43 protein-coding genes (2 of these 43 only partly in view) are annotated in these 57,671 nt (G+C 73.1%); 14 read left to right on the top strand and 29 right to left on the bottom strand.

The window, feature by feature from the left end; all coding sequences use genetic code 11:
- On the bottom strand, nucleotides 1–8,190 hold the 5' portion of the coding sequence (locus CP984_RS30840; protein WP_003985483.1) for a putative T7SS-secreted protein. 630 nt of this gene lie to the left of the window's left edge; 8,190 of the gene's 8,820 nt are visible here — the first part of the coding sequence; the start codon lies at nucleotides 8,188–8,190; its stop codon lies off the left edge, out of view.
- A 234-nt stretch (nucleotides 8,191–8,424) separates the two neighbouring features.
- Between CP984_RS30840 and CP984_RS30835 the strand changes: the two genes are divergently transcribed.
- On the top strand, nucleotides 8,425–9,435 hold the full coding sequence (locus CP984_RS30835) for a hypothetical protein (protein ID WP_030184388.1): 1,011 nt from the start codon (nucleotides 8,425–8,427) through the stop codon (nucleotides 9,433–9,435).
- An 82-nt stretch (nucleotides 9,436–9,517) separates the two neighbouring features.
- Entirely contained in the window at nucleotides 9,518–9,826 is a 309-nt protein-coding gene (locus CP984_RS30830; protein WP_003985481.1) for a hypothetical protein, read from the top strand.
- Between the two features lie 70 nt (nucleotides 9,827–9,896).
- Here CP984_RS30830 and CP984_RS30825 read toward each other — a convergent pair whose 3' ends face one another.
- The 7 genes from CP984_RS30825 to CP984_RS30795 all read right to left on the bottom strand — a co-directional run bounded on the left by CP984_RS30825 (nucleotide 9,897) and on the right by CP984_RS30795 (nucleotide 20,413).
- Entirely contained in the window at nucleotides 9,897–14,630 is a 4,734-nt protein-coding gene (locus CP984_RS30825; RefSeq protein WP_078587130.1) for an FtsK/SpoIIIE domain-containing protein, read from the bottom strand.
- On the bottom strand, nucleotides 14,627–16,420 hold the full coding sequence (locus CP984_RS30820) for a hypothetical protein (RefSeq protein WP_050498935.1): 1,794 nt from the start codon (nucleotides 16,418–16,420) through the stop codon (nucleotides 14,627–14,629). Before CP984_RS30820 ends, CP984_RS30825 begins: the two co-directional genes overlap by 4 nt.
- Nucleotides 16,417–17,028 (bottom strand): sigma-70 family RNA polymerase sigma factor, encoded by a 612-nt coding sequence (locus tag CP984_RS30815; RefSeq protein WP_003984020.1) that lies wholly within the window; start codon nucleotides 17,026–17,028, stop codon nucleotides 16,417–16,419. Before CP984_RS30815 ends, CP984_RS30820 begins: the two co-directional genes overlap by 4 nt.
- Before the next feature lie 221 nt (nucleotides 17,029–17,249).
- Nucleotides 17,250–17,945 (bottom strand): alpha/beta fold hydrolase, encoded by a 696-nt coding sequence (locus tag CP984_RS30810; RefSeq protein WP_003984022.1) that lies wholly within the window; start codon nucleotides 17,943–17,945, stop codon nucleotides 17,250–17,252.
- Nucleotides 17,946–18,098: 153 nt separating this feature from the next.
- On the bottom strand, nucleotides 18,099–18,881 hold the full coding sequence (locus CP984_RS30805) for an MBL fold metallo-hydrolase (RefSeq protein WP_003984023.1): 783 nt from the start codon (nucleotides 18,879–18,881) through the stop codon (nucleotides 18,099–18,101).
- Between the two features lie 88 nt (nucleotides 18,882–18,969).
- A complete protein-coding gene (locus CP984_RS30800; RefSeq protein WP_003984024.1) occupies nucleotides 18,970–20,073 on the bottom strand; it encodes a hypothetical protein in 1,104 nt (367 codons plus the stop codon).
- Nucleotides 20,074–20,128: 55 nt separating this feature from the next.
- Nucleotides 20,129–20,413 carry a hypothetical protein gene (locus CP984_RS30795; RefSeq protein ID WP_003984025.1) on the bottom strand — a complete coding sequence of 95 codons (285 nt, stop codon included), beginning with the start codon at nucleotides 20,411–20,413 and terminating at the stop codon, nucleotides 20,129–20,131.
- Between the two features lie 146 nt (nucleotides 20,414–20,559).
- Between CP984_RS30795 and CP984_RS30790 the strand changes: the two genes are divergently transcribed.
- Nucleotides 20,560–21,030 (top strand): PPOX class F420-dependent oxidoreductase, encoded by a 471-nt coding sequence (locus tag CP984_RS30790; protein WP_003984026.1) that lies wholly within the window; start codon nucleotides 20,560–20,562, stop codon nucleotides 21,028–21,030.
- 51 nt (nucleotides 21,031–21,081) lie between these two features.
- Here CP984_RS30790 and CP984_RS30785 read toward each other — a convergent pair whose 3' ends face one another.
- A complete protein-coding gene (locus CP984_RS30785) occupies nucleotides 21,082–21,810 on the bottom strand; it encodes an SDR family NAD(P)-dependent oxidoreductase (RefSeq protein WP_003984027.1) in 729 nt (242 codons plus the stop codon).
- A gap of 69 nt (nucleotides 21,811–21,879) precedes the next feature.
- Here CP984_RS30785 and CP984_RS30780 point away from each other — a divergent pair, with 69 nt between their 5' ends.
- On the top strand, nucleotides 21,880–22,419 hold the full coding sequence (locus CP984_RS30780) for a MarR family winged helix-turn-helix transcriptional regulator (protein WP_003984028.1): 540 nt from the start codon (nucleotides 21,880–21,882) through the stop codon (nucleotides 22,417–22,419).
- A 148-nt stretch (nucleotides 22,420–22,567) separates the two neighbouring features.
- On the opposite strand, the gene CP984_RS30775 is transcribed toward CP984_RS30780, so the two are convergent.
- The 3 genes from CP984_RS30775 to CP984_RS30765 all read right to left on the bottom strand — a co-directional run bounded on the left by CP984_RS30775 (nucleotide 22,568) and on the right by CP984_RS30765 (nucleotide 29,693).
- A complete protein-coding gene (locus CP984_RS30775; RefSeq protein WP_003984029.1) occupies nucleotides 22,568–24,028 on the bottom strand; it encodes a glutamate synthase subunit beta in 1,461 nt (486 codons plus the stop codon).
- Nucleotides 24,021–28,649 (bottom strand): glutamate synthase large subunit, encoded by a 4,629-nt coding sequence (gene gltB / locus CP984_RS30770; protein ID WP_003984030.1) that lies wholly within the window; start codon nucleotides 28,647–28,649, stop codon nucleotides 24,021–24,023. The genes CP984_RS30775 and gltB overlap by 8 nt, the downstream gene beginning before the upstream one ends.
- Nucleotides 28,650–28,961: 312 nt before the next feature.
- Nucleotides 28,962–29,693: a VIT1/CCC1 transporter family protein gene (locus tag CP984_RS30765; RefSeq protein ID WP_003984031.1), complete on the bottom strand. Its 732-nt coding sequence runs from the start codon at nucleotides 29,691–29,693 to the stop codon at nucleotides 28,962–28,964.
- Between the two features lie 434 nt (nucleotides 29,694–30,127).
- On the opposite strand from CP984_RS30765, the gene CP984_RS30760 reads away from it, so the two are divergent.
- The 7 genes from CP984_RS30760 (at nucleotide 30,128) to CP984_RS30730 (ending at nucleotide 39,495) form a co-directional block, all read left to right on the top strand.
- Nucleotides 30,128–31,150 carry a LacI family DNA-binding transcriptional regulator gene (locus CP984_RS30760; protein WP_106973238.1) on the top strand — a complete coding sequence of 341 codons (1,023 nt, stop codon included), beginning with the start codon at nucleotides 30,128–30,130 and terminating at the stop codon, nucleotides 31,148–31,150.
- A 309-nt stretch (nucleotides 31,151–31,459) separates the two neighbouring features.
- On the top strand, nucleotides 31,460–32,431 hold the full coding sequence (locus tag CP984_RS30755) for an ADP-ribosylglycohydrolase family protein (RefSeq protein ID WP_003984034.1): 972 nt from the start codon (nucleotides 31,460–31,462) through the stop codon (nucleotides 32,429–32,431).
- Between the two features lie 527 nt (nucleotides 32,432–32,958).
- On the top strand, nucleotides 32,959–34,404 hold the full coding sequence (locus CP984_RS30750; protein WP_078575677.1) for an ADP-ribosylglycohydrolase family protein: 1,446 nt from the start codon (nucleotides 32,959–32,961) through the stop codon (nucleotides 34,402–34,404).
- A 6-nt stretch (nucleotides 34,405–34,410) separates the two neighbouring features.
- Nucleotides 34,411–35,571, top strand: a complete 1,161-nt coding sequence (locus CP984_RS30745) for an ADP-ribosylglycohydrolase family protein (protein WP_003984036.1) — start codon at nucleotides 34,411–34,413, stop codon at nucleotides 35,569–35,571.
- Nucleotides 35,571–37,259: an ADP-ribosylglycohydrolase family protein gene (locus CP984_RS30740; protein ID WP_003984037.1), complete on the top strand. Its 1,689-nt coding sequence runs from the start codon at nucleotides 35,571–35,573 to the stop codon at nucleotides 37,257–37,259. Before CP984_RS30745 ends, CP984_RS30740 begins: the two co-directional genes overlap by 1 nt.
- A gap of 2 nt (nucleotides 37,260–37,261) precedes the next feature.
- The gene (locus tag CP984_RS30735; protein WP_003984038.1) at nucleotides 37,262–38,539 is read left to right on the top strand and encodes a CaiB/BaiF CoA transferase family protein; all 1,278 of its coding nucleotides are present in this window, start codon (nucleotides 37,262–37,264) and stop codon (nucleotides 38,537–38,539) included.
- On the top strand, nucleotides 38,536–39,495 hold the full coding sequence (locus CP984_RS30730) for an HpcH/HpaI aldolase/citrate lyase family protein (protein ID WP_003984039.1): 960 nt from the start codon (nucleotides 38,536–38,538) through the stop codon (nucleotides 39,493–39,495). Before CP984_RS30735 ends, CP984_RS30730 begins: the two co-directional genes overlap by 4 nt.
- 107 nt (nucleotides 39,496–39,602) lie before the next feature.
- Here the strand turns inward: CP984_RS30730 and lgt are convergent, their stop codons facing one another.
- The 11 genes from lgt to hisI form a co-directional block, all read right to left on the bottom strand.
- Nucleotides 39,603–40,637 (bottom strand): prolipoprotein diacylglyceryl transferase, encoded by a 1,035-nt coding sequence (gene lgt, locus CP984_RS30725; RefSeq protein ID WP_003984040.1) that lies wholly within the window; start codon nucleotides 40,635–40,637, stop codon nucleotides 39,603–39,605.
- A gap of 141 nt (nucleotides 40,638–40,778) precedes the next feature.
- Entirely contained in the window at nucleotides 40,779–41,822 is a 1,044-nt protein-coding gene (locus tag CP984_RS30720) for a DsbA family protein (protein ID WP_003984041.1), read from the bottom strand.
- A 74-nt stretch (nucleotides 41,823–41,896) separates the two neighbouring features.
- Entirely contained in the window at nucleotides 41,897–42,715 is an 819-nt protein-coding gene (gene trpA, locus CP984_RS30715; RefSeq protein WP_003984042.1) for a tryptophan synthase subunit alpha, read from the bottom strand.
- Nucleotides 42,715–44,019 carry a tryptophan synthase subunit beta gene (gene trpB / locus CP984_RS30710; protein WP_003984043.1) on the bottom strand — a complete coding sequence of 435 codons (1,305 nt, stop codon included), beginning with the start codon at nucleotides 44,017–44,019 and terminating at the stop codon, nucleotides 42,715–42,717. The genes trpA and trpB overlap by 1 nt, the downstream gene beginning before the upstream one ends.
- A gap of 280 nt (nucleotides 44,020–44,299) precedes the next feature.
- Nucleotides 44,300–44,533: a tryptophan biosynthesis modulator TrpM gene (gene trpM / locus CP984_RS30705; RefSeq protein ID WP_032923097.1), complete on the bottom strand. Its 234-nt coding sequence runs from the start codon at nucleotides 44,531–44,533 to the stop codon at nucleotides 44,300–44,302.
- An 8-nt stretch (nucleotides 44,534–44,541) separates the two neighbouring features.
- Nucleotides 44,542–45,351, bottom strand: a complete 810-nt coding sequence (gene trpC / locus CP984_RS30700; protein ID WP_003984396.1) for an indole-3-glycerol phosphate synthase TrpC — start codon at nucleotides 45,349–45,351, stop codon at nucleotides 44,542–44,544.
- Between the two features lie 253 nt (nucleotides 45,352–45,604).
- Complete coding sequence (locus CP984_RS30695; RefSeq protein WP_100246670.1) at nucleotides 45,605–46,048, bottom strand: DUF2752 domain-containing protein; 444 nt, start codon at nucleotides 46,046–46,048, stop codon at nucleotides 45,605–45,607.
- A gap of 197 nt (nucleotides 46,049–46,245) precedes the next feature.
- On the bottom strand, nucleotides 46,246–46,491 hold the full coding sequence (locus CP984_RS30690) for an HGxxPAAW family protein (RefSeq protein ID WP_003984398.1): 246 nt from the start codon (nucleotides 46,489–46,491) through the stop codon (nucleotides 46,246–46,248).
- Between the two features lie 86 nt (nucleotides 46,492–46,577).
- Nucleotides 46,578–47,231: a TIGR02234 family membrane protein gene (locus CP984_RS30685; RefSeq protein ID WP_003984399.1), complete on the bottom strand. Its 654-nt coding sequence runs from the start codon at nucleotides 47,229–47,231 to the stop codon at nucleotides 46,578–46,580.
- Nucleotides 47,232–47,358: 127 nt separating this feature from the next.
- Nucleotides 47,359–48,882 carry an anthranilate synthase component I gene (locus CP984_RS30680; RefSeq protein WP_003984400.1) on the bottom strand — a complete coding sequence of 508 codons (1,524 nt, stop codon included), beginning with the start codon at nucleotides 48,880–48,882 and terminating at the stop codon, nucleotides 47,359–47,361.
- A 10-nt stretch (nucleotides 48,883–48,892) separates the two neighbouring features.
- A complete protein-coding gene (gene hisI, locus CP984_RS30675; RefSeq protein WP_003984401.1) occupies nucleotides 48,893–49,258 on the bottom strand; it encodes a phosphoribosyl-AMP cyclohydrolase in 366 nt (121 codons plus the stop codon).
- Nucleotides 49,259–49,579: 321 nt separating this feature from the next.
- Here hisI and CP984_RS30670 point away from each other — a divergent pair, with 321 nt between their 5' ends.
- Complete coding sequence (locus tag CP984_RS30670; RefSeq protein WP_003984402.1) at nucleotides 49,580–50,212, top strand: TIGR03085 family metal-binding protein; 633 nt, start codon at nucleotides 49,580–49,582, stop codon at nucleotides 50,210–50,212.
- A 45-nt stretch (nucleotides 50,213–50,257) separates the two neighbouring features.
- Here CP984_RS30670 and CP984_RS30665 read toward each other — a convergent pair whose 3' ends face one another.
- The 6 genes from CP984_RS30665 to CP984_RS30640 all read right to left on the bottom strand — a co-directional run bounded on the left by CP984_RS30665 (nucleotide 50,258) and on the right by CP984_RS30640 (nucleotide 56,012).
- Nucleotides 50,258–51,514, bottom strand: a complete 1,257-nt coding sequence (locus CP984_RS30665; protein WP_003984403.1) for an ATP-grasp domain-containing protein — start codon at nucleotides 51,512–51,514, stop codon at nucleotides 50,258–50,260.
- Nucleotides 51,495–52,430: an EamA family transporter gene (locus CP984_RS30660; protein WP_003984404.1), complete on the bottom strand. Its 936-nt coding sequence runs from the start codon at nucleotides 52,428–52,430 to the stop codon at nucleotides 51,495–51,497. Before CP984_RS30660 ends, CP984_RS30665 begins: the two co-directional genes overlap by 20 nt.
- A gap of 9 nt (nucleotides 52,431–52,439) precedes the next feature.
- Complete coding sequence (locus tag CP984_RS30655) at nucleotides 52,440–53,192, bottom strand: YggS family pyridoxal phosphate-dependent enzyme (protein WP_003984405.1); 753 nt, start codon at nucleotides 53,190–53,192, stop codon at nucleotides 52,440–52,442.
- Nucleotides 53,189–54,157, bottom strand: a complete 969-nt coding sequence (locus CP984_RS30650; protein ID WP_003984406.1) for a cysteine synthase family protein — start codon at nucleotides 54,155–54,157, stop codon at nucleotides 53,189–53,191. The genes CP984_RS30655 and CP984_RS30650 overlap by 4 nt, the downstream gene beginning before the upstream one ends.
- A gap of 109 nt (nucleotides 54,158–54,266) precedes the next feature.
- Nucleotides 54,267–54,839 carry a phosphoribosyltransferase family protein gene (locus CP984_RS30645; protein ID WP_003984407.1) on the bottom strand — a complete coding sequence of 191 codons (573 nt, stop codon included), beginning with the start codon at nucleotides 54,837–54,839 and terminating at the stop codon, nucleotides 54,267–54,269.
- Nucleotides 54,840–55,091: 252 nt separating this feature from the next.
- Nucleotides 55,092–56,012 carry a LysR family transcriptional regulator gene (locus CP984_RS30640; protein WP_003984408.1) on the bottom strand — a complete coding sequence of 307 codons (921 nt, stop codon included), beginning with the start codon at nucleotides 56,010–56,012 and terminating at the stop codon, nucleotides 55,092–55,094.
- A 95-nt stretch (nucleotides 56,013–56,107) separates the two neighbouring features.
- Here CP984_RS30640 and CP984_RS30635 point away from each other — a divergent pair, with 95 nt between their 5' ends.
- Both CP984_RS30635 and CP984_RS30630 read left to right on the top strand, forming a co-directional pair.
- Entirely contained in the window at nucleotides 56,108–56,812 is a 705-nt protein-coding gene (locus CP984_RS30635; RefSeq protein ID WP_003984409.1) for a succinate dehydrogenase cytochrome b subunit, read from the top strand.
- 2 nt (nucleotides 56,813–56,814) lie between these two features.
- Nucleotides 56,815–57,671, top strand: partial view of a fumarate reductase/succinate dehydrogenase flavoprotein subunit gene (locus CP984_RS30630; protein ID WP_003984410.1) — the 5' portion only. 1,093 nt of this gene lie beyond the right edge of the window; only the first 857 of its 1,950 coding nucleotides appear in the window; the start codon lies at nucleotides 56,815–56,817; the stop codon falls past the right edge of the window.

Here is a 57,671-nt window from a genome sequence, read left to right as displayed (position 1 = left end):
GGCGTAGTCGAGCTGCGCCAGGAACCGCGACGGGGCCTCGTTGTGGGCATAGGCGTGGGTGATGAGCCGCAGGTCCTCCTGGCGGATGCCGGCCCGTATCGTCGGGTCGCCGGGCAGCCCGGCGGACACGTTGAGGCCCAGCGGGTTGGCGTCCGTGCCCAGCCTGTCGCCCAGCCGCGCGGCGATCTCATGGGGGCGCTCCTGGTCCGGGCTCATGACCGGCCGCAGTGGGTGATCGCGGTCCGCCTCCTCCGGGGACAGCTTGAAGCGCTCCTCACGGATGTCCTTCAGCTCCAGCCCGCGCTTGGCGTCCTTGCTCTCGACCAGCCGCTCCACGTTCCCCAGCCCGGCGTGGTCCTGGAGCAGCTTCCCGCTCTTGCCGAAGAGCCCGGCCATGATCCGGGAGAGGTCGGTGGGGATGGCCGCCTTCTCGAACTCGGCGACGAAGGCGACACCGCGGTCGGGCAGGGTGTGGTTGCCCGCGGCGATCTGCCGCTGCGCCTCGCGGTCGGTGATGCCGTCGTCCACCCGCTTGAGCCAGTCGTCCTCGCTCTCGCCCGCCAGCCGTGGGAAGTCGTCCCTGGTCAGGCGCGGCAGGGTGGTGTCCAGTTCCCAGGCGTTGAAGGTGTTGAGCGCCAGGCTCAGATGCTGGTACTCGGCGCCGGCGTCGCCGAACCGCAGCGGCAGCCAGCCGTGCACCCCGGGCATGGTGTCCACCAACGTCGCGGTGGCGTCCACGAACAGGTTGGGCTCGGGCGCGTACGGCAGCAGCGGGTGGCCGCCGGCGATGCCGGTGCGGGCATCCATGTCCGCACCGATCCGCCGGTTGAAGGTGTTCCGGTTCTCCGGGGTGACCCGCAGTTCGCCGGGTGCGAGCGGGGTCGCCCGGGCCTTGCCCTTGCCCTTCGCCTCGGCGTCGGCCAGGTGCTGGTCGGTCTTGACCAGCAGCGGGTCGGGCAGGCCGTTGCCGGGCGGCTCGGGCACCCGGTAGCCGCCGGTCATCATCAGCGGGCGCAGCGGCTCCGCCGACGACGGCTCCCCCGCCCGCTCGACGCCGCGGATCTCGAACTTCTTGTCGAAGTAGTCGAAGACGTGCCGCCCGCTGGGCACGGTGTGCTCGAAGGTGTCGAAGTCCATGAAGGCGAAGTACGGGTGGGTGGCCCCGGCGCCGTCGACGCCGCCGGCCGTCATCGCGTGCACCATCGACCGGCTGGCCGGGCTGGTCATGACGGTGTTGCGGACGGTGCCGAACGGGAACGAGCCGCCGCGCCAGCCGACGCCGACGACGGCGATCGGGAAGTCGGCCCGCACGCCGTCCAGGGCGCCGCGCACCGCTGCGTTGATCCGGTCCATCTCGCCCGCCGGGCCGTTGACGCCGATGACCACGCCGAACCGCCCCCGGTAGCCGTCCGGCAGACCGGCGGTGGCCGCCCGCAGGAAGGCGTCGAGCTGTCCGCCGCCGATCTCGTCGTACTTGACGACGGCGTTGACGATGTAGGAGACCGGACGCCGCTCGCGGAGGCTGTCACGCAGGTTGCCCAGGTAGTCCCCGCCGGTCAGCGGCCGCTGGTCGAGCCCGTGCAGGTCCCGGAAGGCGGTGTTGCCGCGGATGTCGCCCGGCGTGGTGCCGCGGGTGAGGGCGTTGTCCCACCGCAGGCCGGGCATCGCGTGGTTGCCGCCCTGGCCCGAGGGCCCCGGCTGTACGTCGGTCATCTCGACGTCGTGCGACGCGGGGCGCGGGGACGGCGCGCCGCCGAGCGGCCCGACGTACTCGCCGGCCTGTGCGCGGTCGACGGCGATCGCGTGGTTGGCGTCGTCGATCTGCTGCTGTACGGCGTGCGGGTCCATGCCCAGCTCGCCGAGCCGTGCCTCGGCGTCGGCGAACTCGGCGCGCTTGGCGCGCAGTTCGTCCAGCGCGCCGAGGGCGCTGTCGGACAGCTTGGACGGGCCGGGCTGGTCCGCCTTGGGTACGAGCCGGTCCGCCGTGTCCTGGGCACGTCCCAGGTCGGACGACGCCCGCTGGTACTGCTCCCACGCGTCCAGCCGTGCCTGTGCCTCCGGCCCGCTCGTACCGCCGGTGACGATGTCGTGCCGGGCCTGGCCGCGGGCGGCCAGGCCGGTCCCGGGCTCGAAGCCGAGCCGTCCGGGCGGAGGCGTCGGGGTGAGAGAGGAGGCGGGCGGCGCGGGCACCTCGTCGCCCAGGTGCCAGTGCCCCGGGTGCGGGCCGCCGTGGTCCGGGACCCAGGTCAGGTACAGCGTCGGGCCCGGCTTGCGGGCGTCGACGCCGACCGTGTGGGTGGAGCCGTCCGCGCCCCTGATCTCCAGGGGGCGGTTGAACGCCTTGGCGTAGCGCTCCAGCATGATCTGCTCGATCGGGCCGATGTCCGTCACGTCCGGGCCGAGGCGTCCGGTGACCAGGCCGACGGACAGCGCGCGGCCGTCGAGGCCCCGGGCGTACACGTCGTGGAAGAGGTCGGTGAGGCCGTTCTTGCCCATCTGCCGCTGTACCTGCGTCAGGAGCGTCTGGGCGTCCGGGATCGCGCCGGGCACGGGCCGCGCGCCCTTCGGGCCGGTGCCCGCGGGCGGCTCCGGGAGGGCGCGCAGCAGCGAGTCGTGCGGCAGGCCGCCCGTGGGCAGGACCTCGGCGAGGACGTAGTTCTGCAGCCGCTTGTACGCCAGTTCCTCGGGGGCGGTGGCCACCGCGTGGCTGATGAACCGCTTGTCGGCGGGGACGATGCCCACCACGAGCCCGTCCGGCCTGCCCGGTACGCGGAGGGAGATGTTCAGGCCGAGGGTGTTGTGGTCGGCGCCCAGCCCGGCGCCCAGCCGCTCGACGGTGGCACGGGGGTGCTCGTTGAGCTCCGGACGCCGCCCGTCGATGCCGATGGGCTTGAGCGGATCGTCCTTGAAGCCCTGCTCCGGGGAGTTCCCCCTCGTCAGCTCCTCGCGGATGTCCTTGAACTTCGTGTCGTCCTTGGCGCGCGACAGGCTCGGGTCCAGGTCAAAGTTGTCCCGGGCGAAGACGTGCTCCACCACGTTCTTCGGGGTCAGGTGCTCCTGCGGCATGTTGCCGACGCCGCCGGCCTTGCCGTGCTTGTAGTAGCCCGACATCAGACGCGAGAGGTCGGTGGGGACGGCACCGTCGACGAAGTCGGCCAGGAACGCGGTGCCCCGGTCGGGCAGCACGGAGTTGGCGGCGGCGATCTCCCGCGCGACCGCGTTGCCCGGGACGTCCGGCAGGGTCTGGTCCAGTTCCCAGGCGTTGAAGTAATTGAGCCGCTCCCGCAGCCCCTTGTACTCACCGGTGCCGCCGCCGAACCGGACCGGCCTCCAGACGCCCTCGGCCAGCCGCACGTCGTCCACCATGGTGATGGCCGCGTCCACGAAGAGGTTCGGCTCGGGCCCGTACGGCAGCAGCCCGTGGAAGCCGGCCATCTTGGCGCGGATGCGCATGTCGGAGTCGACGACGGACGCGAACTTGTCCACCAGCTGCTGGGTGAAGACCATGCCCTCGGGCGTCTCGCCGCGGGTCTTGGTCGCCCGGACCAGGTCCACGGCCGAGCGGTCCACCTCGACGCCGTCGACGATCACCGTCTCGCCGGTCTTCGCGGGCACCCGGTAGCCGCCGGTCATCACCAGCGGGCGCAGCGGCGGGGTGTCGGGCACGTCCGGCACCGCCGCCGAGTCGTCGGCCGCCTTTCCCCCGGCACCCGTGTCGTCGGGAAGCTTCTTGGCCCAGTCGTCCACGGCCCCGCCCGGGCCCAGGTTCAGCTCCCGGTCGAAGTGGTCGAAGACGTGCCGGCCGCTGGGGACGGTGTGCTCGTACACGTCGAAGTCCATGAAGGCCCAGTACGGGTGGCTGGGGCCAGCGGCCCCGCCGCCGTGCATCATCGAGTGCGCCATCGACCGGGCCGCGGGGCTGGTCATGGTGAGGTTGCGGATGGTGCCGTACGGGAAGTTCTCGCCGTAGAAGGTGGTGGCCACCATCGCCAGCGGGTGGTCGAAGTGCACCGAGCCCAGGGCCTCGTCCATCGCGCGGTGGATGGCCGCGAGGTCCTCGGCCTTGCCGTTGACGCCGATCACCACGCCGAGGCGGCCGTCGTAGCCGTCCAGGCCGCGGGTGATGGAGTCGAGGAAGTCCTGGAGCTTGCCGCCGCCGATCTCGCGGTACGAGACGATGGTGTTGACCACGTAGGCCAGAGGGCGGCCCTCCCCCGTGCTCTTCCGCATCCAGTCCAGGTAGCCGTCGGCGGTGAGCGGCTGGTGGCCCGCGTACGGCAGGTCGCGGAAGGACTGGTTGACCATGGTGCGACCGGCCCCGTGGGTGCCCGGTTCGGGCCACAGGGCGTGCGGCGCCTCCGGGGCGGGGGACCAGTCGTGCGGTCCGACCGGCAGCGGCTCGCCGGAGTGCGGGGCGGGCGCGCCGCCGAGCGGCCCGACGTACTCGCCGTGCTGCGCGCGGTCGATCGCGATCGCGGTGTTCGCGTCGTCGATCTGCCGCCGGATGTCGTGCGGGTCCATGCCCAGATCGCCGAGCCGCGCTTCCGCGTCGGCGAACTCGGCGCGCTTGGCACCCAGGTCGTCCAGCGCGTCGACGGCCGCTGCGGACGGCTTGGACGGGCCCGGCCGGTCCGCCTTCGGTACGAGGCGGTCCACCTTCTCCTGGGCGCGGCCCAAGTCGTACGACGCCTGCTGGTACTTCTCCCAGGCGTCGAGCCGCGTCTCGGCCTCCGGGCCGCTCGTACCCCCGGTGACGATGTCGTCCCGTGCCTGGTCGCGGGCGCCCCGCCCGGTGCCGGGACCGAAGTCGAGCCGGTTCTCCGGCGTCGGACGCTGCGGGACGGGGCTGCTCGGTACGGGCTCGGGCTCGGCGATGTCGGCCTTGCCCTTGCCCTTGTCGACCGCCGGCGCGGGCTGCGGCTCCGCCACGCCGGTCTTCGCCTTGCCCGCATCGGCGGACGGGACCGCCTGCGTCTCCGGCTGAGCGTGCGGGACCGGCTGCGGCCGGGGGCCACCGTGCTCGCCGAAGATTCCGCCGGTGAGGGCGTTGACCTGGTTACGGGTGCGCTGGGCGTCGATGCCCAGCTCGTCCAGGCGTACCTCGGCCTGGGCGACCTCGGTGCGCTTGACGCCCAGTTCGTCCAGGGCCTCGGTCAGGGCGGGCGAGGGCTCGCCCTGGGCGGCGCCCGGCGGCGGGGTCAGCTCGTCCACCTTGCGCTCGGCCTTCCCCAGCTCCGACACCGCGTGCTCGTACCGGGCCCAGGCGTTGAGCTTCGCCCCGGCCTCGGGGCCGGTCGAGCCGCCGAGGATCAGGTCGTTGCGGGCGCGCAGGCGCTGGTTCATGGCAGCCGCGCCGGAGAAGCCGCCGAAGCGGTTGGCCGGGGGCGCGGTGACCGGCCCGGTTTCCTTGGGGCCCGGCGCCGGGGTGGGCGCCTCGGTCTTCGGCGCGGGGGCGGGAACCGGTGTGGGCGCGGGTTCGGTGCCCTTGACGATGGCCGGTACGGCGGCGTCCTCCGCCTTCGTCGGGCCGCCGCCCGGGTGGGCGATCAAGTCGAGGGCGCTGTGGTCGGCGGCACCGGACGCGCCCGCGCCGTCCAGGTCGGGACGGGCCGACACGCCGGAGGGGCCGGCGTCGGCGGTGGCGCTGTGGCCGGTGGCGCTCTGGCCGGTGGACGGGACCGGCTTGCGGTCGCCGGTGTCCAGCAGGCTCATCGCCAAGTCGTGTTCGTTTACGGCCGGTTGAGGCACAGCCTTGGCCGTGGTGACGGTGCCGGACGTCTTGGTGTTGACCGTGACATCCGGGGTCTTGATACCGCCGGGCACGGCGTCCGGGCCCTTCGCCCGCAACGGGCCGGGAAGATCGCCGGTCGCGCCGACACCCGTGGGCCGGATCGTTTCCGCACCACCGGGCACACCCGGCATGCCCTGCGTGCCGGGCAGCCCCTGGGCGCCGGGCAAATGCTGCGCACCCGCCGGGTTCGGCACCCCCGCCACGGCCTGTACGCCCGTCAGGTCCGTACGGGCAGGGCCGCCGGGCACCGTGTTCGCCAGGTCCTGCGCGGTGAACGTACGCGGCGGCGCCTCGCCGATGCGGACGCTGATGCCGTCCCCGTGGAAGCCGGTGACCGTCACATCGCCGTTGGCGAGCGCGTTCAGCTCGGGGAACGTCATGTCCTCCAGGGCCTCGCCGTACCCGATGGCGCCGCGGGCCATCGAGTGGCCGTCGCCGATGTCGTGGACGAAGCCGCCGTCGAAGGAGGCCTCGGGGACACGGACGGCGGGCGCGTCGGTGGCCACGTGCCCGAGCCCGGACGAGCCGTGGGCGTCCTTGAGCAGGTCGATGGCGGTGTCCCCGGACAGCAGCAGGTTGCTGTCCATGCGGACGTGACCGGCCTGGAAGTCCGTCTGGTGGAGGAGCCGGGTGGCGCCGGGGTTGTGGACGTCCGGCACGGTCAGCCCGCTGGTGTGGGTGGTCGTGCCGGGCATCTCGGGCATGGTGATCAGCCCGGGCCGGTCGAGGTGCAGGCCGGTGTGCGAGAAGGAACCGTTCGGCACGGTGATGCCGTGCGGGACGTTCCCGCCGATGTGCGCGACGGTCCCCTTCGGCGTGAGGTGGGTGAGGTTCCCCAGGTTGCCGGGGAAGGAGAAGTGCAGGCTCCCGGGGTTGAACGACCCCGGACCGCCCGTCATCAGGTTGGTGAAGTTGAGGTTGAAGTTCCCCACCCCGACCGGCCGGAACGCGCCGAGCCCGTCCGGGGTGAACGCCTTGATCCCGGTCGGTGTGACGGCTCCGGTGAAGCCGCCGAGGCCGCCGGGCCTCACCGGCGCGACGGGCGTCATGTGCACCCCGGAGAAGGAGCTGCCGTGCCAGCCACCGGGCGTGAAGTGCAGGCTCGACAGGTCCACGAAGGTGCCCGGCACGAAGTGCACGCCGGTTCCGCCAACCGGCCGGAACGCCCCCACCGCGCCGTTCACGTGGATGGTGCCGACGCCGTGGACCGTCGCGTCCCAGCGGCCCGCGTTGGCCAGCAGCTGTTGCAGTTCCGGCTGCGGGATGCCCAGCACCCGTTCGGCGAAGGCGAGCCGCGCGGCGCCGCCGAGGCCCAGGACGCCGAGTTCGGTGAAGTCCAGGGGCAGCACGGTGGCGATGCCGGCCCGTCCGAGCCGCCCGAAGTTGACCTGGAGGTACGCGCCGACCTTGGCCCAGTCGCCGGTGACGTTCTTGGTGACGTTCACCCAGTCCTTGACGACGGTGCCCGCCAGCGAGTCCCAGCCGCCCTTGGCCAGGTTCCCCAGCCCCTTGACGCCGTTGACGATGTTCAGGCCGGAGCCCGCGTGGAGGGCCAGGACGATGGGCGCCACCACGACCTTCGGCATGTTGTACAGCGAGGAGAAGTGGCCGATCTGCCCACTGATGCCCTTGCCGATGTCGGCGATGCCCTTGAGGCCGTTCTTCAGGACGCTGCCCAGGCCCTTGACGATGGAGGCGACCGGCAGGGCCTTGGTGGTGGGGAAGAGCACGCCGAGGAACGCGAGCCCGAGCTGGAGGCCGCTGGCCTTGCCCTGGGTGAAGTCGACGATGGTCTTGATGAGCAGGACGGCGTTCATGCCCCAGGCGAGGATCGCGAGGACGCCGCCGGTGAAGATGGCGATGACCGACAGGACGATGGTCAGCCACTCGAAGGCTTCCCAGAACAGGTCGCAGTCGCTGACCGGCTGGACCATCAGCGACCCGGCCGAGGTCAGCGCCTTGTCCAGGGCGCCGGCCGCGCTGCTGAGCGCGCTCTTGGCCTCGTCGGCCCGGTCCTTGTAGGTCTCCCGCTGCGGGTCGTCGTCGGCGAGGCCCTGGATGGCGGTCAGCGCCGCGTCGGCGTCGCTCTGCGCGTCGGTGACGGCGGTGGCGTACTTGCGCAGCGCCGCCTCGGCCTGGTGGAAGGACTCCTCGACATGGCCGACGAAGTTGTGCAGGTGGCCGTCGACCATGTCGCGCAGCTGGTCGGCGGTCTTGCCGATGAAGCGCTGACCGTCGCCGGCGGTCTGCTGAAGGGCCTTCAGGCCCTGGTTGATGGTGCCCGCGTTGGTGGCGAGGTCGCGCATCGCGTCGGCGATGGTGGTGATGGCCGCGGCGTCACCCGGGGTCGGGTCGCCGTCGAGGCCGAGAGCACCCCAGTCTCCGGGACGCGTAGCCAAGCCTGTTCCTCTCCCACGGTGGTTCCGTTCACAGGTGCCCCGGCCGGCGCGTCAGGCGCAGCGGCAACAGAAGACACCACACCTACGTTTACGTATCTGCGGCCCGATCGGTTCATCGTGTGAACGACATCACTTCGCCCCGCTTCCCCGGTGCCGGGGTGAACCGATCGGCTTCGAGTTGCGTTTGACCAGTGGAGACGGAAAGTGATCTCCGAGCGCGCGAAGGGTGTGACCGTGTCCGACATAGCCGTTGACTACGAGCTGCTCAACGATGTCGCGCAGAAGGCCGGCAAGCTCAAGGAAGAGGTCAAGCAGGCCCGCGAGAGCAAGCAGGAGTACTCCGTCGACGAGGTCGGCAGCCGGACGGCGGTCGCGGCGATCCGCAAGTACTACTCGACGTGGAAGGGCTCCTTCAAGCGCTCCGAGGAGAAGCTGGAAAAGCTCAAGAACCTCTACGACGGCGTGGCGAAGAAGTGGGCCGACTGGGACTTCGACCTGGCCAACAAGGCGGCCAAGCAGAGCGCCCAGATCTCCTCCGACCTGTGGAAGGCCCGCGACAAGGAGTGGAACGCCTGGCACGAGGCGGTCGAGCAGGCCAAGAAGGAACACCCGGACATCGACCCGTCCCTGCTGCCCAAGGAGCCCGAGAAGCCCGGTGAGCGCCCCCATGAGTGGACCACCGACGACGGGCACGGCAACAAGACCACCACGACGTACGAGTACGGGCCGGACGGCGAGCCGACGAAGATCACCACGACGATGGAGACCAGGACCGGTCTGAAGTCGACCGACACCACGAACTACCACCCCGACGGTACCTACGACTCGAAGTCGACGGACGTCTTCGGCAACGTCACGAACACCACCGGCACCTCGTCGACGACCGAGACGACGGAGCACAAGACCACCACGGACGACTTCACGAGCAAGACGAAGGACACCGAGGGCAACGAGAGCACCACGACCGGCACGACCACTTCGGTCACCGACCAGAAGACCGGTCACCGGGACACCAAGACCACGTACACCACCGTCGGTCCCGACGAGGACGGCAACGAGCAGACGGTGAAAGGTACGACCCACTCCTCCGTCGACCTCAACGGCCACGAGGTGACCACCACCATCGAGGTCAAGGAGGACGGCAGCGGCACCAAGACCGTGGTGACCGACGGCAAGACGGAGGAGTGGACGAGCGACGACGCCAAGGGGGACACCGGCTGGAAGCCGAAGAAGTCCGACGACTGACGGCCCCTCCCCCCGGCCCGGCGCACCCGGACCCCGTCCGGACGTTCCACCCATCCCCCCATCGATCCAGGGAGACAGCACCATGCCCGCAGGCAACATCAACATCGACTACAACGAGATCCAGCGCGTCTCCGGCGTGATGAACCAGGCCGTCAACGACATCAACCCGCTGCTGATCAGCACCAAGACCACCGTCGAGGGCCTGCTCGACAACGGCATGTTCATGCAGCAGAGCAGCCCGGCGCTGAAGGAGTCGTACACCAACCTCACCGCGTCGCTGCAGAAGGCCGTGGAGAGCATCAACTCCTTCGCCAACCAGTTCAACCAGATCAAGAACAACATCGAGAAGATGGACGCGGACATCGCGGCCGGCACCAAGAAGGCCGGCTGACCCCGGCCGTACGACACGACGGTGCCCCGCCACCGGACGCCAGGTCCGGTGGCGGGGCACCGTCGTGAGGTCAGCCCGCGTCCCCGTCGCGCAGCACCGTCTCCGGCACCAGCACCGACACCAGTGCGCCGGTGACCGGGTCGACGGTCAGGCCGCGGCCCGGCGTCGGGCGGCCGCGCAGCAGGTCGTACGGCACCCGTACGCCGAGGATGTCGCCCTCGCCCGGTGACTGCGGCGAGAGCAGCATGCCCTTGCGTACACGCCGCACCAGGCCCAGCCAGCCGATGCCGACCGAGGTCAGCGTCTCGGCGGTGGCGGCGGCGACCAGGCCGATGCCGCGGTCGCGTCCGGTGGTGGCGACCTCGCGCAGCGCCGCGTCGGCCGCGGGCAGCTGGGCGAGCAGGTCGGCGTCGTCCACCAGGACCACGGTGGGCCCCGGTTCGGCGTTCAGCGCCGCGGTGACCTCGTCGGCCAGCGGGTCGGGGTCCGTGATGACCACGGCCCGCGGGTGCCGGGCCAGGCCCCGCAGCGGCGATTCGCGCGGGGTGAGCGCGACCACCCGGGTGCCGCCCGCCAGCAGGGACACCGCGAGCGTGGTCAGCGCGGTGGACCGGCCGCTGCCGGGCGGGCCGCTGACGAGGAAGGACGGCGCGTCGGCCGCGAAGTCCACGCCGATGGCGCCCAGCTCGTCGCCGCCGACACCGATCAGGCCCCACAGCGGGCGCCGGTCGGCGGCCGGGACCTTCTCGTACGCGTCGGTGAAGGAGACCTGGCGGGGCAGGCTCATGACGCGCGCGGGGCGGCGGGCCGCGGGCAGGTCGCGGTCGCGCCGGGCGGCCCGCTCCCCGATCCGCTTGAGCGCCTCGGCCTGGTCGCGGCCCGTGACCGGCCCCTGCGTCGGCTCGCCGAGCAGCGCGACCTGTACCTCGATGCCGCTGCCGCCGCGCCAGCCGCGGCCCTGCGGGACGACGGCCGGCACCTGCTTGGGCGAGATGCCCGCCAGGCTGTACTCGTTGCGGTCGGACATCCGCAGCAGCAGCCGCTCGTCGTTGAGCGAGGCGACCTTGCCGGTCATCAGGGCCCGCTCGGACGTGGCGATGACGTGCAGGCCCATCGGCGCGCCCTCGCGGATCAGCGCGGTCAGCTCCTGTATCGGCCGGCCGTTGTCGTGGTCGCCGAGCAGGGCGGCCAGCGAGTCCCAGCCGTCGATCAGGACGACGACGTGCGCGGGGCGTTCGGCGGGCTTCAGCAGGGCGCGCAGTTCGGTGAGGTTGGCGGCGCCGTGCGAGGTGAGCAGTTCCTGGCGGGCGCTCATCTCGGCGGTGAGGCGGGTCAGCAGGCGGCCGAGCCGTTCCAGGTCGGCGCGCGGTACGACGGCGCCACAGTGCGGCAGTTCGGACAGGGCCGCCAGGGCGCCGCCGGCCGCGTCGATGCCGTACAGGTGCACGTCGGCGCTGGAGTGCCGCTGGGCCAGGGCGCCGCCGATGGTGCGCAGGACCTGGGAGCGGCCGGAGCGCGGGGTGCCCAGGACGTACAGGTGCCCGAAGCGGGTGAGGTCCAGCTCCAGGGGCTCCTGGCGCTGGGCGCCCGGCAGGTCGGCCACGCCCCACAGGACCGGCGCGAGGCGTCCGTCGGCCGGGTCGGGCAGCTCCGGCAGTTCGGCCAGGCTGACCGCGTGCGGCAGCGCCGGCAGCCACGGACTGGGCTGCCGCTCGATCTTCAGCTGTTCGGCGGCCTCCTGGACCGCGTCGACCAGGACCGTCAGGTCGGTGGCCGCGTCGCGCTCGTCCATCGCCTCCTGGATGGCGTCGAAGAGGTCCGCGGTCTCCTCGGCGGGCTCGGCGGCCGTACGGCCCAGCAGCGACCAGGTCAGTTCGCTGGTCCACACGTCCGCCTCGGACTGCGGCCCGGCCGGGGTGTCCCCGTCGTCCGCGGGCGCGGCCTGCGCGCCGTCGCGTACGGCGCCGACGAAGGCGGTCTGGAACGGCAGCACCGAGCGGTGCCCGACCCGGGCCAGGGCGCGGCCCGGGGTGTCGCTGGAGATGCTGACCGCGTCGTTGACCTCCAGGACGTCCTGGCTGTCGAGGGCGTCGGTGACGCGCAGCGAGATCCGCAGGTTGGTGTTGGCGCGGATGTCGGCGGTGACCACGCCGGCCGGGCGCTGGGTGGCGAGCAGCAGGTGCAGGCCGAGCGAGCGGCCGCGCTGGGCGATGCCGACCAGTCCGGGCACGAACTCGGGCACGTCGCGGGCCAGGGTGGCGAACTCGTCGATGATGAGCAGCAGCCTGGGCAGCGGGGCCAGCGCGGGGTCGCGGCGGCGCATCGCCCGGTATTCGGTGTGGTCCTTGGCGCCCGCGTCGGCCAGGATGCGTTCGCGGCGGGTCAGTTCGGCGGTCAGCGAGGTCAGGGCCCGCTCGACCAGGTGGCTGTCCAGGTCGGTGACCATGCCCAGCACGTGCGGCAGCCGCTCGCAGCCCGCGAAGGCGCTGCCGCCCTTGTAGTCGACGAGCACGAACGTCATCTCGTCCGGCCGGTTGACCGCCGCGAGGGAGGCCACCAGCGTCTGGAGGAGTTCGGACTTGCCGGCGCCGGTGGTGCCCGCGATCAGGCCGTGCGGGCCGTCCTTGACCAGGTCGAAGGTGACCGGACCGGTGTAGCCGGTGCCGAGCAGGACGCCGGTGGAGGCCGGGCGCTTGGTCCAGCGGGCGGCCAGTTCGGCGGCCTGCGGCGGCTCCAGGCCCAGCAGGTCCAGCAGCTTGACGCGGTCCGGCAGGCCGTCCGAGCCGTCCGGGGTGACGTCGCGTACGGGGGCCAGGGCGCGTCCGATCCGCTCGCACCAGCCGGTGTCCACCAGGTCGGGCCGGATGCCGGTGAGGTCGGCGCTGCCGGTACGGCGCAGCGTGACCTCGCGGGCGCCGACCGCGCAGACGGTGACGCACTCCTCGGGGAGCATCCGCTCCTCCTGGTCGAGGCAGATCAGGAAGACCCGTACGGCCGGGCCCTCCTTGAGCACCTGCACCACGCCGGGCACGTCGCGCAGCCGCCGGGCGCCGTCGAGGACGACGACGAGGTCCGGTTCGGCGAGCAGCGCGCCACCCATCGCGGACTCCCGCGCACGGGCCCGGGAGCGGATCGCGGAGACCAGTTCGGAGACCCGGTTGGCGACCGTCTCCGGATCGTTGCCGACGGTGACGGTGGGCCCGCCGGAGGGCGGCGCGGCGACGCCGCCCTCGCCGGGGCGGGCGTGCGGCAGCCACCGCACCCACTCCCAGGCGGACGCGCCCGCCGCGTCGGTGAGCACGGTGATCCGTACGTCGCGCGGGCTGTGCAGGATCGCGGCCTGCGCGACGGTCCAGCGGGCCAGCGCGCGGGCCGCGTCGGTCTCGCCGGAGATGCCGACGACCCCGTCCCCGCACAGGTCCACGCCGATCGGCATGTCCGGTATCTGCCAGTTGACGGAGCGGTGGTTGTCCTCGCGGGAGGCGTCCTCGATCGTCAGCAGCGACGCCTGGCGGACGGTGCCGACGCGCAGCAGCAGGTGGTCCGGGTGGCCGCGGCGGCGCTCCCACAGGCGGGCGCCGGGGCCGACGGCCCACATGCCGGCGGCGGCCGGGTCGGGTCCGGCGGCGACCCGCAGGCCGCGCTCGCGCTCGACCATGCCCTTGACGTCCTGCTCCAGCGAGGCGCGCCGGGCGCGGTAGTTGGCGACCGAGGTCAGGAAGTCGCGCCAGCCGCTGCGCTTGGTGCTGAGCCAGTTGCCGATGGCGAGCACCGGGCTGAAGAACGCGAACATCAGGTAGAAGTACGAGTGCAGGAAGACGACCATGCCGACGCCCATGAACATCGGCGCGATGACCACCAGCAGCGGGATGGTGCGCCGGGGCGGCGGCACCGGCGGCGAGGGCAGCGTGAACCGCTCCGGCACCAGCGGCGGCACGATCCGCGGCGGCCGGTTGAAGTCCAGGTACGCGCCGTCCTCGGAGGTGGCGACGGCGGCGTCCGCCTCGGTGGGCTCGGCCACCCGCAGCAGGTACTCGCCCAGCCGCAGTTCACCGCCGAGCGGCCACTCCGACCAGCCCGCCGGGAGCGGCTGGTGGGTGTCGGCGTACGGGTCGGGCAGTTCGGGCGGCGGCGGGGGCGGCAGCGGGGTCGCGTCGGCACGGGGCCGGGCGGGGGGCGGTTCGGGCACGGACAGGCCGACGTCGGTGCGGTGGCCGGCCGCGGCGCCGGTGCTCGCGGGCTTGCGGGCCGCCGGGCCGGGGTCCAGCAGCACCGTGCCGTCCGCGCGTACCGTGACGCGAATGCCCGTCGCGGGCACGTCCCGGCCGGTCAGGCGTACGGAACTGCCCGCCGCCGGGCCGATGGTGTGCGTACCGACGTCCAGCGGCCAGACGCGTCCGGCACCGCGCCCGCCGATCAGCTGGAGTTCCACGCGGGGCGCGCGGGGCAGCCGCTCGCCGTCGGCGGAGCGGGACGGCGGCGGCAGTTCGGTGCGCTCGGGGCCGTAGCCGCCGTCCGGGTCGGGCGGTACGGGGCCGCCGAGGCCCAGCGTCGCGCCGTCGCGTATCCCGCTGGCGGATATCGGCAGGTTGGCGGGCACTTCACGGTCGCCGAGGAAGAGCGCGGGCGGCGCGTCCTCGGCCGCGCCCTGGCCGGCGAGGCGCGCGGCCAGGGCGCCGACGGTGGTCGAGCCCGGGGTGTGCAGGACCAGGTCGCGCCGCTCGGGGGCGGCGTGCGGGGAGCCGGCCCCGGCCGCGGCGGAGGCTTCCGGGGCGGCCGGAGCGAGGGTGACGAAGAGTCTCACGGGGTTCGGGGAGTCCGTTCCTGGGGATCGCCGGTGGCGGCGGGGTCGGAGTCGGCTTCGGAGGTGCCCGCGGCGGACACGCCGGCCAGGCCGGGCGGCGCGGCGGCGGACCCGGGCTCGGCCAGGTCCGGCTCCGCGAAGTCCGGTTCCGCGAAGTCGGCGCCGGGAGCGGTGCCGGAACCGGGTGCCGGGGAGGCTTCTGCCTGGCGGGGAGCGGGCGCGGCCGGGGGCGGTGCCGGGGCCGGTGCGGATGCTCCCGCACCTGCGCCCGCGCCCGGCTCGGGCTCGGCGAAGTCGGCGTTCAGAGCGGCGGATTCGCGCGGTGCGCTGTCCTTACGGGGCGGCTGTGGGGGTGCGGCGGGGCCGGGCTCGGACGGGCGGACGGCGGCTGCCGGTTCCCGTACGGGCTCGGCGGAGTCCGGGGCGGGCCGTGGTTCCGCGAGGTCCGGGGAGCGCCCGGGTTCGGCGAAGTCCGGGGAGGGCTGGGCAGCGGCGAAAGGTTCCGGCTGCCGCGGTGCGACGGGTTCCGGCTGCCGCGGGCCCGGGGCGGGCTCTGCGTGCCGTACGGATGCGGGCTCCGGCTGCCGCGGGTCCTGGACCGGCTCTGCATTCCGTACGGATGCGGGCTCCGACTTGTGCAAGTCCGGCTGCACGGGCGGCCCGGCCGGGACCGTACCCGCAGCCATACCGGCCCCCGGCAGCACGCAATGCGGGGCGGCCTGCCGCCGCCGTACCGCGCGGGCCACCGCCGGGCCGAGCGCGGGCGATTCCACGTCCACGCGCGGGCCGGGGCCGAGCACCCGCCCGTCCGGTTCGGCGTGCAGGACCCAGCAGGCGCCGGGCAGCCGGCCGCCGACGAGCGCGCGGGCGCGTCCCCGCGCGCACAGGTCCGCGAGGCGTGCCGCCTGTTCGGGCGTGGGGGCCCAGCAGACCACCACCGGAACGGCCGTCGGGTCCGGGGTCTGGGCATCCGGCCCGGCGGCCGGTCCCTGGCCGGAAGCACCGGCGGCGAGTTCCGCGAGCACGTCGTCCAGCGGGCGGCCCGGGAAGCGCGGATGGACGCCCGCGGTGATCAGGACCGGCGGCCCGTCCGGCATCCGGTCCACCTGCGCGGCCAGCGCCTGGAGCACGCTGCGGGACACCTGCGGGTCGCCCTCGACGCCCAGCGCAGCGGGGCCGCGCAGCCAGTCGACGAGCACCACGCCCGGCACCTTGCGGTCCACGCCCAGGACGAGCGGCAGGCGTACGGCCCGGCCGTGGCCCGCGGGGCCCCGTACCGCGTCGGCCGGTGCGGACCAGGTCCACTCCCCCGGCTCGCCCGCCGCGTCCGTCCAGGGCAGGACCGGGCCGGCGGCACCGGCCGGGTCACGGCCCGCGATGACGACACGCACCCGGTCGCGGGTCTGCGCGAGCTGGACGGCCGGCGCGTAGCAGCCGTCGCCCGTGTCCGCGTCCGCGCGGTCCAGCGCGGCGCGCGCGGTGTCGTACGCGGCCGGGTCGGCGAAGTACGCGGCGAGCGTCCGGGCGCAGCGCCGGTGCCGCAGGTACGCGCGGAGCGGCGCGGTGAAGGCGCGCGCGGTCATCCGGATCTCCCAGGCGATCCGGCGGCAGGCGCGGCGGAAGCCGCCCTGTTTGCGCACGGCGCGGCCGATGAGCCAGAGGATCAGGACGAGCGCGACGAGGAAGCCGATGAGGATCAGCCAGGAGTTGCGGTCCGGCATGCCGAGGGCCAGCGGCAGCGGTGCGTGCGCCGCCGTGCCCGGCGGCGCCGCGTGGCCGACGCCGCTCATCCGCGCTCCCCGGCCTCGGGCGCGGCCGCCCGCCGCAGGTGGTGCATGGCGTGGTGCAGCCGGGACTTCACCGTGCCGGGCGGTATGCCCAGCGCGTGCGCCGTGTCGGGGCCGGAACAGCCGAGCAGGTATGTGTACACCAGAACCTCTCGATGGGGGCGGGACAGTTGGGCGAGCAACCCGACGACGTGCGTCCGCTCCACGACGTGCGCGATGTCGTCCGCGGGGCCGGCCGTCTCCGGCGGCAGCCCGGTCGGCACGGCCGGCCGGGAGCTGTCGCGCCGGCTCCAGTCGATCACGACGTTGCGGGCGACCCTGAACAGCCAGGGCAGTCCCGGTTCCCACCCGGCCTCGCGCCGGGTGTCCCGGACGCGCGTCACGTCGCTTTCCAGCCAGGCACGCAGCAGCGTTTCCTGGACGACGTCCTCCGCGCGCTGCGGGTCGGCGGGCAACAGGCCGGTGACGTACCGTAACAGCGGCTGGCGATGGGTCAGGACGAGGCGGGTGATGCGGTCCTCGGTGAACGGCCGCGTGGGCGGCGGGGGGACCGGCCCGGGGCGCTCCGGCGCGGCGGCAGGGCCTCGGGCCGAAGTCGCCGGTTCGGTCATCGTCGTGCTGCCTCAGGGGGTATCGGGACGCCGGTCCGCAGGCCGGGGGCGGGTGGTTGCTACTACCACGGACCACACCCTAATCAGCCGCCGCCGAGCGCGGCAAAACACCCGGGCAGCACGCCGGCACCCCGCGCCATACCCGGCCGGGCGGCCTGTGGTGCAACTTTGAACATTCGGCACCAATTCCGGCATCCACGCCCCCGACCAGGCACCTTCCGCTAGATCCAGCCGTCGAGCGACTTCATGAAGCCGTCGAAGTCGTCCCGGTGGATGACGTGCGCGGCGCCCTCGACCGTACGGACCTCGAAGCCGCGCGCCGCCACCCGCTCCTTGTCCGACTCCGTGAAGAGGAAGCCCTCCCCCGCCACCTGCACCAGGGAGGGCACGACCGCCCGCTCCGGTATGCGTTCCTCCTGGTGGCTGCCGGAGAGAGCGAGCGCGCTGGCCTCGTCCCAGGCGTCGATCGTCGCCAGTTCCAGCTGTACGTCGGCCTCCTCCCAGCGCGGGTTGAAGCTGCGCACCATCTGCGGGGAGGCGTGCTTGAACTCCGCGAAGAACGCGGTGTCCATCGGCAGCCGGGTGTTGCCGCGGGTCCAGGCCGGCTCCGAGTAGACGGCGCGCTTCGGGTTCAGCCGTTCCACGGCCAGCGACAGCGCCATCGCGCCGAGGGAGTGCCCCAGCGCCAGTTCGACGTTCGCGGGCAGGGTCTCCACCAGGTCGTCGGCGAACAGCGCGTCACTGTACGGGCCGCGCGGGCTCGCGCCGTGACCGCGCAGGTCGACGGCGATGACCCGGTAACCGTGGTCGGCCAGCGCCGGGCCCACCCGGCGCCAGGTGCGGTGGTCCGACATGATGCCGTGGACCAGCACCGCGACCCGCTCACCGGTCCCCCACTCGTGGGTGTGCAGCTGCATGACGGAACCTTTCTGCCATTTCCGGCGCCGCGGTCGGGCGGCGCACCGGTCGGTTCTTCCCGCACACGCCATTCTGCCCGTACGGGAAATGCCCGGACGGCCAGGAATCCGGCCCACCGACCGTGTCCGTCCGGGCCGGCCGGGCTGCCCGTCTCACAGCCAGTCGGCCTCCGGCGTGGCCTCCTGGAGAGCGCGCGCCGCGCCCGTACGGACCGGCTCGCCGTGCGCCACGCACAGGGTGTCCACGCCGGGCAGCGCCGCGAGCCGCCGGAACGAGGCGATGGCCGCCTCCCGGTCGACGTTGAGCGGGCCGAGCACGAGGGGGCCGGCCGGCCCCAGGCCCATGGTGTCGCCGGTGAACAGCACGCCGGCGGCGGGCAGATGGAGGACGATGCTGCCCGGCGTGTGGCCCGGGACGTGCAGGACGCGGGCCGGCTCCGGCCAGTCGTCGAGGGTGTCGCCGTCGTGGAGTTCGGTGTCCACCCGCACGTGCCGGAGCGGCGGCGTGCCCGCCTCGGCCAGTCCCGCCAGGACCTGTTCGTGCAGAGCCTGCTCCTTGGGGGTGGTGAGCGGCGGCGGCTCGGGGGCGGCGCCGCTGATGTACGGGGCGTCCGCCGCGCCCGCCAGGACCCGGGCGCCGGTGGCGTCCACCAGGTCGGCGGCCGAGCCCATGTGGTCGATGTGGGAGTGGGTGATCACGATCTGCCGCAGCGCGTCCGGGCTTCCGCCGATGGCGGTCAGCGCGTCCAGGATGGCGGGCGCCGAGCCCGGCACGCCGGTGTCGACGGCCGCGAAACCGCCGTCGGCAAGCCGTACGAGGTAGACGTGTCCCACGGGGAACGGCACGTACCAGATGCCGGGGGCTATCTGCTCGGGAGCGGTGGGGTCGGGGGCGGCAGCGGGGGAGGCGGGTGCGGTGTCCGAAGAGGCATCCATGATCGGGACGCTAACGGGTGCCCCCTCGCGGGGTCACCCGCTTTGCGCCCAGGGCGGATTGGGCCGACGGCGAACGTCCGCCGCCCCGTTATCCCTGCCGCTCCTGCTCCTGGAAGGCGGGCAGCGCGAACACCCGCTCCTTGGCGGGCTCGTCCATGAGCTCCACCAGCGGCAGCACCGCGTCCCACAGGTCGCGCTTCTCCACGTCCAGCACCATCGCGTCCAGCTCCGCGTCCGGCAGCTCCCCCGCCGCGTCCGCCACCGCCTTGCGCGACTCCGGCGGCAACACGCCCACCAGCGGCAGGAATTCCGCCCACAGCCCGGTCGCCACCACCGCCCGCACCACCCCGCCGAGCACCTCGGCGTCGCGCAGCGACGGCAGCGCGGCCACCGCGCGCCGGTCCTCCTCGGACAGCAGCGCCACCAGCGGAAGCAGCGCCTCCCACAGCCCCTGTTCGTGTGCGGTGCGCACCAGTCCGTCCAGCCGTGCGGGGTCCTGCCGGGCGGCCAGCGCCGCCATCCGGGCGCGCCGCTCGGGCCCGGCCAGCCCGGCCACGGCCAGCGCCTCGGGCCACAGTCCGTCCCCGGCCGCGGCCACCACGGAAGCCAGCCGCTCCTCCCGCATCAGGTCCAGGATGGCGTCGAGCCGTTCGGGCATGTCGATGAAGAACCCGACGCGCAGCACCACGCCGTCGTCGATGAGCTGGAGTATGCGCCGCAGGGCTCCCTCACGCAGATGGCCGACGAAGCGGCCCATCGTCAGGTGGTCGCCGCGCTCGGCGAGGGCGACGGCGATACGGACCACCAGGTCCTCGTCCAGCCGGTCGACGACCGCGGCGATACGGCGGGGGTCGAGGTGGCCGCAGGACTCGGCGGTAAAGGCGACCGGCAGCTTCTCGATGATGTCGGCGGCGCGCGCCGGTTCCAGCCGCCCGGCCACGGAGGCGGCGAGCCGCGGCCCGAGCGCCTTCTGCGAGATGGCGGCGGCGACCCCGGCCGGGACGAGTTTGGTGGCGGCGGCGATGCGGTCGAGCATGTCCGGTACGTCGTCGTAGAGCGCGTCGACGGTACGGGCACGGAGCTGCCGTACGTCCTCGGCGGGCAGCCCGTGCAGGAAGTCCAGCTGTTCCGGCAGCACGTCGAGCAGCTGGGCGATCTTCTGCGCCTCGGCGCGGTTGCTGAGCGTGTCCATGGGGGTCACCGTCCGGTCGGCGAAGTCGGCGGAAGCATCTGCGGAATCAGCAGGATCAGCGGAACAGGATGCGGCGTACGGGGCCGCGGGCGAGGGCGGGCACCAGCTTCAGGGCCTCTTCGGCCGCGTCGTTGAGGCCGGCGGCGTGGCTCTCGCGGCGGGCGCGTACCGCGCGCGCCAGAAGGGCGAGCTCTTCGGGTGCGGCGGCGGCGAGGCCGGGCGGCGGCGGTGCGCCGAGCGCTTCGGCCAGCTCGCGCAGGGCCGGGGAGTTCGGGCCCGCGCCGGCTTGTGCGTCTGTACCTGTACCCGTGCTTGTACCTGTACCTGGACGTGTACCCACCGGTCCTCCCGGGGTGCGGCTGCGTCGGCTGCCCAGCAGCGTCGTTCCGCGCTGACTTTTAGTCAATAGCGCGGACCGGACGAACCGGCGCTCCCAGGAATGTCACACCCTCCTGGGAGTTCACGTCACCGCCTAGGCTCGCCCGTATGAGCCCTTCCATCGCCACCAACACCCGCGTGGACCTCGACGGCCTGCTGGAGTTCGTCCGCCCCCGCCACCGCGCGATCCTGCTCACCCGCCGCTCCGACGGCACCCCGCAGGCGTCCCCGCTGACCTGCGGCGTCGACGACTCGGGGCGCCTGGTGATGTCCACGTATCCGGAGCGCGCCAAGGTGCGCAACGCCCGCCGCAGCCCGTCGGTGAGCGTGCTCGTGCTGTCGGACGACTGGAACGGCCCCTGGGTGCAGGTCGACGGCGAGGCGGAGGTCCTGGACGCGCCGGACTCGGTCGAGCCGCTGGTCGAGTACTACCGCAACATCGCGGGCGAGCACCCGGACTGGCACGAGTACCGCGCCGCGATGATCACACAGGGCAAGTCGCTGATCCGGGTGACGCCGTTGCGGTGGGGGCCGATCGCCAAGGGCGGCTTCCCGGCCCGCCTCGTGGAGGACGCGTAACCCATAAAGGATCGCGGAGGCGGGCGACGGGGTCGCGCCCGCCTCACGCACTCAACGGGTCCTGTACGCCCCGCCGTTGACGCCGATCACCTGCCCCGTGATGTGCCGCGCCCCCTCGGACGCCAGGAACGCGACCGTCGCCGCGATGTCCTCCGGGCGGCCCGCGCGGCCCGTCGCGGTCTGGGCGATCAACTGGGCGCGCCGCTCGTCGGCGAGGTGGTCCCGGAAGAACTCGGTGTCCTCGATATAGCCGGGCGAGACGACGTTGGCGGTGACGCCGCGCGGGCCGAGCGTGTTCGCCAGGTCGAGGTTCCAGGTGGTCAGCCCGGCCTTGGCCGCGCCGTACGCACCGAGCGAACCGGCGCCCCGGTCCGCGGCGATCGAGCCGATGTGCACCACGGCGCCGCCCGGGGCGAGCCGGGCCTCGACGGCCTTGGTGGTGAGGGCGGCGGTGAGCAGGTTGGCGTCGAGGTTGGCCCGGAAGGCGCGGGCGTACGAGGCCAGGTCGTCGCCCGGCGCGTCGTCCAGGTCGGTGTTGCCCCCGGCGTTGTTGACCAGGACGTCGATCGAGGCGGGCAGTTCGGCGAGCAGGCGGTCCAGCGCGGCGGGGTCGGTGTGGTCGCAGACGACCGCGCGGGCGCCGGTCTCCTCGGCGGCCTTCTCCAGGGGCGCGGGGCGGCGGCCGGTGATGACGACCGCGTCGCCCTGTGCGGCGAAGTGGCGGGCGACGGCCAGGCCGATGCCGGTGGCGCCGCCGGTGACCAGGATGGTGCGTGACATAAGGTAGCTCCCGACGTCAGTCATTCAGGTCTAAATTTAGATCTGAACGTAACATCCCCAGGAGGGCCCATGGCAAGCGCGGACGCCCCGTACCCGGTCCAGGAGATCGCCGACGCCTGGGAACGCGAGCGTCCCGGAACCCCCGTCTCGGCCATCGGGATCGTCACCCCCGTCTGGCAGCTGGCGAAGCTGCTCGGCGACGACCGGCGCCGGGTGCTGGCCCGCGCCGGGGTGGACACCGCCACCCTCGACCTGCTCAGCGTGCTGCGCCGGGCCGGTGAGCCGTACACCCTCAGCACCCGCGACCTGGCGGCGCGCTCCATGGTGACCGCCGGCGCCGTCTCCCAGCGCGTCGCGCGCGCCGAGCGCGAGGGGCTGGTGGTGCGCCGCGCGGGCGAGGGCCGCCCCCGTACGGTGTGGGTGGAACTGACCCCGGCGGGACACGCTCTCGTCGAGCAGACCGTGGACCAGGTGCTGCACCGGGAGGCGGAGCTGGTCGGCGGCCTGACCCCGGACCAGCAGGAACAGCTCAGGGAGCTGCTGAAGCTGCTGCTCCAGGACGTGCAGGCGCGGCTGGGCGACGACCGGATCACGCAGGTGGGCGAGTAGCGCGCACGGCGGGACCCGGGGCACCACGCGCCCGCGCCACCCGGACGCCGCGGAAAAGAGTGCGGCGCCTGGCCTCCGGTCGGGGAGGGGGACAGGCGCCGCGGTGTTCCGCACGTCGTTGTGCGGGACATTCATGAGCCGGGGGACGTCACACGGTCAGTGCGCGGTCCGTCGGCTTGATGGGGGCGGGCAGCGCGCTGGCGCCCGCGAGGTAGCGGTCCACGCCGCGCGCCGCGGAGCGGCCCTCGGCGATGGCCCAGACGATCAGCGACTGGCCGCGGCCCGCGTCACCGGCGACGTACACGCCGGGGACGTTGGTGGCGAAGTCCGCGTCGCGGGCGATGTTGCCGCGCGCGTCCAGCTCCAGGCCGAACTGCTCGACCAGGCCGTTCTCCTGGTCGGTGCCGGTGAAGCCCATGGCCAGGGTGACCAGCTGGGCGGGGATCTTCCGCTCGGTGCCCGGCTTCGGCTCCGGACGGCCGTCCTTGAACTCCACCTCGACCAGGTGCAGCCACTGGACGTTGCCGTCCTCGTCGCCCTCGAAGTGGGTGGTGGAGACGGAGTACAGCCGCTCGCCGCCCTCCTCGTGCGCGGAGGTGACCTTGTAGAGCATCGGGAAGGTCGGCCACGGCTGGTTCGGGTTCCGCTCGTCGCCGGGCTTGCCCATGATCTCCAGCTGGGTGACCGAGGCCGCGCCCTGGCGGTGCGCGGTGCCGACGCAGTCGGCGCCGGTGTCGCCACCGCCGATGACCACGACGTGCTTGCCCTCGGCGGTGATCGGGGAGACCGTCAGGTCGCCCTCCTGCACCTTGTTGGCGAGCGGCAGGTACTCCATCGCGAAGTGGATGCCGTTCAGCTCGCGGCCCGGGACCTTCAGGTCGCGGGAGGTGGTGGCACCGGCGGCGATCACGACGGCGTCGTAGCGCTTGCGCAGCTTGGCAGCATCGATGTCCCGGCCGATCTCCACCTCCGTACGGAACTTGGTGCCTTCCGCCCGCATCTGCTCGATACGGCGGTTGATGTGGCGCTTTTCCATCTTGAACTCGGGGATGCCGTAGCGGAGGAGGCCCCCGATACGGTCCGCGCGCTCGTAGACGGCGACGGTGTGGCCCGCCCGGGTCAGCTGCTGGGCGGCGGCCAGGCCGGCCGGGCCCGAGCCGATGACGGCGACCGTCTTGCCGGACAGGCGCTCCGGCGGCTGCGGGGTGACGTCCCCGCTGTCCCACGCCTTGTCGATGATGGTGACCTCGACGTTCTTGATGGTCACCGGCGGCTGGTTGATGCCCAGCACACACGCCGACTCGCAGGGGGCCGGGCACAGGCGACCGGTGAACTCCGGGAAGTTGTTGGTCGCGTGCAGCCGCTCGCTGGCGGCCGTCCAGTCCTCGCGGTACGCGTAGTCGTTCCACTCGGGGATGAGGTTGCCCAGCGGACAGCCGTTGTGGCAGAAGGGGATGCCGCAGTCCATGCAGCGCCCGGCCTGCTTGCTGATGATCGGCAGCAGCGAGCCGGGGACGTAGACCTCGTTCCAGTCCCGGACGCGCTCCTCGACGGGGCGGGTCTTGGCGACCTCGCGGCCGGTGGTCAGGAAGCCCTTGGGGTCAGCCATTGATCGCCGCCTCCATCATCTTCTCGTGGGTCTCGGACTCGGAGAGCCCGGCTCGCTCGGCGGCGTCCTTGGCGGCGAGCACTGCCTGGTAGGTGGCCGGAATGACCTTGCTGAAGCGGGTCAGCGCGGCGTCCCAGTCGGCGAGCAGCTTCTCGGCGACGGTGGAGCCGGTCTCCTCCTGGTGGCGGCGCACCACGTCGTGCAGCCACGCGCGGTCGGTGGCGTCCAGCTCGGTGGTCACTGCGGCGGTCAACTCACGGTTGACGTTGGCCGGGTCCAGGTCGATGACGTACGCGATGCCGCCGGACATACCGGCCGCGAAGTTGCGCCCGGTCTCGCCCAGGACGACGGCGTGGCCGCCCGTCATGTACTCGCAGCCGTGGTCGCCGACGCCCTCGGAGACCACCGTGGCACCGGAGTTGCGGACGCAGAACCGCTCGCCGACCTTGCCGCGCAGGAACAGTTCGCCGCCGGTGGCGCCGTAGGCGAGGGTGTTGCCCGCGATGGTCGAGTACTCGGCGAGGTGGTCGGCGCCGCGGTCCGGGCGGACCACGATCCGGCCGCCCGACAGGCCCTTGCCGACGTAGTCGTTGGCGTCGCCCTCCAGGCGCAGCGTGATGCCGCGCGGCAGGAACGCGCCGAAGGACTGGCCGGCCGAGCCGGTGAAGGTGATGTCGATGGTGTCGTCGGGCAGGCCCGCGCCGCCGAACTTCTTGGTCACCTCGTGGCCGAGCATGGTGCCCACGGTCCGGTTGATGTTACGGATCGCCACCTGGGCCCGTACGGGCTGCGCGGCCTCGGCGGTGTCCGCGGACAGCGCGTCGACGGCCAGCTTGATCAGCTCGTTGTCCAGCGCCTTCGCCAGACCGTGGTCCTGGGCGGTGATCTGGTGGCGCACGGCGCCCTCGGGCAGCTCGGGCACGTGCAGCAGCGGGGCCAGGTCCAGGCCCTGCGCCTTCCAGTGGTTCACCGCCCGGGCGGTGTCGAGCAGGTCGGCGTGGCCGATCGCCTCGTCCAGCGTACGGAAGCCCAGCTCGGCCAGCAGCTCGCGGACCTCCTCGGCGATGAACTCGAAGAAGTTGACGACGTACTCGGCCTTGCCGCTGAAGCGCTCGCGCAGCGTGGGGTTCTGGGTGGCGATGCCGACCGGGCAGGTGTCCAGGTGGCACACCCGCATCATGACGCAGCCGGAGACCACCAGCGGCGCGGTCGCGAAGCCGTACTCCTCGGCGCCCAGCAGGGCGGCGATGACCACGTCGCGGCCGGTCTTGAGCTGGCCGTCGGTCTGCACCACGATCCGGTCGCGCAGCCCGTTGAGCAGCAGCGTCTGCTGCGTCTCGGCCAGGCCCAGCTCCCAGGGGCCGCCCGCGTGCTTCAGGGAGGTCAGCGGGGACGCGCCCGTACCGCCGTCGTGGCCGGAGATCAGGACCACGTCCGCGTGCGCCTTGGAGACGCCCGCGGCGACCGTGCCGACGCCGACCTCGGAGACCAGCTTCACGTGGATGCGGGCCTGCGGATTGGCGTTCTTCAGGTCGTGGATGAGCTGGGCGAGGTCCTCGATGGAGTAGATGTCGTGGTGCGGCGGCGGGGAGATCAGACCGACGCCGGGCGTCGAGTGCCGGGTCTTGGCCACCCACGGGTAGACCTTGTGGCCGGGCAGCTGGCCGCCCTCGCCGGGCTTGGCGCCCTGCGCCATCTTGATCTGGATGTCGTCGGAGTTGACCAGGTATTCGCTGGTCACGCCGAACCGGCCGGACGCCACCTGCTTGATCGAGGAGCGGCGCGCCGGGTCGTACAGGCGCTCCGGGTCCTCGCCGCCCTCACCGGTGTTGGACTTGCCGCCCAGCTGGTTCATGGCGATGGCGAGGGTCTCGTGCGCCTCCTTGGAGATGGAGCCGTACGACATGGCGCCCGTCGAGAAGCGCTTGACGATCTCGGAGGCGGGCTCGACCTCCTCCAGCGGCACCGAGGGGCGGTCGGACTTGAACGAGAACAGGCCGCGCAGCGTCATCAGGCGCTCGGACTGCTCGTTCACCCGCTGCGTGTACTGCTTGAAGATGTCGTAGCGGCGCGAGCGGGTGGAGTGCTGGAGGCGGAAGACCGTGTCCGGGTCGAACAGGTGCGGCTCGCCCTCGCGGCGCCACTGGTACTCGCCGCCGATGTCCAGCGCGCGGTGGGTGGCGGCGATGCCGGTGGCCGGGTACGCCTTGGCGTGCCGGGCGGCGACCTCCTTGGCGATCACGTCGATGCCGGCGCCGCCGATCTTCGTGGTGGTGCCGTGGAAGTAGGCGTCCACGAAGGACTGGTCCAGGCCGACGGCCTCGAAGACCTGGGCGCCCCGGTAGGAGGCCACGGTGGAGATGCCCATCTTGGACATCACCTTCAGCACGCCCTTGCCGAGCGCCTTGATCAGGTTGCGGATCGCGGCCTCGGGGTCGGTGTCCTTCGGCAGGAACGTACCGGCGCGGACCAGGTCCTCGACGGACTCCATGGCCAGGTACGGGTTAACGGCGGCGGCGCCGTACCCGATGAGCAGCGCGACGTGATGCACCTCGCGCACGTCGCCGGCCTCGACGAGCAGGCCGACCTGGGTGCGCTGCTTGGTGCCGATCAGGTGGTGGTGCACCGCGGCGGTCAGCAGCAGGGACGGGATGGGCGCGTGCTCGGCGTCCGAATGACGGTCGGAGAGCACGATCAGGCGGGCGCCGTCCTCGATGGCGGCGTCGGCCTCGGCGCAGATCCGGGCGATCCGGGCGGCCAGTGCCTCGCCACCGCCGGAGACCCGGTACAGACCGGAGAGGGTGACCGCCTTCATGCCCGGCATGTCGCCGTCGGCGTTGATGTGGATGAGCTTGGCCAGCTCATCGTTGTCGATCACCGGGAAGGGCAGCGTGACGCTGCGGCAGGAGGCCGCGGTCGGCTCCAGCAGATTGCCCTGCGGGCCCAGCGAGGAGATCAGCGAGGTGACCAGCTCCTCGCGGATGGCGTCCAGCGGCGGGTTGGTGACCTGCGCGAACAGCTGGGTGAAGTAGTCGAACAGCAGCCGCGGGCGCTCCGAGAGGGCGGCGATCGGCGAGTCCGTGCCCATCGAGCCGATCGGCTCGGCGCCGGTCTTGGCCATCGGCGCCAGGATGACGCGCAGCTCCTCCTCCGTGTAGCCGAAGGTCTGCTGGCGGCGGGTGACCGAGGCGTGGGTGTGCACGATGTGCTCACGCTCGGGCAGGTCGGCCAGCTCGATCAGGCCCGCGTCCAGCCACTCCTGGTAGGGGTGCTCGGCGGCGAGCTGCGCCTTGATCTCGTCGTCCTCGATGATGCGGTGCTCGGCGGTGTCCACCAGGAACATCCGGCCGGGCTGCAGGCGGCCCTTGCGCACGACCTTGGCCGGGTCGATGTCCAGGACGCCGACCTCGGAGGAGAGCACCACCAGGCCGTCGTCGGTGACCCAGTAGCGCCCCGGGCGCAGGCCGTTGCGGTCCAGGACCGCGCCGACCTGGGTGCCGTCGGTGAAGGTGACGCAGGCCGGGCCGTCCCAGGGCTCCATCATCGTGGAGTGGTACGCGTAGAACGCCCGCCGCGCCGGGTCCATGGAGGTGCTGTTCTCCCACGCCTCCGGGACCATCATCAGCACCGAGTGCGGCAGCGACCGGCCGCCGAGGTGCAGCAGTTCCAGGACCTCGTCGAAGGAGGCCGAGTCGGAGGCGTCCGGCGTACAGACCGGGAACAGGCGCTCCAGGTTGTCGCTGTTGCCGGTGGCGTCGGCGAAGAGCTTGCTGGCGAGCTGCGACTCGCGGGCCCGCATCCAGTTGCGGTTGCCCTGGACGGTGTTGATCTCACCGTTGTGGGCGACGAAGCGGTACGGGTGGGCCAGCGGCCAGCTCGGGAAGGTGTTGGTGGAGAACCGCGAGTGGACCAGCGCGATGGCGGTCGCGAAGCGGCGGTCGGACAGGTCCGGGAAGAACGGCTCCAGCTGCCCGGTGGTCAGCATGCCCTTGTAGACGATCGTGCGCGCGGACAGCGAAGGGAAGTAGACCCCGGCCTCGCGCTCGGCGCGCTTGCGCAGCACGAACGCCTTGCGGTCCAGGGCCAGGCCGGTGTCCTTGCCGTGCTTGTCGGCGACGAACAGCTGGGAGAAGGCGGGCATCGTGGCGCGGGCGCCGTTGCCGAGCAGCTGCGGGGCGACCGGGACGACCCGCCAGCCGAGGACGTCCAGGCCCTCTTCGGACGCGATCGTCTCGATCCGCGAGACGGCGGCCGCGGCGTCCTCGGCCACGGAGGGCAGGAAGGCGATGCCGACTGCGTACGCGCCGGCCTCGGGGAGCGCGAAGGAGACGCTCTCGCGCAGGAAGGCGTCCGGAATCTGCAGGAGGATGCCGGCGCCGTCACCGGAGTCGGGCTCGGAGCCGGTCGCGCCGCGGTGTTCCAGGTTGCGCAGGACCGTGAGGGCCTGCTCGACCAGCGCGTGGTCGGCCTGACCGGTCAGGGTCGCCACGAAGCCGACGCCGCAGGCGTCGTGTTCGTTGCGGGGGTCGTACATTCCCTGCGGGGCGGGGCGCCCGTCCAAGGGCGACCAGGCGGCGCCGGCGCTGCCGGTGGTCGCGGAGTGCGTGGACGCGGAACGCATCGGCTCTCCCAACGTCGTCGTGGCATGTGGTGTAGCCGAGGGACGACGTTGGCCCTCCGCGAAATTTCGTGCAGGTTACAGGATGGCTCGCTTCTCGAAAAGCGGATAGAGCCTTCCAGCATGCGGACACCACTGGTGGCGGTGGACCGGGGACGCGGGCGGACGGATCGACCTCCGCCGGCGTCGTGGGCGTTGTTTCAGAGCAGGCGACATTGCCCGCAACGCTTGGGCCTTATGCCCGGCCCCCGGCAAAACGAAACCGCCAAGTAACGCAGTAATTATGCGCAGGCCCGCATAGCGCTGCACGGGGCGTCACCCTACGGCCGTACCGAACAGTGCGCCCAGGACGTACGTCACACCCGCCGCGGCGCCACCGAGGGCGAGCTGCCGCAGCCCGCTGAACCACCAGGACCGCGCCGTCACCCGGGCCACGACCGCCCCGCACCCGAAGAGCCCCACCAGCGCCAGCAGCACCGCGGGCCACAGCTGGGAGGCGCCCAGCAGGTACGGCAGCACTGGCAGCAGGGCGCCCAGCGCGAACGACCCGAAGGACGAGACGGCGGCGACCGTCGGCGACGGCAGGTCGGACGGGTCGATGCCCAGCTCCTCGCGGGCGTGGATCTCCAGCGCCTGCTCCGGGTCCTTCGACAGCTGCTTGGCCACCTCGCGGGCCAGCTCCGGCTCGACACCGCGCGACTCGTACAGCGCGGCCAGCTCCTCCAGCTCGTCCTTGGGGTGCTTGCGCAGCTCGCGCCGCTCCACGTCCAGCTCGGCGAGGACCAGCTCGCGCTGGGAGGCCACCGAGGTGTACTCGCCGGCCGCCATCGAGAAGGCGCCGGCGGCCAGCCCCGCGAGACCGGTGATGATGATGGTCTGCTGCGAGACCGCGCCGCCGGCGACACCGGTCATCAGAGCGAGGTTCGACACCAGCCCGTCCATCGCGCCGAAGACGGCGGGGCGCAGCCAGCCGCCGTTCACATCGCGGTGGGTGTGGTTGTCGCGGTGGGCTATGTGCGTGGGCGCCGAGGCGTCCATGACTTCCATGACGGACATGTAGGGACCCGTTCCCTTCTCGCGAGGTGTGGGCCGACTCCGGCGCTTCCCCCTCCAACACCTCGACGCTATGCGTCACTTACCCGTTCGCGCTAGCAAGGAAGGCCGAACTTACCTCTCTGACCTGCGGTTTTGCGGGGGCGGTGGCTGCGGGTGAGGGGCGGATCACAGAGGGCGGCGCGACGGAATACGGAAAGCCGCATTCAAGACTGCGGAAAACCTCAGTGCGGGCGGGGGTGCGGAGGCGGGATTCTGTAAACGTTTCCAGCAGGCGGTACGGGATGGGGGAGGGGGCGGCGGGGATGGGGCCGAGGGGGGTTGGTGGGGGTGCGGGTGGGTGGTCCGGTGGGGGTGCGGACGGGCTGTCCGGTAGGGGTGCGGGTAGGTGGTCCGGTGCGGGCGCGGAGCGCGGCGGGGTGCCGACGGTGGAGACGATCGCGGTGCGGGCCGGGGTGTCCATCGCCTCGGTGTCGCGGGTGCTGAACGGCCACGGCGCGCGCCCCGACACGGTCACCCGCGTCGAGCGGGCCGCCGCCGAGCTGGGTTACGTCCCCAACGCGGTGGCCCGGTCCCTCAAGGGCGGCCGCACCATGCAGGTCACGTTCGCCATGTCGGACATCGGCAACCCGGCGTACGTCTCGATGGTCCGTGAGATACAAGCCGTCATGAAAGCGGCGGGCTATCGCCTGCTGCTGCACTCCACCGACGCCGACGTCGAGGACGAACTCGCCGTCCTGCGCAGTCTCGCGGACCGTACGAGCGACGGGCTGGTCCTGTGCCCGATCCGGATCACACCCCGGCATCTGGACGCCCTCGCCCGGGCCGCGCGCCCGGTCGTCGTCATCGGCTCACTCCCCGGAACCCCGCCGCACGGCCCACCCGTGGACAGCGTCCGCACCGACTCCGTGACCGGCGCCGAGGCGGCCGTGCGCCACCTGATCGACACGGGCAGACGCCGTATAGCGTTCGTCAACGGCCCCGCCGACACGGTGCCCGGCCACAACCGCGCCCTCGGCTACCACACGGCTCTGGAGGCCGGCGGCCTCGCCCCGGATCCCGAGCTGATCACGACCACGGACTTCACCGTCGAGGCAGGCGCCGCCGCGCTGCACGGCCTGCTCGACGCCCGGCCCGACATCGACGCCGTCTTCTGCGCCAACGACCAGCTCGCACTGGGCAGTTCGCAGACCCTACACGCACGCGGCCGGTCCATCCCGGACGACGTGGCGGTGGCCGGCATGGACGACACGGTCCTCGCCCGCGCCGGCTGGCCACCGCTGACCAGCGTGGACCTCGGCTCGGCCGAGCGCGGCCGGACAGCGGCCCACATGCTGCTGGACCGACTGCGCGAGCCCACGGGCATACCTCGCGCCCCGGCGCGCCGGGAGATCGTGATGCCGCGACTGGTGGTCCGCGCGTCCTCGGCACCGGCCGCCGGGGCTGTGTGACGCCGAGGCCGTATGACAGGAGGCCACCCCCGTCCCGTATCTCCACCCGCGCCCGAACCCGCCCGAGCAGCGGCAGCCGCAACCGTCCGGACCCCGCAGATCGGCATGCACGGACCGGCATGCACGGACCGGCATGCACAGACCGCCCCCCACAGATCGGCACACCCACAGATCGGCACCCACATGAGCGCACTGCATCTTCCGCTCCCGCCTCCACCGCCCGCCCGGCGCCGCCCGCAGCTGCGCCCCGTCCCGCCATCCCGGCCCGCCGGGTGCACCACCGCTCTCCGGGAGCGTGCGCGCGGCGCGATGCTCGGTCTCGCCGTCGGGGACGCGCTCGGCGCTCCGGCGGAGAACATGAAGCCGTCGCAGATCCGCCAACGCTGGGGTCGCATCGAGGGGTTCGTGACGGACGACCCGGTCGGTACGGACGACACCGAGTACGCCGTCTTCTCCGGGCTGCTGCTCGCCGAGCACGGCTCGTCCCTCACCGTGGCGCACGTCGAGGCGGCCTGGCACCGGTGGATCGCCGACCTGGACGAAGGTCCGTTCCGCGGAGCGGGATTCAGCGAGCGCGGCACCCTGGAGAACCTGCGCCGGGGCCTGGCCGCCCCCATCTCCGCCCAGCACCGCCACGCCTGGAGTGACGGCCTCGCCATGCGCGCCGCCCCCTTCGGGGTCTACGCGGCCGGGCGTCCCGCCGAGGCCGCCCGGCTGGTCGCCGTCGACGGCACGGTCAGCCACGACGGCGAGGGCATCTACGGGGGCCGGGCGGTGGCCGCCGGAGTCGCCACGGCCATGGTCGCCGGGTCCACGGACGCCGTCATCGCCGCGGCGCTGTCCGTCATACCGGAGGACTCCTGGACCGCCCGCTCACTGCGCCGCGCGGTCGCCGCCGCCCAGTGCTCCCGGCTCACCCCGGGCAGCACCCGGCTCGGCACCGAGCGCGCGGTCCGCTCGGCCGTGGTCATCGGCGGCTATCCGTGGACGGACCTCGCGCCAGAGGCGGTGGGCCTGGCGTTCGGCGCGTTCGCGGCGTCCCGCGGCGACTTCACCGGCTCGGTGCTGACGGCCGTCAACATGGGCCGGGACGCCGACACGACGGCGGCGGTGGCCGGGGCGCTGGCGGGCGCGCTGGGCGGCATCGACGCCATCCCGAACCACTGGGCAGAGGCCATCGGCCCGGTCCGCGGCAGCTGCCTCCCGTCCATGGCCGGCTACCACGTCCTGGATGTGGCGGAGTTGCTCACTCCCCGGCCCGAGGAGGCGACTGCGTCATGAGCCAGGAGCCGCAACCGGGTTGGGAGCGCGGATCATCAAGCGGCGTTGCTGGGAAGGGCCTTGAGGAGCCGGGCGGTCGCCGTACAGCAGGTGCCGCCGAGCGGCGGCCCAGCGCGGTGGATCCGCCCGAGACGGAACCACCCGACACGCATCCGCCGCCTGACAGCGGTACGCATCCGCCCCCGCCCGGAGGCGGTACGGGCCCGGCACCGCCGGGGAGCGGTACGAACCTGCCTCCGCCCGGGAGCGGTACGCATCCGCTCCCGCCCGGAGGCGGTACGGGCCCGGCACCGCCTGGGAGCGGTACGAACCTGCCCTCGTCCGGAAGCGCCACGCATCCGCCTCCGCCTGGAGGTGGTACGCATCCGCCCCCACCCACCAGCAGTACCAATCCACCCCCGCCGGGAAGCGGTACCCATCTGCCCCCGCCCGGAGGCGGTACGCACCCGCCCCCACCCACCAGCAGTACCAATCCACCCTCAACCCCACCCGCAAGCGCGGAGCCGCGGGCGCCCCGCACTCGCCGTATCGCATCAGCCAACGACCCGACCACGACAGCCGAACCAGCCGAAGCGGCAAACGCATCCGCCGCGGCAGCGAACGGCGGCACCTCGTCCCCGCATCTCGCCCGATACCGGGCCACCGGTCCCCAGTCCGCCAACCTCCCGTCCCCCGGCCCCCCACCCACCACATCCCCACCCCCTACTCCCCCACCCAACCGCCCCACCGACCCCCTCCGCATCGAGGGGCTGCTGCTCGGGCTGGCCGCGGGAGACGCGGCCGGGTGGCCGGCCGCACGGCATCGGGCCGCGCGGATGCCGGAGTGGACGCGGCGGCTGACCCGTGAGCTGGACACCTTCGCGGAGCAGAACGCGACGACCACCCTGCCCGTGCCCATCGCGCTCAACCAGCCGCCCGAGCCGCTGCGCCTGGGCCCGTCGGACGACGCCGAGTGGGCCGCCTTCACCGCACAGGCCGTACTGACCGCCGCGGGCACGCTGCCCGGCGGCCCCGACCGGGACCGTCGGCTGCGTACCGCCCTCGACCTGGCGTGGCACGCGCTGGCCGACGAGGTCGCGGCGGCGGCCGAGCGGGCGCCCGAGGTGGAGTCGGCGGTGCTGCCGCTGCGCGCCCGGATCTCCGTACGGGCCGGGCTCGGCAACCTCGCCGCCGGGCTGCGCCCGCCCGCCACCGGCCACGACAACCCGCACTTCTTCGACGACGCCGCTTGTGTACGGGCCTGTGTGCTGGCCGTCGTGCACCCCGGCGATCCGCACGCCGCCGCGGAGCTGGCCGAGTTCGACGCCCGGTACACCCAGGACGGTGACGGGGTGCACGGCGCCCGCGCCATGGCCGCGGCGATCGCGGCGGCGCTCGGCGGCGCCACGGCGGACGCCTGCGCGGACGTGGCGCTGGAGCAGTTGCCCGAGGGTACGGAAATCCGCCGCAACGCCCTGCACGCCGTACGCCTGGCCCGCACCGTGGCCGCCGACCACCCGCGCCACCCCCACCGGCCGGACCACCCCGGCCACGCGTTCATCCTCGTGCCCACCCTGGAGCACGAGATCGTCGATCACGTCTACAGCTACGGCATCGCCGCGGCCGAGACCGTTCCCGTGGCGCTCGCCCTCGGCATCGCGGGCGGCGGCCGGCTGGCCGAGGCGGTACCGGCCGCCGCCTGCCTCTCCCGCGTCGCCGACTCGGCCCCCGCCCTCGCCGGTGCGCTGACCGGTGCGCTCGGCGGGGCGGCGGGCGTCCCGCGCACCTGGCGCGACGCCTGCCGGACCCTCTCGGGCTGCGCCCTCCCCCGGCTGGCCGGCACCGACCTCGTCGAACTGGCCGCACGACTCGCCCGTACGGAAACGACCACGCCGGAAGCGACCACCCGCGAAGCGACCGATCCGGAAGCGGCCGCCCCAAGACCGGCTGTTCCGGAACCGGCCACCCCCGAATCACCCGCCCGAAAGGACTGACCGGCCATGTCGAACCCCGCATCCTCCACCCCGCCCCTGGAAGACCGTGCCATCGGCTGTCTCCTCGGGGCCGCCGTCGGCGACGCTCTCGGCGGTCCTGTCGAGGGCTGCACGCCGGAGGAGATCGTGGCGCGGTACGGCGGCCGGGTCACCGGCGTCGTCGGCCCCTTCCACGCGGAGTGGCGTACCGCGCGGCCTCTCGCGCCGTACCACAAGGGCGACGGGCACGTCACCGACGACACCCTCATGACCCACGCGCTGGTGCGGGTCTACGAGAAGGTCCGCGACCACCTGGACGCGTACGCCGTCGCCGAGCACCTCGTACCCGACCTGATCGGCGCGCCACGCTGGATCCCCGAGCTGGAGGCCGAGGCGGTTCCGCTGCACCGCCTCTTCCTCGCGGAGAAGTGGCTGGTGACCCGGCTGCACTACGGTCACGTCGATCCGCGCGAGGCGGGCGTCGGCAACATCGTCAACTGCGGCGCCGCGATGTACATGGCCCCGGTCGGCATCGTCAACGCCGGTCATCCCGAGGGCGCTTACGCCGAGGCCGTGGACATCGCCGGTGCCCACCAGTCCTCGTACGGGCGGGAGGCCGCGGGTGTCTTCGCGGCAGCGGTGGCCGCCGCCTGCAAGCCGGGGGCCACACCCGCCTCCGTCGTCGAGGACGTGCTGCGCCTCGCCAAGGACGGGACGCGCGCCGCCATAGAAGCCGTGTGCGCCGCGGCCGCGCCGTACACGGACTTCGAGTCCGCGCTGGAGCCGCTGCGTACGGCCGTCGCGCCCTTCGACACCGTCGGCCCCGCCTACCGCGAACCGTCCCTCGGTGCGCGGCGCCCCTCCCGGCTGCACGCGATCGAGGAACTGCCCATCGCCCTGGGCATGTTGCTCGTCGGCGAGGGCGATGTCCGCCGTACGGTCCTGGGCTCGGTCAACTACGGCCGCGACTGCGACTCCATCGCCACCATGGCCGGCGCGGTCGCGGGAGCGCTGCACGGCGAACGAGGGGTTCCCCAGGAGTGGGGCGAGGCGGTCTCGCGGGCGAGCCGGCTCGATCTGCGGGCGACGGGTACGGCCCTTGCCCAGGTCGCCCGCGAGGTCTTCGCGCGGGACCGGCGGCGCCGGCTCGACCATGAGCGTGCCTTCACTGCGATCGGGGGTGCGTGATGGCCCGCCGGCAGCCGGGCGAGTCCCCGGACCAGCGGCCCGCGACGCTGCGCCTGACCTGGGTGCAGCCCGAGGATCTGATCGGGCACGAACTGCGGCAGGCCGCCGAGGACGGGCGTGACGCGTCGGCGGTCGAGGACCGGTGGCGGGCGGCGGGCGGGCATCCGGCCCCCGACCGGGCCGGTGCCTCCGCCCGCCCGGCGGACCCACACCTGCGCGCCCTGGCCGTGCAGTTGATGGACGAACTCGCCGCGCTCCCCTCCCCGTTGGCCGACGACGAACCCACCGACCTCCCCGCGATCAAAGCAGCCTGCCCCGCCTGGCCCTCCCTGCCCGCTCCCTCGCCCACACCCGGTCACCAGTCCCTACCCGGCTCCCCGCCCGCGCCCGGACCCCAACCTGCTCCCGGCCCCTCGCCCACACCCGGCCACCAGTCCCAGCCCGGCTCCCCGTCCGCGCCCGGTTTCCAATCCCCGTCCGCCCCCGCCCTCCAACCTGCTCCCGCCTCCCAACCCACGCCCGATCCCCAACCCGCCCCCCATTCCGCTCCCGGCCCCCTTGCCGCTCTCGGCCCCCACCCCTCGCCCGAGTCCCTCCGCCCCCGCCTGGAGGCCGCCTGGCTGGGGCGGGCGGCCGGGTGTCTGCTCGGCAAGCCGGTCGAGACGCTGCCGCTGGCCGGCATCCGCGCCCTCGCCCGCGCCACCGGCAACTGGCCGCTGCGCGACTGGTTCACGGAAGTCGGCCTGGACCCGGCCACCGCCGCCCGGTATCCGTGGCACGGCCACAGCCGCGCCACCTCGCTCGCCGAGACCATCGACGGCATGCCCGAGGACGACGACCTCGACCTCCCCGTGCTCGGGCTGCTCCTCCTCCAGCGGTACGGCCACGGCTTCCGCACCACCGACGTGGCCCGGCTCTGGCTCGACGAGCTGCCCGCGGGGCGGACGTTCACCGCGGAGCGCGTCGCGTACCGCAATCTCCTGGACGGCATCGAGCCGCCGCACACCGCGACCCACCGCAATCCGTTCCGGGAGTGGATCGGCGCCCAGATCAGGGCGGACGTCTTCGGCTGGACCCGCCCCGGCGACCCGGCCGGGGCCGCTGAGGCCGCCTGGCGGGACGCGACGCTCACGCACACCGCCAACGGCGTGTACGGCGAGATGTTTGCGGCGGCCACCATCGCCGCTGCGGCGGGCGGCCGTACCGACGTGCACGGCTGTCTGCGGGCCGGGCTCGCCGTCGTACCCGAACGGTCCCGCCTGGCCCGCGCCGTACGGTTCGGCATCGAGGCCGCGCGCGCCGAACCCACCGGGTCGGACGCCGGTTTCGCGGACGTCGTGGACCGGCTGCACCGCGCCTACGGTCACCTCCACTGGGTGCACGTCGTCCCGAACGCGGCCCTGCTCGCCGCCGCCCTCACCCACGCGGACGGCGCCTTCCCCGGCTCCGTGTGCCGGGTGGTGTCCGGCGGCTGGGACACCGACTCGAACGGCGCTACAGCCGGTTCGGTCGCCGGGCTCCTCGCGGGAGCGCCCGGCGCACTGCCCGCCCAATGGACGGCGCCGCTGCGCAACCGGCTCACCACCACCGTCAGCGACCTGAACGGCATCGGCTTCGACGTGCTCGCGGAACGGACGGCGGAACTGGCCGTCAGCCGTACCGCCACCGCGCGGACGGAGGACACCTGACCATGACCGCGAACGCGAGGACCGCCATGCAGCCACCACCACCCGACAACCGCCCGTCCACCGCCACCATCCACGAGTCCCAGGCCCCCGGCACCGGCCCCCTGACCGGCCTCCGTGTGCTCGACCTGGCCACCCTCTTCGCCGGGCCGCTGGCCGCCACGCTGCTCGGGGACTTCGGGGCCGAGGTCATCAAGGTCGAGCACCCACGGCGGCCCGATCCGTCGCGCGGCCACGGCCCCGCCAAGGACGGCGTCGGGCTGTGGTGGAAGCTGCTCGGCCGCAACAAGAAGACGGTCACGCTCGACCTCGCCTCGCCGGGCGGCCGGGACGTCCTGCTCGGCCTGGCCGCCACCGCCGATGTGGTGATCGAGAACTTCCGCCCCGGCACCCTGGAGAAGTGGGGCCTGGGCCCGGCCGAGCTGGCCGCCGCCAATCCGGGGCTGGTGCTGGCCCGGGTCACCGGGTTCGGGCAGTTCGGGCCGTACGCCCACCGCCCCGGCTTCGGCACCCTCGCCGAGGCGATGAGCGGGTTCGCCGCGCTGACCGGCGAGCCGGACGGGCCACCGACGCTGCCGCCCTTCGGGCTCGCCGACTCCGTCGCCGCGCTGACCACCGCGTACGCCGTCATGGCCGCGCTGCGCGGACGCGAGTCCACCGGCCGGGGCCAGGTCGTGGACCTGGCGATCATCGAGCCGATGCTGACCGTCCTCGGCGCGCAGCCCGTCTGGTACGACCAGCTCGGCCATGTCCAGCCGCGTACCGGCAACCGCTCCGCCAACAGCGCGCCGCGCAACACCTACCGCACCGCCGACGGCGCCTGGCTCGCCGTCTCCGCCGCCAGCCGGTCCGTGGCGGAGCGGCTGCTGCGCCTGGTCGGCCGCCCGGAGTTCACCGCCGAGCCGTGGTTCGCGACCGGAGCGGGACGGGCGCGGCACGCCGACGAGCTGGACGCGGCGGTGGGCGGCTGGATAGCGCGGCACGGCCGGGACGAGGTGGTGGCCGCGTTCGAGCGGGCCGAGGCGGCGGTGGCGCCGGTCTGCGACATCCGCGGGGTGATGGAGAACGAGCAGTACCGGGCGCTGGATTCGATCACCGAGGTGCCGGACGACGAACTGGGCACGATCCGGATGCAGAACGTTCTCTTCCGCCTCTCCGCGACGCCCGGCGCCATCCGCTGGGCGGGCCGTCCGCACGGCGCGGACACCGACGCGGTGCTGTCCGGTCTGCTCGGCCTGTCCGCGGAGCGGATCGCGGCCCTGCGCGCGGACGGTGCCGTATGACCGCCACCGCCGCCCCCTCCCCTGCCCCGGCCGCCGTCGTCCCGCCGCTGACCTGGCTGTATGTGCCGGGTGACCGCCCGGCGGTGGTCACCAAGGCGCTGGCCTCCGGGGCCGACGCGGTGGTGATCGACCTGGAGGACGCGGTCGCCGACGACCGCAAGTCCTACGCCCTGCGGGCCACCGCCGAACTCCTCACCGAACCGCGTCCCGTCGGCCCCGGCCCGGCCCCGGCGATCCACGTCCGGGTCAACGCGCTCACCGGCCCGCGCGCCGTGACGGAGATCCGGACGCTCGCGGGGCTGCCCGCCCTGGCCGGACTGCGGCTGCCCAAGGTGAGCGGGGCCGCCGACATCCGCCGTGCCGCGGCCTGGGCCGCGGCGGACCGTGCCGGTCACGCGGTGCCTCCGCTGTACGCGCTGCTCGAATCCGCCCTCGGCGTGGAGAACGCCTTCGCCGTCGCCACCGCGCACCCGGCGCTGTGCGGGCTGTCCCTGGGCGAGGCCGACCTGCGGGCCGAGCTGGGCCTACGGGACGAGGACGGACTCGGCTGGGCCCGCGGCCGTACGGTCATCGCCGCCCGCGCGGCCGGGCTGCCGCCTCCGCCGCAGTCCGTGTTCCCCGACATACGCGACACGGCGGCGCTGGCGCTCTCGTGCGCGCGGGGCCGGGCCCTGGGCTTCCTCGGCCGCGCCGCGCTGCACCCGCGCCAGCTCCCGGTCATCGAGCGGGCCTATCTGCCCACCGCCGAGGAGGTCGAACGGGCCCGGGAGACGGTACGGGCGGCGGCCGGTCGGCCCGGTGCCTGCGCCCTCCCGGACGGCCGCTTCGTCGATCCCGCGGTGGTCGCCGCCGCCCACCGCACCCTCGCGCTGGCGGACCGCCGGCCCCGGTGCGCGGTGGATCACCGACCACCCTACGAGGTCGATCACCGACCACCGTACGAGGCCGCCCCGTGAGCCCGGTGCGGGGCCGCCCCGGCAGCCCTCCGGACGCGGCGAAGGCCGCCCCGACCCCACCGGGTCAGGACGGCCTCCGTCGAGCAAGGGCAGCGCGCCGCCGTACGTCAGGACTCCTTGCCGCTCCGGCTCCCGGACCCGGCGTCCTTCGTCAGCTTCGCGGCGCCATTGGCCACGCTTTCCTTGTCGCCGTCCGCGTCCTTGGAGGCCCCGGCTTCCTTGGGGTTCTTCTCCCCTGCGCTCTGGGCGGCCTTGGCATCCGTATCCGCGCTCGCGTCCGTGTCCTTGCCGTCCGCCGCCGCGCCGTCCGTGACCGCGTCCTGCGCCCCCGGCTCGACGACCTCCTCGCGGCCCGGCACCTTCTTCGCCGAGATGACGATGTAGACGATGGACAGCACGAGGCCGATGAGCGCGGTCCACACGTTCAGGCGCAGGCCCAGGATGTGGTGGGCCTCGTCGACCCGCATGTACTCGATCCAGGCGCGGCCGGCGCAGTAGGACGCCACGTACAGCGCGAAGGCCCGTCCGTGTCCCAGCTTGAAGCGCTTGTCGGCCCAGATCACGAGCAGCGCGACACCGATGCACCACAGCGACTCGTACAGGAACGTCGGGTGGTAGGTGCCGCCGATCCGGCCGACGGACGGGTCGTCGCTGATCTTGAGCGCCCACGGGAGGTCGGTGGCGCGGCCGTACAGCTCCTGGTTGAACCAGTTGCCCCAGCGGCCGATCGCCTGGCCCAGGGCGAGGCCCGGCGCCAGCGCGTCCATGTACGCGGGCAGCGGGATGCCGCGGCGGCGGCAGCCGATCCAGGCGCCCACCGCGCCGAGCGCGACGGCGCCCCAGATCCCGAGGCCGCCCTCCCAGACCTTGAAGGCGTTGAGGGGGTGGCCGCCCTTGCCGAAGTACGGCTCGTACGTCGTGATGACGTGGTAGAGGCGGCCTCCGACGAGCCCGAAGGGCACGGCCCACACGGCGATGTCCGCGACCGTCCCGGAGCGGCCGCCGCGCTGGATCCAGCGCTTGTTGCCGAGCCAGACGCCGACGAAGACGCCGATGATGATGCAGAAGGCGTAGCCGCGCAGGGGAATCGGGCCGAGGTGTACGACACCCGTCGAGGGGCTGGGAATGAATGCGAGGTCCATGGCAGGGATGACGCTACCGCGCCAGGTGGGCGCGACGACAACCCACCCGGCTACGGCTGTGTAACGACCGTCACTGCCGGCGGTCGATTACGGGGACGGTCACGCGGCCGGGTAAAGCTGCCGCCGGACCGGGCCCGCCGGTCACGGAGCCGGGGGCCGGCCGTCCGTGTCCCTCCCGGTGTGCCCGGCACCGGCCCCGGCACTGTGCCCCGTACCGGCCCCGGCGCCATGCCCGGTTCCGGCACCCTGGCCCGCCCCGGCACCATGCCCCGCTCCGGCAGTCGTCCCCGCGCCCGCGGAGTGCCCGGACGCGTTGCCCGCCGAGGAGCCCGCCGAGGAACCTGCGGAGGAGCCCGCCGTGCCGCCGCCGGACTTCGCGCCGGACGGCTTGTCCCCGGGCGTGCCGCCCGCCCTCTTGTCCTTGGCGGCGTCCCGGACCTTCTGCTTGAGCCCGTCGGGGGTGAGGTTCTTGTCCTCCGCGAGGTTCTTGCCGTTGAGCAGGACGGTCGGGGTACCGCGGTGGCCGGAGTTGGTGAAGGCGGAGTTGGACTTGTACACGAAGTCCGTGTAGGTGCCCTTGTTGACGCACTGCGTGAAGGTGTCGCTGACCAGCCCGTTCACCTTCCCGGCCAGCTCGATCAGGTACTTCTTGTCCGAGAACCGGTCCTGCTGCTCCGGCGGCTGGTTCTCGTAGAGCACGTCGTGGTATTCGCGGAAGCGGCCCGCGTCCTGGGCGCAGAGCGCGGCGTTGGCGGCGGTGACCGACCCCTTGCCGCCCATGCTGCCGTCGATGATCGTCGCGAGGTGGTAGTCGGTCTTGAGCTGCCCGGCGTCCTCCAGTTCGTGGACGGCGCCGCGGAAGCCCTTCTCGAACTGGGCGCACGCGGGGCAGCGGAAGTCCTCCCACACGGTGAGCGTGGACGGGGCCTCCTTCTTGCCGACCGGCACCGCGGGCTTGTCGCTGTCCTGCGTGCCCTTGGGCAGGGCCACCTTGCTGCTGCCGGAGTCGTCGTCGCCCGAGGAGGCCGCCCATACGCCGATGCCGCCGGCGATGGCCAGCACCACCACCACGGCTCCGGCGACCTTCAGCTGCCGATTGCGGCGCTCGCGTTCCTTCTCCTTCTCGCGCTGGGCCTGCAGCCGTTCACGGGCGCTGTTCTTTTTGTCTTGATTGTTCTGGCTCACGCCCCTGAACAACGAAGCGGAGGGGCGCCGTCGCACCCCTCCGCCGCGTTCTTCGTCCTAACGAGGGACGCGCGTCAGCCGCGCTTGCGCACGCCCGCCGCCAGTTCGCCCGCCAGCTCGCGGACGCCCGCGAGGCCGGCTTCCAGATCGTCCCCGGCGTCCAGCAGCCGCTTGACGAAGGCCGACCCGACGATGACGCCGTCCGCGAACTGCGCGACCTCGGCGGCCTGTTCGGCGTTCGAGACGCCGAGGCCGACGCAGACCGGCAGTTCGGTGGTGGCGCGGGTGCGCCGCACCAGGTCCTGCGCTTCGCGGCCGACCGACTCGCGGGTGCCCGTGACGCCCATCAGCGAGGCCGCGTACACGAACCCGCTGCCCGCCTCGGTGATCTTCGCCAGGCGTTCGTCCCGGCTGCTCGGCGCGACCACGAACACGGTGGCCAGGCCGCGCTGTTCGGCGGCCGCGCGCCACACCCCGGACTCCTCGACCGGCAGGTCGGGCAGGATGCAGCCGGCACCACCCGCCGCGGCCAGGTCGGCGGCGAAGCGCTCGACGCCGTACGCGTCCACCGGGTTCCAGTACGTCATGCACAGCACCGGCGCGCCGGTCGCCGCGTGCACCTCGCCGACCGTACGGATGACGTCCTTGATCTTGACGCCGCCGCGCAGCGCGATGTCGTCGGCGGTCTGGATGACCGGGCCGTCCAGGACCGGGTCGCTGTGCGGCAGCCCGATCTCGACGATGTCGCAGCCGCCCTCGATCATCGCGGTGACGGCCCGTACGCCGCCGTCCACGGTCGGGAAGCCGGCCGGCAGGTACCCGACCAGCGCGGCCCGGTTCTCCTCCCCGGCCGCGGCCAGGGTGCTGCTGAGCAGTCGGACGTTGCCCGCCATCACTTCGTCCCCTCGTCGTGCGCGCCGAGCGCGGTGTCCGTGGCGTCGGTGTCGTCGGCCTCCACCGTGTCGTCGGCGGGCGCCCCGTACAGCCCGAAGTAGCGGGCCGCGGTGTCCATGTCCTTGTCGCCGCGCCCGGACAGGTTGACCAGGATCAGCCCGTCCTTGCCCAGTTCACGGCCGAGCTCCAGCGCGCCAGCCAGCGCGTGGGCGCTCTCGATGGCCGGGATGATGCCCTCGGTCTGCGAGAGCAGCCGCAGCGCCTGCATCGCCGCGTCGTCGGTGACGGCCCGGTATTCGCCGCGGCCGGTGTCCTTGAGGTAGGAGTGCTCCGGCCCGATGCCCGGGTAGTCCAGCCCCGCGGAGATCGAGTACGGCTCGGTGATCTGCCCGTCCTCGTCCTGGAGGACGTAGGAGCGGGAGCCGTGCAGGATGCCGGGGGTGCCCTCGGTGAGGGTGGCGGCGTGCTCGCCGGTCTCCACGCCGTGGCCGCCGGGTTCGCAGCCGACGAGCCGTACGGAGGTGTCCGGGAGGAACGCGTGGAAGAGGCCGATGGCGTTCGAGCCGCCGCCGACGCAGGCCACCGCGGCGTCCGGGAGGCGCCCGGCGCGCTCCAGGATCTGACGGCGCGCCTCGACGCCGATGACCCGGTGGAAGTCGCGGACCAGGGCCGGGAAGGGGTGCGGTCCGGCGACGGTGCCGAAGAGGTAGTGGGTGCGGTCGACGTTGGCGACCCAGTCCCGGAACGCCTCGTTGATGGCGTCCTTGAGGGTGCGGCTGCCGGATTTCACGGCGATGACCTCGGCGCCGAGCATCCGCATCCGGGCGACGTTCAGGGCCTGCCGCTCGGTGTCGATCTCGCCCATGTAGATGGTGCATTCGAGGCCGAACAGGGCGCAGGCGGTGGCGGTGGCCACGCCGTGCTGGCCCGCGCCGGTCTCGGCGATGACGCGGGTCTTGCCCATGCGCTTGGTGAGCAGCGCCTGCCCCAGCACGTTGTTGATCTTGTGCGAGCCGGTGTGGTTCAGGTCCTCGCGCTTGAGGAAGATCCGGGCGCCGCCGGCGTGTTCGGCGAACCGCGGCACCTCGGTCAGGGCGCTGGGCCGCCCGGTGTAGTTGACCATCAGGTCGTTGAGTTCGGCGGCGAAGGCCGGGTCCGCCTTGGCCTTCTCGTACTCGGCGGCCACCTCGTCCACCGCGGCGACCAGCGCCTCGGGGATGAACTTGCCGCCGAAGTCACCGAAGTAGCCTCCGGCGTTCGGGACCTGGCCGTCCGGGTCCGGGATGAAGAAGTCAGAAGACATCCGACGTACTCCTCGATGCGGGGCCTGCGCCCCGGAAGTGTGGACATACGGGCATCACGGTGTGCGGTGCGCCCTGCGCCCCCTCGCACGGATACGGCGCGGGTGGGCGGGGCCGCGGGGCGCTGCGCGTGCCACGGCCTGCGACGGTCCGTACGGGCACCCGGCCGCGAGGGCAGGGGGCGGGACGGAACGGCTCACAGGCCGACAAGGCGAGAACGAGCCGACGCCGGGGACGAAACCCCCGTAAGGGGATCAATCACCCGCGCTCGGCAACGAGCGGCTACAGCGCGCCGTGACGACGCCATCGCCGGCCGTTGATCTGGCCCGGCTCCGCGCCGATGTGATACCTGACCCGCCGCCCGCGCACCCGGCGCGCCGGCGCGCGGCAGCCGCGCGGCCGGCACCCGCGCCCCAGCGCCGCGTGCGGGTCGCGCGCGGCACCGGCCGCGGCGAGCACGCCGGCCGGGCCCGGGAGCGGTCCCGGGCCGGGGCGGTGGAGGCGGGCGGTGGTCATGGGAGAGGTCAGCCCCGTCCGTGCCGGATGGCGGGGTGCGAGCCGGCCGCGACCAGGTCGGCGACGGCGGTCTTCGGGTCCTTGCCGGTGACCAGCGACTCGCCCACCAGGACGGCGTCGGCGCCCTCGTTGGCGTAGGCGATCAGGTCGTGCGGCCCGCGGACACCGGACTCGGCGATCTTGACGATGTGGTCGGGGATCTCCGGCGCGATGCGCGCGAAGTTCCCACGGTCCACTTCGAGGGTCTTCAGGTTGCGGGCGTTGACCCCGATGACGCGCGCACCGGCGTCCACGGCGCGCTGCGCCTCCTCCTCGTCGTGCACCTCGACCAGCGGCGTCAGGCCGATCGACTCGGCGCGCTCGATGAGCGAGACCAGCGCCTCCTGCTCCAGCGCGGCGACGATCAGCAGCGCCAGGTCGGCGCCGTACGCACGGGCCTCCCACAGCTGGTAGGCGGTGACGATGAAGTCCTTGCGCAGGACGGGGATGTCGACCCGGGCCCGGACGGCCTCCAGGTCGGCGAGCGAGCCGCCGAACTTGCGCTGCTCGGTCAGTACGGAGATGACGGCCGCGCCGCCCGCTTCGTAGTCGGCGGCCAGGCCGGCCGGGTCGGCGATGGCGGCGAGCGCGCCCTTGGACGGGCTGGAGCGCTTGACCTCGCAGATCACCGTGACGCTGTCGCCCTTGAGGGCCGCGGCGCCGTCCTTGGCCGGGCGCGCCTTGAGGGCCCGCTCCTTGAGCTCGTCGAGGCCGACGCGCGCCTGCCGCTCGGCGAGGTCGGCGCGGACTCCCTCGATGATCTCGTCGAGCACACTCACGCGAGCGGCCTCCTTCTTGAGCGGTGGAGGGTGACAGCCGGCCTCGGACCGGTGTCGCCCTGTCAGGCTCTCCGATGGTATCCGGCAAGGGGCAAAGGTCTCACATCCGGTTGACGGCGGTCCCACCAGGTGGACGGCCACGGCTCTGACGCGTCCGCGAAACAGCAGGTCAGGAGTGTTTTATCGAGCCTCCATGACCGGCCTCGCCACGCCCGGCGCAGGCGCCTCACCACCCCCCTGCACGGCTGATCCGCTACGGGGACAGGCCCGCCCCGAACGGAAGATTGCGGACCACCGTGAACGCGAGCAGCAGCCCGCCCAGCGCCCACCAGTGGACCGCCCGGGGCCGCGGTCCCGCCGTGGGGCGGCCGCGTGCGGCCCGTACGGTCCAGGCCGCCCAGAAAAGCGCGAAGGCCACGTAACCGACGACTGCGAGAAGGTTCGCGCCCGCGGCCGTGACCGGATCGCCGTGCGCGACGGCGTACGCGCTGCGCAGGCCGCCGCAGGCCGGGCAGTAGAGGCCGGTCAGGTCGAGCAGCGGGCACACCGGGTAGTGGCCGGGTTCGTTGGGATCGACGGCGCCCACGTAGGCGAAGGCGGCGACGACGGCCGCCAGCGTGCCGAGCGGCGCCCGCAGCCGCCGGACGGGGCCGGGCACGGAAACTGGCCCGCTGACCGGGCCCACCGGTTCACTCACGTGCCGATGGTGCTGCCGTACGGGGATCGGCGCAGCTTGCGGGCCGCCGTCCGGGGGACGGCACGGCCGCCCGTACGGGAAACGGCGCGTCCCTCCGGCCCTCGTACGGGTGGTGCCGCCGGGCACCTCGCTCGTACGGGCCGGAAAGCCGCGCCGTCACAGGATCCGCTGCCGCCGGGCCGGGCCCGGCGAGGGAGTCAGCCCTCCTGGGGCCGGACCTTGGCCTGGGAGCGCGCCGTCGCGCCCTTCTTGCCCGCCTGGCCGAGGCCGGCCGCGCGCATTACGCCGCCCACCACGGCGCCGAGGCCGATCAGGACCATGCCCGCCCAGAACCCGGGCACGTTGGCCAGCACGGTGAAGGCGCCGGCCACGCAGAAGCCGATGAACGAGATGATGACGCCGGTCCAGGCGGCGGGAGTGTGTCCGTGGCCACTGCTCGACATGAGTGCTCCTCGTAGCTTTTTTCGCGCCAGAGTCGGGGCGCGGTGATCCCTCGTCTCCATTGTCCCCGATGGCCGGGGGGCGGCCACTACCGGGTCGGGTCCTCGCCCCGGTCCAGGGACTTCCACATCTCTTCCGGCCGGTCCGGGTCGGCGGCGGCCCGGCGGCGCGGGCCGCGGGGGGCGGCGCCGGCCCGCTCGTAGCGCCCGGACATCGCGGGCCACTGGCGCCCGTACAGCAGCGCCAGCACCCCGGCGATCAGCAGCAGGAGGCCGCCGACGACCGCGGCCCAGGGCCAGAAGGTGTGCGAGACGCCGTGCACGCCGGCATCGGACAGCCCGGTCGCGGTGGCGGCCTTCTCGCGCAGCGCCCCGGTGTCGGAGATGCCCAGGTACGCGCCGGCGACGATGCCCAGGCCGCTGAGGGTGAGCAGCGCGGCGACCGCGATCCGGCCCGCCCCGCGCACCGCGAAGAGGGCCACCAGGGCGGCGAGGCCGACGATGGCGAGCGCGCCGGGCACGCCCGTCACGTCCTGGCCCGAGGCGGTCTGCGGCAGCTCGCCCTGGGCGACGACGGCGGTGGCCCTGGCCCAGGTGCGGCCGGAGGCCAGCAGGACGACGGCTGCGCCGGCCGCGCCGGCGATCAGCGCGAGCGCCAGGCTCTTTCCGCTGCGCGCGGGCTTGGCCGGCGGAGCCGACGCGGATACGGTCGCGCCGGCACGGGGGTGGTCTACGGCAGTCACGTCTACCACTGTACGGAGACGCCGCGCCCGGCCGCCGCCCGCGGTGCCCTCACCCGGCGGCCGTCCGCCCTGGAGAGCCGCGGAGGCCCGCCTCAGACCCGGCCCGGGAAGCCCGCGGCGTCCCGCCTCAGGCCCCCAGCCCGTTGGCCGTGTGCACCGCCCGCAGCACCGCCGCCGCCTTGTTGCGGCACTCCGTGTCCTCCGCCACCGGGTCGGAGTCCGCGACGACGCCCGCGCCCGCCTGGACGTACGCGGTGCCGTCCCGCAGCAGCGCGGTGCGGATCGCGATGGCGGTGTCGGAGTCGCCGGCGAAGTCCAGGTAGCCGACGCAGCCGCCGTACAGACCGCGCCGGCTGGGCTCCAGCTCCTCGATGATCTGCATGGCGCGCGGCTTCGGGGCGCCGGAGAGGGTGCCGGCGGGGAAGCAGGCGGTGAGCACGTCGAAGGCGGTGCGGCCGGGCGCCAGGCGGCCGGTCACCGTGGAGACGATGTGCATGACGTGGCTGTAGCGCTCGATGGACATGAAGTCGACGACCTCGACGCTGCCGGGTTCGCAGACCCGGCCCAGGTCGTTGCGGCCGAGATCGACGAGCATCAGGTGTTCGGCGCGCTCCTTGGGGTCGGCCATCAGCTCGTCGGCCAGGGCCTGGTCCTCCGGGACGCTCGCGCCGCGCGGCCGGGTGCCGGCGATGGGGTGCAGCGTGGCCTGCCCGTTCTCGACCTTGACCAGCGCTTCCGGGCTGGAGCCGACCACGTCGACGCCGTCCTCGAAGCGCAGCAGGTACATGTAGGGGCTGGGGTTGGTGGCGCGCAGCACCCGGTAGACGTCCAACGCCGAGGCGGTGCACCCGGTTTCGAAGCGCTGGGACGGTACGACCTGGAAGGCGTCGCCCGCGCGGATGCGCTCCTTGATGTCCTCGACCGCCTCCTGGTACGACGCGCCGCCCCACTTCGCCGTGTACGGGGGCAGTTCGGACGGCGGCAGGGCCGCGGCGCTCGCGGGGGCCGGGCGGGCCAGGTCGTAGGCCATGGCGTCCAGGCGGGCCACCGCGTCCGCGTACGCCTCGTCCACGCCCGTCTCCAGGTCGTTGTGGTTGATGGCGTTGGCGATCAGCAGGACCGTGCCGTTCCAGTGGTCCAGTACGGCCAGGTCGGAGGTGAGCAGCATGGTCAGCTCGGGCAGCCCGAGGTCGTCCGCCGTGCTGTCGCCGATCTTCTCCAGCCGGCGCACGATGTCGTAGCCGAGGTAGCCCACCATGCCGCCGGTGAAGGGCGGCAGGCCCTGGCCCTCTATGAGGTCCCGCGGGGTGTGCAGGGCCTCGACGGTGGCGCGCAGCGCGGCGAGCGGGTCGCCTTCGGTGGGCACGCCGACCGGCGGGGTGCCCAGCCAGTGGGCCTGCCCGTCGCGCACGGTCAGGGTGGCGGCGCTGCGGACGCCGATGAAGGAGTACCGGGACCAGGTGCGGCCGTTCTCGGCCGATTCGAGCAGGAAGGTGCCCGGGCGTTCGGCGGCCAGCTTGCGGTAGAGGCCCACCGGGGTGTCGCCGTCGGCGAGCAGGCGCCGGGTGACGGGGATGACCCGGCGGTCCTTCGCGAGCGTACGGAAGTTCTCCAGGTCCGGTGTGGCGGTGCCGGTGGTTCCCGAGGTCATGGCGCGGAGCCTACTGCCCTTCGGTGAGCACATCCTCATCGAAGCAGGTGCGGGCTCCGGTGTGGCAGGCAGCGCCGACCTGGTCGACCTTCACCAGGATCGTGTCCGCGTCGCAGTCCAGGGCGACGGACTTCACGTGCTGGACGTGTCCGGAGGTGTCGCCCTTGACCCAGTACTCCTGGCGGCTGCGGCTCCAGTACGTGCAGCGGCCGGTGGTGAGCGTGCGGTGCAGCGCCTCGTCGTCCATCCAGCCGAGCATCAGCACCTCGCCGGTGTCGTACTGCTGGGCGATGGCGGGGACCAGGCCGTCGGCGTCGCGCTTGAGGCGGGCGGCGACGGCGGGGTCGAGCTGGGAATCCAGGACGCGGCTGCTCATGGCTCCATTGTGCCGTGCGGCGGGTGCCCGGTGTGCCGGGTGCCGCCCCGGTGGCGCACGCGGCGGGCCGGCGTACGGCATGCTGCACCCATGACCCGCCAGCCGCCGCCTCCGGACGCCGATCGCACGGCGAAGGTCGCGTCGGTGGTGCTGCTCGCGATCTTCGTCGCCGGGCTGGTGGTCGCCGCTGTCCTGCTGCTCAGCAGCTGAGGCCGTACGGCCGCGGGCCGCGCCGTCCGGTGACGCGATCCGGACGCACCCGGCACGGCAGGGCCGCGCGGCACCGTGGCACCCGTCGATCCCCGGCCGTAGGCTGGCCCCATGTCGACCCATGCGAACCGCGAACGGCTGTTGCTGGCGGACCTGCTGGAGGGCGCCGGGCCCGACGCGCCGACGCTGTGCGAGGGCTGGAAGACCCGCGATCTCGCCGCCCATGTGGTGGTGCGCGAGCGGCGCGCGGACGCGGCCGGCGGTCTGCTCATCAAGCCGCTGGCGGGCCGCCTGGAGCGGGTGCAGCGGGAGTTCGCCGCGAAGCCGTACGACGAGCTGGTGCGGCTGATCCGGACCGGTCCGCCCCGGATGTCGCCGTTCGCGCTCAAGCAGATCGACGAGGCGTCGAACACCGTCGAGTTCTATGTGCACGCCGAGGACGTACGGCGTGCGCAGCCGGACTGGACGCCGCGCGAGCTGGACCCGGTCTTCTCGGACGCGCTGTGGTCGCGGCTGGAGAAGATGGCGCGGGTGCTGGGCCGCAAGTCGCCGGTGGGGCTGGTGCTGCGCCGCCCGAACGGCCAGACCGCGGTGGCCCACCGCGGCACCCCGGTCGTCACGGCCACCGGCGGGCCGGGCGAGCTGGTGCTGTTCGTCTACGGGCGGCAGTCGGCGGCCGATGTCGAGCTGGACGGGGACAAGGACGCGGTGGCCAGGGTGCTGGAGGCCCAGCTCGGGCTGTGAGCCCGGGGTGCGCCGGTCGCACCCCGGGCCCTCCCCCCGGGGCCCCTACCGTGTCCGCGCGATCTCGTAGAGACCGCCCGGCTCCTGGAGTTCCAGCGCGCGCAGCCGCCGGTAGTCCTCCTCGATCTGCCGCGCGTCCTCGTGCAGGAGGTAGCAGACGCCGGGCGAGGTCGCCGAGTCCACGGTGGGGCTGAGGTATTCGCCCGCCCGTACGCCGAGGAAGTGGTCGGCGTACGAGGGCAGCTCGCGCAGCCGCTCGAAACCGTCCAGGGAGAGCAGCCGGCCCGCGAACGGGGAGATCAGCGAGACGTAGCGCAGGCCGGTGCGCGGCTCGGCCGGGACCGCGGCGCGGGCGGCGAAGGCGGCCGGGTCGCTGCCGGCCAGGGCGGCCAGTTCCACATGGTTGGTGCCGAAGCAGCGGCTGACCACGTGCGGCAGGATGCTGCCGGCCAGCCGGGCGCCGGTCTCGATCAGGACGGGCCCCTCGCCGGTCAGCATGACCTCCGAGTGCGCGGGCCCGTACCGCACGCCGAGCGCGTCCAGAACGCCCAGGAGGTACGGCCTGAGGGCGGCGGCAGCGGGATCGTCCGCGGCCAGCGGCTCCTCGTAGTCGTAGATCGCCGCCCCGCCGCGGCCGCGCCGCTTGTGGTAGCGCCAGATCTCCGCGATGTGGTGGCGTCCCGCGACGCTGACGGTGTTGGCGAAGTACTCGGTTCCGGCCAGGCGTTCCTGGAGGACGACGGTCTTGTTGCGGGCGCCCTGGATGTTGGACGAACCGAGGATGTGGTTGAAGGCGGTGCACAGTTCGACCGGATCGGCGCAGAAGAAGACGTTGTCGGTGCCCGCGCTGTCGGCGGGTTTGACCACCAGCGGCCACCTGCCGTGCGCCCGCGCCCATGCGTAGGCCGTGTCGAAGCGCGAGGTGCGCAGGGTGTCGGGGGCGCGCAGCCCGTGGGCCCGTACGGCCATGGCCATGTCGTACTTGTCGCGCCGCACCCGCCGCTCGTCCGGGGCGTTCCCGGGCAGGCCGAGGTGGCGGGCGAGGGTGTCGGTGAGGTCGACGGCCGTCTCGTTGCCGGGCAGGACGAAGGCGGGAGCGGACGGGCGGACCGCCTCCAGCAGGGCCTCCAGGTCGCCGTCGTACAGCAGGGTCTCGGTGAAAGCGCCCTGCGGGAAGGTGCGCTGGAGGTAGTCGGGGATGTCGGGTGAGCTTTGCACATGGACGCACTTGACACCGCGTTCGGCGAGGACGGCCGGCAGGAAGCGGCCGGTGGAGTAGGCGTCAACGATCAGACACTGCATGGAGCTTGCCTTCCTGGACCGCCGCGGCCGGGGGCGCGCCCCGCCGGGCCAGCAGCCCGAACGCGATGAAGACGGTGATCACGGCGATGCCGGCGGTCGACGGCACCGAGAATGTCAGCCGGTCGTCGGCCGGCTGGATCAGCAGGGTCAGGCCCGGGGCCAGCGAGCAGATCATGGAGGCGGTCATCGGAGTCACCTTCCGCACCCCGATCTGCACCAGGTACGCGGGGATCGAGACGCCGATGACGGCCACCACCGCGCCCGGCACCAGCGCCCGGCCCAGCTGCTCGGTGCCGGAGAACGCGGCCAGCGTCCAGCCGACGGCCGCCACCAGGGCGAACCGCAGGCCCATGACGGTGGGCACGTCCACCCCGGCGGCGCCCAGCCGGGCGGAGAAGACGACGTTGGCGGCCCCGCCGGCGCCGGAGGCGACCGCGGCGCACAGGCCCAGCGTCATGGCCAGAGCGGCGCGGTCCCCCACGCCGCTGTGGCCGTCCAGCGACGCCCAGACCAGGCCGGCCAGGGTGAGCAGGATGCCGAGCGCGGAGAGGAGTTCGCCCGGCAGGACGCGGTCCCGCTTCCACCACAGGACCTGGAGGAGGACGGTGCAGGCGGGGCCGATGGCGATGGACACGACGTTGGCGACGGCCGGTTCCATGAGCTTGAGGGCGTACAGCAGGGTCAGCCAGGTGACGGCCGTGGTGATGTTGAGGACGACCAGGTCGGCGGCGTGCGCCCGGATGACGGCCCGCAGCCGGGCCGGACGCAGCCGTACGACGGCGAGCAGGCAGAAGAGCGCCCCGGTGAGCGTGAAGGCGACCGCGGCCACGCTCCCCGGGTCCACCTGCTGCAGGCGCTCCGAGGCGAAGACGTCCACCAGCGCGGAGAAGAGACTGAAGACGAACAGCGCGGCCACGGTGACTCCTCAGGGACGCGGGCGCGGCCCGAAGACCGCCTCGCCGACGCGGACCGTGGTCGCGCCTTCCGCCACCGCGGTCTCGAAGTCGGCGCTCATCCCCATACTGAGCTCGCGCAGGCCGTGTTCGGCGGCCAGTGCGCGCAACAGCCGGAAGTGCGGGCGCGGGTCGCCGCCGTAGGGCGGAATGCACATCAGGCCGACGACGGGCAGCCCGTACGTGCCCACGCACTCCTTGACGAACGCGTCCACCCCGGCGACCGGCACCCCGCTCTTGTGCGGTTCGTCGCCGGTGTTGACCTGCACGAAGCAGTCCGGGCGGCGGCCGGTGCGCTCCATGGCGGCGGCCAGGGCCGCGGCCAGGCGGGGCCGGTCCAGGCTGTGCAGGACGTCGAAGGCGCCGACGGCCGCCGCGGCCTTGTTGGTCTGGAGCGGTCCGATGAGGTGGAGGCGGGTGCCGGGGTAGCGCTCCTGTAGGGGCGGCCACTTGCGCTGGGCCTCCTGTACGCGGCTCTCGCCGTAGTGGCGGTGGCCGGCCTCCAGGGCGGCGGTGAGCGCGGGCGTGCCGTGGAACTTGCTGACGGCGACGAACCGTACGTCCCGGGGCGCCACCCCGGCCCGCTCGCAGGCCAGGCCGAGGCGGCGGGCGACGGCGGCCAGGCGCTCCGCGATACCGCCGTGCTCCGCGGTACCGCCGGGCTCCCCGGTGGCCCGGCGGTCCGCGGCGTCCGGGTCCCCCACGGCCCGGCGCTCGGCGGTCATGCGTCCGGCTCCGTGCGGTACCGGTTGTACCGGCCGTCCCAGATGCTGAAGTACTTCCAGGCGGAGTCGAACAGCACGGTGACCACGACCTCTTCCGGCGGAAGCGTCCTGGCCAGCCGCTGGGCGGCGAAGATGTTGCCGCCCGCGGTGGGCCCGACGGGCAGGCCCTCCTCGGAGATGAGGCGTTTCATGGTGCTCCAGCCGTCGTCGCCGGTGATCAGTTCGACCTCGTCGACGAGTTCCTCGCGCAGGTTGGACGGGACCTTGCCCGGGCCCAGGCCCATCAGGTTGTGGGTGTGGTGCTCGAAGGGCAGGCCGTTGCGCTTGGCGTACAGGGCGGCCGAGCGGTCCACCTCGACGGCCCATGTGCGCAGGCCGGGGTGGGCGCCCTTGAGGACGTCGGCGATGCCGGTGAAGGTGCCGCCGGTGCCGAGGGAGCAGATGAAGTGGCCGGGGGTCCGCCCGGCCGCGCGCAGATCGGTGACGATCTCGTGGCCGCAGGAGCGCCAGGCGCGCCAGTTGAGTGCGTTGGTGGACTGGTCGAGGAAGTGGCTGCCGGGGTTCTCGGCCGTGTAGCGCCGGGCGGTCTCCTCGCCCTCCAGGAGGAAGCCGTCCGCGGAGGTCTCGACGACCGTGCCGCCCCATGACGCGATCTGTTTCCTGCGTTCTTCGGTCATGCCCTCCGGCATGACGATGACGACGCGATATCCGCGCTGTGCGCCGACCCGGGACAGCGCGGCGCCGCCATTTCCGGTCGAGCATTCGACCAGGGTCATTCCGGGACTGATCGTTTTGGCCTTCTCCAGTTCGTCGATCATATAGGAGAAGACCCGGTCCTTGTGGCTTCCGGTGGGATTGCGGAATTCACACTTGGCGAATATCCGGGCGGCTCCCGGCTCGGCAATGCGGCATAGTTCGTACAATTCCGTGCGGCCGGTCTCGGCGCCGGGATCGGTCGTGCTCACACAAAACTCCTCGGGCGTGCCTGAACGGTTGTGCTCCGGCGTGCGGGAAAGTGACGGAAAGGACCAAGAAGGTGCGTGCGCCGGCGTGCGGCGCTGTTTTCCCGCGGCCTCAGCCCAGGACGTTGACGCGCCCGGTGCCCGGGTCGACGGCGATACGGATGACCGAGCGGACCGCGATGCCGAAGCACTCGGCGATCCGCTCGCGGCCGCCGTTCTCCGGCTTCTCCACCGCCACCAGCACTTCCTCGACCCGTGCGCCGGCCTTACGGACGGCCTCGATCAGGGCGATGAGGGTGCCGCCGGTGCTGATCGTGTCGTCGACGATCGTCACCCGGTCCCCCGGTTCGACGCCGTTGATGTAGAGCGTGCCCGTGAAGTATTCGCTGTCGACGGGCACCGAGATGCCATGGCCGCTCAGGTCGTAGGTGTACCAGCGGGCCACCGCGAGCGGCAGTCCCACGGCCAGCGACACCGCGCTGCCAAGGATGGCGCCCTTGTCCTCCTCGACCAGGATCTTCCCGGCCTCGAAGTCCCCCAGCTCGATCAGCCGCCGGGTCGCCTCCGCGAGCACCTCGGGGCGGAGTGCGGGTGATTGGTCGGTGAATTCGTTGACGGTGGTGATGTGCCGTCCGGATTTTACGGTCGGCGCTCCCGCGTACACGTCTTCCAGCAACATCGGCATTTCTGGATCTTCCCCCCGTAAACCCATTGCGCTGCCGCCGATTCGGCGAATGCAGCTGTTTTAGCGCCGCAAAGGTAGAAAGCGCAATGGTCACCCCTGCTTCTGCCCGAAAACGGTCTGTTCGCCCTGGGACCCCTGTGTCGCACGCCGGTTCACGCCCCCTGCCACCTGCGCGCCGCTCCGCACGACCACGCGCCCCCTCCCTCTCCGCGTGGCTGAAAATCGCCCCTTAAAGGGAATCAAAAAGGGTCGCTAACGCGCCAGGCTTCGTAACCCGCCAGACAACTCCAGCCCCAGATGCGCCATGAGAATGCGCGTGAGCTCCCGGGCGGCCCGCGGCGGCGAGACATCTCCCCGGTGGGCCACCGAGATCACCCGGTGCATGTCCGGGGTGGCGAAGCGGGTGACGCGCAGTCCGGAGCGTTCGGCGACCATGCTCGGTACGACCGCGACGCCCAGCCCGGCGCGTACGAATCCCAGTACCGCGTCCATCTCGCCGCCCTCCACGGTGAAGACCGGTTCGAAACCGGCAGCGCGGCAGGCCGCCACGGTGAACTCCCGCAGGTCGTAGCCGCGCCGGAACATCGCCAGCGGATGGTCCCGGAGGTCTTCGACGCGCATCCGGCGCCCGCGCCCCGCCGGGGCCGGGTGGTCCGGCGCCGAGACCACGACCAGTTCCTCCCGCAGCAGTTCGGCGGTGGCCAGCGCCGGGGCCTGCTCCGGCAGCGGGGTGATGATGAGCGCGAGGTCCAGCTCGCCGGCCGCCAGGACCCGTACGAGATCCTGCGAACCGTCCTCGTGGACGACCAGGTCGACGCCCGGGTAGGCGGCGTGGAAGACGCTCAGCACGTCCGGGACCAGGCTCGCGCACAGGCTGGGCGGCGCGCCGAGCCGCAGCCGGCCGCGCCGCAGCTGCGCCACCTCCTGCACCTCGCGCCGCGCTGTCTCGGTGTCGGCGAGGATGCGCCGGGCCAGCGGCAGCAGGGTGCGGCCCGCGTCGGTGAGGGTGATGTGGCCGCGCGCCCGGTGGAACAGCTCGGCGCCCAGCTCCCGCTCCAGGGCCCTGATCTGCTGCGACAGCGAGGGCTGTGCGACGTGCTCGCGTTCGGCGGCGCGGGTGAAGTGGCGGGTGTCGGCGACCGCGGCGAAGTAGCGGAGCTGCTGGAGCTGCATACGGCCGATGATAGGCGTCGATAGCCAAAGGCTATGGAGATGAGCCGTTCCATGTCTTGGACTGATGGGCCGGTCGGTCCCTACCGTCGGGACCCATGGCACTGGACACCCGGACGGATCGGCGGCCGTCCTTCGCGGGCCTGCTGTGGCACTCGACCGTCGGCAAGAAAACCGCGATGGCGGTCAGCGGCGTGGTGATGCTGCTGTACCTGGTCGCGCACATGATGGGCAACCTCAAGATCTTCTTCGGTCCCGATGAGCTCAACGGCTACGGGCACTGGCTGCGGACCGTCGGCGAACCCTTCCTGCACCACGAGTGGTTCCTGTGGATCGCGCGGGTGGTGCTGCTGGCCGCCGTCCTCACCCACGGGGTCGCCGCCTTCCAGCTCAGCCGCCGCGACATCAAGGCGCGGCCGAGCAAGTACGTCCACAAGAAGGCGCGCACCAGCTACGCCACCCGCACCATGCGCTGGGGCGGCGTCATCCTCGCGCTGTTCATCGTCTGGCACATCCTGGACCTCACGACGCTGACGGTGAACCCGCGCGCCGAGGCCGGCCACCCGTACGAGAACCTGATCGCGTCCTTCGACCGCTGGCCCGTCACCACGCTCTACATCGTGGCGATGCTCGCCCTCGGCCTGCACATCCGGCACGGATTCTGGAGCGCCGCGCAGACGCTGGGCGTGGGCAGCGCCGCCCGGGACCGGGTGCTCAAGACCGTCGCCAACCTCCTCGCCCTGGTGCTGACGGCGGGCTTCGTCGCGGTACCGGTGGCCGTCGTGACCGGAGCAGTGAGCTGACCATGACCACGTACACCGATTACCGGACCGGGGAGCCGGTCGCCGACACCAAGGCGCCCGAGGGCCCGGTCGCCGAACGCTGGGACACCCGCCGCTTCCGGGCCAAGCTGGTCAACCCGGCCAACCGCCGCAAGCACACCGTCATCGTCGTCGGCACCGGCCTGGCCGGCGGCTCCGCGGGTGCCACCCTCGCCGAACAGGGCTACCACGTGGTCCAGTTCTGCTACCAGGACTCGCCGCGCCGCGCCCACTCGATCGCCGCGCAGGGCGGCATCAACGCGGCGAAGAACTATCGCAACGACGGCGACTCCGTACACCGCCTGTTCTACGACACCGTCAAGGGCGGCGACTTCCGGGCCCGCGAGTCCAATGTGCACCGCCTGGCGCAGATCTCCGTGGAGATCATCGACCAGTGCGTGGCGCAGGGCGTGCCGTTCGCCCGGGAGTACGGCGGCCTGCTGGACACCCGCTCCTTCGGCGGCGTCCAGGTCTCCCGTACGTTCTACGCCCGCGGCCAGACCGGACAGCAGCTGCTGCTCGGCGCCTACCAGGCGCTCTCCCGCCAGATCGCCGCCGACAACGTCGAGATGCACCCGCGTACGGAAATGCTCGACCTGATCGTCATCGACGGCCGGGCGCGCGGCATCGTCGCCCGCGACCTGGTCACCGGCCGGATCGACACGTACTTCGCGGACGCCGTGGTGCTCGCCTCCGGCGGCTACGGCAACGTGTTCTACCTGTCGACCAACGCCATGAACTCCAACGCCACCGCCATCTGGCGGGCCCACCGGCGCGGCGCGTACTTCGCCAACCCCTGCTTCACCCAGATCCACCCCACCTGCATCCCGCGCACCGGCGA

The sequence above is a fragment of the Streptomyces rimosus genome (assembly GCF_008704655.1).
GTDB lineage: Bacteria > Actinomycetota > Actinomycetes > Streptomycetales > Streptomycetaceae > Streptomyces > Streptomyces rimosus.
This window is presented reverse-complemented; position numbering and strand designations above follow the sequence as displayed.

Excerpts from the sequence above, each read along its gene's own strand:
- CP984_RS30830 (WP_003985481.1), top strand. The coding sequence starts at position 9,518 with ATGCCCGCAGGCAACATCAACATCGACTACAACGAGATCCAGCGCGTC.
- CP984_RS30820 (WP_050498935.1), bottom strand. The coding sequence starts at position 16,420 with ATGAGCGGCGTCGGCCACGCGGCGCCGCCGGGCACGGCGGCGCACGCA.
- CP984_RS30815 (WP_003984020.1), bottom strand. The coding sequence starts at position 17,028 with ATGACCGAACCGGCGACTTCGGCCCGAGGCCCTGCCGCCGCGCCGGAG.
- CP984_RS30810 (WP_003984022.1), bottom strand. The coding sequence starts at position 17,945 with ATGCAGCTGCACACCCACGAGTGGGGGACCGGTGAGCGGGTCGCGGTG.
- CP984_RS30805 (WP_003984023.1), bottom strand. The coding sequence starts at position 18,881 with ATGGATGCCTCTTCGGACACCGCACCCGCCTCCCCCGCTGCCGCCCCC.
- CP984_RS30800 (WP_003984024.1), bottom strand. The coding sequence starts at position 20,073 with ATGGACACGCTCAGCAACCGCGCCGAGGCGCAGAAGATCGCCCAGCTG.
- CP984_RS30790 (WP_003984026.1), top strand. The coding sequence starts at position 20,560 with ATGAGCCCTTCCATCGCCACCAACACCCGCGTGGACCTCGACGGCCTG.
- CP984_RS30785 (WP_003984027.1), bottom strand. The coding sequence starts at position 21,810 with ATGTCACGCACCATCCTGGTCACCGGCGGCGCCACCGGCATCGGCCTG.
- CP984_RS30780 (WP_003984028.1), top strand. The coding sequence starts at position 21,880 with ATGGCAAGCGCGGACGCCCCGTACCCGGTCCAGGAGATCGCCGACGCC.
- CP984_RS30775 (WP_003984029.1), bottom strand. The coding sequence starts at position 24,028 with ATGGCTGACCCCAAGGGCTTCCTGACCACCGGCCGCGAGGTCGCCAAG.
- gltB (WP_003984030.1), bottom strand. The coding sequence starts at position 28,649 with ATGCGTTCCGCGTCCACGCACTCCGCGACCACCGGCAGCGCCGGCGCC.
- CP984_RS30765 (WP_003984031.1), bottom strand. The coding sequence starts at position 29,693 with ATGGAAGTCATGGACGCCTCGGCGCCCACGCACATAGCCCACCGCGAC.
- CP984_RS30755 (WP_003984034.1), top strand. The coding sequence starts at position 31,460 with ATGCTCGGTCTCGCCGTCGGGGACGCGCTCGGCGCTCCGGCGGAGAAC.
- CP984_RS30745 (WP_003984036.1), top strand. The coding sequence starts at position 34,411 with ATGTCGAACCCCGCATCCTCCACCCCGCCCCTGGAAGACCGTGCCATC.
- CP984_RS30740 (WP_003984037.1), top strand. The coding sequence starts at position 35,571 with ATGGCCCGCCGGCAGCCGGGCGAGTCCCCGGACCAGCGGCCCGCGACG.
- CP984_RS30735 (WP_003984038.1), top strand. The coding sequence starts at position 37,262 with ATGACCGCGAACGCGAGGACCGCCATGCAGCCACCACCACCCGACAAC.
- CP984_RS30730 (WP_003984039.1), top strand. The coding sequence starts at position 38,536 with ATGACCGCCACCGCCGCCCCCTCCCCTGCCCCGGCCGCCGTCGTCCCG.
- lgt (WP_003984040.1), bottom strand. The coding sequence starts at position 40,637 with ATGGACCTCGCATTCATTCCCAGCCCCTCGACGGGTGTCGTACACCTC.
- trpA (WP_003984042.1), bottom strand. The coding sequence starts at position 42,715 with ATGGCGGGCAACGTCCGACTGCTCAGCAGCACCCTGGCCGCGGCCGGG.
- trpB (WP_003984043.1), bottom strand. The coding sequence starts at position 44,019 with ATGTCTTCTGACTTCTTCATCCCGGACCCGGACGGCCAGGTCCCGAAC.
- trpM (WP_032923097.1), bottom strand. The coding sequence starts at position 44,533 with ATGACCACCGCCCGCCTCCACCGCCCCGGCCCGGGACCGCTCCCGGGC.
- CP984_RS30690 (WP_003984398.1), bottom strand. The coding sequence starts at position 46,491 with ATGTCGAGCAGTGGCCACGGACACACTCCCGCCGCCTGGACCGGCGTC.
- CP984_RS30680 (WP_003984400.1), bottom strand. The coding sequence starts at position 48,882 with ATGACCTCGGGAACCACCGGCACCGCCACACCGGACCTGGAGAACTTC.
- hisI (WP_003984401.1), bottom strand. The coding sequence starts at position 49,258 with ATGAGCAGCCGCGTCCTGGATTCCCAGCTCGACCCCGCCGTCGCCGCC.
- CP984_RS30670 (WP_003984402.1), top strand. The coding sequence starts at position 49,580 with ATGTCGACCCATGCGAACCGCGAACGGCTGTTGCTGGCGGACCTGCTG.
- CP984_RS30665 (WP_003984403.1), bottom strand. The coding sequence starts at position 51,514 with ATGCAGTGTCTGATCGTTGACGCCTACTCCACCGGCCGCTTCCTGCCG.
- CP984_RS30655 (WP_003984405.1), bottom strand. The coding sequence starts at position 53,192 with ATGACCGCCGAGCGCCGGGCCGTGGGGGACCCGGACGCCGCGGACCGC.
- CP984_RS30645 (WP_003984407.1), bottom strand. The coding sequence starts at position 54,839 with ATGCCGATGTTGCTGGAAGACGTGTACGCGGGAGCGCCGACCGTAAAA.
- CP984_RS30640 (WP_003984408.1), bottom strand. The coding sequence starts at position 56,012 with ATGCAGCTCCAGCAGCTCCGCTACTTCGCCGCGGTCGCCGACACCCGC.
- CP984_RS30635 (WP_003984409.1), top strand. The coding sequence starts at position 56,108 with ATGGCACTGGACACCCGGACGGATCGGCGGCCGTCCTTCGCGGGCCTG.